This window comes from Paracoccus sp. FO-3 (genome assembly GCF_006386455.1).
GTDB classification, from domain to species: domain Bacteria; phylum Pseudomonadota; class Alphaproteobacteria; order Rhodobacterales; family Rhodobacteraceae; genus Paracoccus; species Paracoccus versutus.
In genome coordinates this window covers 1-54,148 of record NZ_VCBQ01000026.1, presented here as the reverse complement: position 1 = coordinate 54,148, position 54,148 = coordinate 1, and the positions used below count along the sequence as shown (strand labels likewise).

Here is a 54,148-nt window from a genome sequence, read left to right as displayed (position 1 = left end):
CCTGGCCCGCCCCGTGCTGGCGGGCGACGGCCATCCGCTGCGCTGGCGCCCCGCGCCGGGCGAGGGGCCGCCGCGGCAGCCCGGCCTGCACCATGTGCCGCAACATCCGCAGGCCCCGCCCCATCCTGTCTGAATCGCGTCTTTTCCGCCATTCTGACAGGACAAAACGATGAAACATCACCCAAACGATGCCGAGCTGACCGTCTCGGGCATGAGCTGCGCCTCTTGCGTGACCCGCGTCGAAAAGGCGCTGGCCGCCGTGCCGGGGGTCGAGGAGCCGCGGGTCAACCTGGCCACCGGCCGGGCGCATTTCCGCCTGGCCGCGCCCGAGGCCCTGCCCCGCGCCGTCGAGGCGCTGGCAAGCGCCGGCTACCCGGCCGAGCCGCTTGAAACCCGCCTGGCGATCGAGGGCATGAGCTGCGCCTCTTGCGTGGGCCGGGTCGAAAAGGCGCTGGCCGCGCTGCCCGGCGTGGATTCGGCGCAGGTGAACCTGGCCACCGCCAGCGCCACCATCCGCCATTCCCCCGCCGTCGCGCCGCAGGCGCTGGCCGATACCGTGACCGCCAAGGGCTATCCGGCGCAGGTGCAGGCCGAGGCCGGCCATCACATGCACGACCATGGCGGCGACGCGGCAGCGCTGAAGCGCAACTTCCTGATCGCCCTTGCGCTGACCCTGCCGGTCTTTGTCGCCGAGATGGGCGGCCATGCCTTCCCGGCCTTCCACCATTGGCTGCACATGGCGCTTGGCCAGCGCACGCTGTGGGTGCTGGAGTTCCTGCTGACCACGGCGGTCCTGGCCGGGCCGGGGCGGATGTTCTTCCGCATCGGCTTTCCGGCGCTGATGCGCCGCGCGCCCGAGATGAACAGCCTGGTCGCGCTTGGCGCCTCGGCGGCCTGGCTCTATTCGACGGTGGCGACCTTTGCGCCGGGCGTGCTGCCGCCGGATTCGGTGCATGTCTATTTCGAGGCCGCCGCCGTCATCGTGACGCTGATCCTGCTGGGCCGCTGGCTCGAGGCGCGCGCCAAGGGCCAGGCCGGCGACGCCATCCGCCGGCTGATCGAACTTGCGCCCGACAGCGCCCATGTGGAACGCGGCGGCCAGATCGTGGAAGTCCCGGTGGCCGAGCTGCGCCCCGGCGATATCGTGCATCTGCGCCCTGGCGAGCGGGTGGCGGTAGACGGCGTGCTGACCGAGGGCAGCGGCGCGGTGGACGAATCCATGCTGACGGGCGAGCCGGTGCCGGTCGCCAAGCAGCCCGGCGATCCCGTGACCGGCGGCACGGTGAACGGCAATGCGGCGCTGGCCTATCGCGTGACCGCGACCGGCGGCGACACGGTGCTCGCCCGCATCATCCGCATGGTCGAGGACGCGCAAGCCACCAAGCTGCCGGTGCAGGCGCTGGTGGACCGCATCACCGCGGTCTTCGTGCCGCTGGTGATGGGGCTGGCGCTGCTGACCTTCGTGCTGTGGATGATCTTCACCGGCGCGCTGGGACAGGCACTGGTTGCGGCGATCTCGGTCCTGATCATCGCCTGCCCCTGCGCCATGGGGCTGGCGGTGCCGGTCTCGATCATGGTCGGCACCGGGCGCGGGGCCGAGCTGGGCGTGCTGTTCCGGCGCGGCGATGCGCTGCAAAGGCTGGCCGAGGCGCGCATCGTCGGCTTCGACAAGACCGGCACGCTGACCCAGGGCGCCCCCGCCCTGACCGCGCTGGAGGCCGAGGACATCGCCCCCCTGGACGCCCTGCGCCTTGCCGCCGCGGCCGAGTCGCGTTCCGAGCATCCGCTGGCCGCCGCCATCGTCGGCGCCGCGCGGGACAAGGGGCTGGACCTGCCCCCGGCCGAGGCGGTCGCGGCCAATGCCGGGCGCGGGCTTTCGGCGCGGGTCGAGGGGCGCGCGCTGCTGATCGGCAATGCCGCCGCGCTGGCCGAGGCGGGCATTCCCGCCGCCCCCGCCCTGATCGCCGCGGCCGAGGGCTGGGCGGCGAACGGCGCGACCCCGGTGCATCTGGCCGTGGACGGCCGGCACGCCGCCGCCATGGCGCTGGCCGATCCGATCCGCCCCGAGGCGGCCCAGACCGTGGCCGAGCTGCACGCGCTCGGCCTGCAAACCGAGATGATCTCGGGCGACGTGCAGGCCACGGCCGAGGCGGTGGGCCGCAAGCTGGGCATCGACCGCGTGACCGCGGGCGTGCTGCCCGAGGGCAAGCTGGCCGCCATCCGCGAGATGGGGCCGGGCACGGTCTTCGTCGGCGACGGCATCAACGACGCCCCGGCGCTGGCCGCGGCCGAAACCGGCATCGCCATCGGCACCGGCACCGACGTCGCCATCGAATCGGCCGAGGTGGTGCTGGTCGGCGGCGATCCGATGGGCGTGGCGCGGGCCATCCGCCTGTCACGCAGCGTCATGCGCAATATCCGGCAGAATCTGTTCTGGGCCTTCGGTTACAATGTGGCCCTGATTCCCGTGGCCATGGGGGCGCTGGTGCCCTTTGGCGGGCCGCAGATGTCACCCATGCTGGGGGCCGGGGCGATGGCGCTGTCCTCGGTCTTCGTGGTCAGTAACGCGTTGCGATTGAGGCGTGCCGCATGAAGCTGAAAGCCCTTGCCCTGATCCTGGCCCTTGCGGCCGCACCGATGGCGGCGGCGACGCCGCTGCGCATCCTGGCCTTTGGCGACAGCCTGACCGAGGGCTACGGCCTGCCGCGCAAGCACGGGCTGGTGCCGCAATTGCAGGACTGGCTAAGGGCGCGCGGCCATGACGTGCTGGTGCTGAACGGCGGGCTTTCGGGCGACACCACCGCCGGCGGGCGGGTGCGGATCGGCTATTCGCTGGCCCGCCACAAGCCCGACGCGGTGATCGTCGAGCTGGGCGGCAACGACCTGCTGATGGGCTTTTCCCCCGCCATGGTCGAGGACAACCTGGATTCGATCCTGGGCCAGGCCGGCAAGACCGGCCGGCCGCTGCTGCTGGTCGGCATCGCCTCGCCCGACCATGACGAGCCGCTCAGCCGCGACTGGGCCGGGATCTGGCCGCGCATGGCCGCGCAGCACGACGCGCTGCTGATGGAGAACCTGTATCAGCCGCTTTTCGACCTGCCGGACGAAGGCTACAGGACCATGCTGCAAGCCGACGGGCTGCATGCCTCGGCCGAAGGCGTCGGGCTGATCGTGCAATCGCTGGGCCCCAAGGTCGAGGCGCTGATCGAAAAGGCCGAAGGCCGGCGCTAATGCCCCGCAGCGGGTCCGGGCATGCGCCCGTTATCCACCGGCAGGCGGGTTTCGACCCTGCCGCAGGGGCCGAAGTCCAGCGTCAGCGCCAGCTGGTCGCCATCCGCAAGCGGTTGCTTCAACCCCATCAGCATCACATGGTCGCCGCCTCGCGCCAGTTCGTGCCACTCGCCGGCGGGAATGCGGATCGGATCCGCCTTGACCATCCGCATCACGCCGCCCTCGTCGCGATGGGTATGCAATTCGACGCGCTCGGCCGCGTCCGAGGCGACCGAGGAAAGCGTGCAGGCATCGGCGCCGCGATTCTCGATCACCATGAAGGCGGCGCCGGAGCGCGGATTGGCGGCGCGGGCATAGCCGTCACGGACGACCAGCGCCGCATCCTGGGCCGGCGCGGCAAGGGGGATCAGGGCCAGGCAAAGGGCGGGCAGCAGCGGTTTCATCTCGTCTCCTTGCGCATCGGGCAAAGCCTGGCGCCGGATGCGCCCCGCCGCAACCCGATTCCGCCCGCCATGGAAAAGGCCCGCCGAACGGGGCGGGCCTTGATGCGGCGTCTTGCCGGGGGTCAGAGGCGCGAGGCCACGTTTTCCCAGTTCACCAGCTTGTCGAGGAAGTTTTCCAGGTATTTCGGCCGCGCGTTGCGGAAGTCGATGTAATAGCTGTGTTCCCACACGTCGCAGCCCAGCAGCGCGGTCTGGCCGAAGCAGAGCGGGTTCACCCCGTTCTCGGTCTTCGTGATCTTGAGGCTGCCGTCCTTGTCCTTGACTAGCCAGGCCCAGCCCGAGCCGAACTGGCCGACGCCGGCCTCGGCGAATTTCTTCTTGAACTCGTCCACCGAACCGAAGGCTTCGGTCAGGGCCTTTTCCAGCTCGCCCGGAATGGCGCCGGGGTTCGGGCCCATCATTTCCCAGAACTGGGCATGGTTCCAATGCTGGCTGGCGTTGTTGAAGATGCCGTTCTGCGCCACGGCCCCCGACTGGTAGGTGCCCTTGACGATGTCCTCGAGGCTCTTGCCTTCCCATTCGGTGCCGGCGATCAGCTCGTTCAGCTTGTCGACATAGGCCTTGTGGTGCTTGTCGTGGTGGTATTCCAGCGTCTCCTTGGACATGCCGCCAGCGGCCAGCGCGTCGTGAGCATAGGGAAGATCGGGAAGCGTGAAGGCCATTTTCGATTTCCTTTCCAACGGTTTCGGATTGTGTTCTGGCACAGGAGCCAGTCGGGGAAAAGCCCTGTCGGCCGCTAAACGCCTTCAAGGCGGCGCGGGTTCCTGCCCTATCCCCCGCCGGGCGAGCCGCAGGCCCCGGTCCCGGTCATGACATTGTCATAGCCAAGCGCCGTCGCCGTCACCCGCGCGCTGCCATCGGCCTTTTGCACCGTCAGCCGGTAGTCCAGCCGCTCGGTCCGCTGCCCCGAGGCATTGCGCACCCCGGCCAGCGCCCAGCCATAGGTGCGGCTGGTGCGGTCGTCGGCGGTGATCCTGGCCTCGATCGGCTGGCCGAGGATGCGTTGCAGGATCGGGTCGAAAACCTCGATCCGGCCCTGGCGCGGGCCGGAGGTCTGGCGGGTCATCATGATGAACTCGGGCACCCAGCCGGTGCCGCTGTGGTCGATGATCTGGCACATCATCACCACCGGCGGCTCTTGCCCCCAGTCCTGCGCCATGGCGGCGGGAACCGGCAAAATCAGGCCGGCCAGAAGAATGGGCAGAGGCAGGGCGGGGCGCATGGAATCAACCGGGTGGCTTTCACCCCATCCATACGCCGCCCTGCCGCGGCCACAAGTCCTAGCGCGGGCTAAGCTGCGTGCCCGGCGCCGCCGCGCCGGTCAGGATGCCGCGCAGATAGTCGGTGACAGAGCGGAAGCCGATCAGCACATAGCCGCCCGGCTCGCGCCAGATGCCGCAGGCGACCTGGGCCGCGCGGGTGCGGCGCAGCCCGTCCTCGGGCATGGCCGCCAGGTCGGTCGGGCACAGCTTCATCAGCACGTCCAGCGCGCGGGCGCCCTGGATGCGGAACACCGCGCGCATGTCGCTGACATCCAGCGCCAGCGCGTGCTCGGTCGCAAGCGCGTCCTGCAACGCGGCCAGCGCCTCGGCCGTCTCGGCCCGCGGCAGGATCAGCAGCAGCTCGTCCGGCGACATCCAGCCAAGCGAACGGCTGCCGTCAGCGGTGATGCGGCCCTGTTCGGGCAGCGCGACCCCTGCCGCCCCGGCGATGGCATCGCCCGCCCGCGCCAGGTCGGCGCGGATCTGGATCATGCCCCAGTCCTGCACCTGAGAGATCTTCGCCAGTGCCTCAGCCATTCGCCCGGCTCCCTTCCTTGTCATAGAAGACCGGATCGACGATCCGCGCCTTGTAGCTTTCCTGACCCGCGACGGGGAACTCCAGCACCTCGCCCATGCGGTCCGGCCCCTGCCGCACCAGGCCCATGGCGATGGGCCGGTCGAGCGTCGGTGACATGTAGGTCGAGGTCACGCGGCCCTGCACCTTGCGCTGGCCATTGGCGTTCACGCCCTGGTCGACCGCATAGACCCCGTCGGGCAGCACCCGGCCGTCCACGCTTTCCAGGCCCACCAGCTTCCAGCGGCCGGGATCGGTCATGAAGCTGCGCTCTTGCGCACGCTTGCCGATATAGTCGGTCTTTTTCTTGCTGATCGCCCAGGACATGCCCAGATCCTGCGGGATCACCGTGCCGTCGGTTTCGTCGCCGATCATGATGAAGCCCTTTTCGGCGCGCATGACGTGCATGGCCTCGGTGCCGTAGGGGGTGATGTTCAGGTCGCGCCCGGCCTCATGCAGCTTTTCCCAAAGCTCCAGGCCCCGGTTCGCGGGCACCGCCACCTCGAAGGAAAGCTCGCCCGAGAAGCTGATGCGATAGACCCGCGCCGGGATGCCGGCGATCTCGCCCTCGATCCAGCCCATGAAGGGCAGCGCCTCGGGCGACAGGTCGATCTGGCCGCCCAGCCGCTCCAGCAGCACGCGGGCCTTGGGGCCGACCACGGCGACCTGCGCCCATTGCTCGGTGACGTTGGCGGTCCAGACCTTCCAGTCCCACCATTCGCATTGCAGCCAGTCCTCGAAATGACCGTGCATGCGGTCGGCGCCGCCGGTGGTGGTATGGACCAGCCAGGTGTCCTCGCTGAGCCGCGCGGCCACGCCGTCGTCGATGAGGAAGCCGTTCTCGTTGCAGATCAGGCCATAGCGGCACTTGCCGACCGGCAGGGTGGACATCATGCCGGTATACATCATGTCGAGGAACTTGCCCGCATCCGGGCCCTTGACGATGATCTTGCCCAGGGTCGAGGCGTCGAGCGTGCCGACCGAGGCGCGCACCGCGCGGATCTCGCGCGCCACCGCGTCGCCATGGCTTTCGCCGCCCTTGGGGTAGCAATAGGGGCGGCGCCAATGGCCGACCGGCTCGAAGAAGGCGCCCTGCGCCTCGTGCCAGCCATGCATCGGCGTCTTGCGCAAGGGCTGGAAGATCTCGCCCCGCGCCTCGCCGGCGATGGTGCCCAGCGTCAGCGGCGTATAGGGCGGGCGGAAGGTCGTCGTGCCCGTGGCCGGGATCGGCTGGTTCAGCGCATTGGACAGCACGGCGAGGCCGTTGATGTTGCTGACCTTGCCCTGGTCGGTCGCCATGCCCAGCGTGGTGTAGCGCTTGGTATGCTCGACGCTGTGATAGCCTTCCTGCGCGGCCAGTTCGACATCCGAGACCTTCACGTCGTTCTGGAAGTCGAGCCACATCTTGAACTTCATCTTGCGCGTGGCGTGGGCCGGCATGACCCAGACCGGCATGGTCGCCGCCTCGGCCTGCGCCCCGGTCAACTCCGAGACCAGCAGGTCGCCCGCCGCCGCACCCACGCAGCTGGCCATCGCCTTGCCGTCGGCCCCGGTCGGGGGGCGGTTCGGATCGGGCGCGAACATCGACTGCGCGTCGGACCAGTTCAGCTTGCCGCCGCAATGGCTCCACAGGTGGACGACCGGCGACCAGCCGCCGGACATGGCGACGCAATCGGCATCCACGGTCTCGGTCACCTGGCCCGAACCGGAATGGGCGCAGATCTTGACCGCCTCGACCGCCTGGCCGCCCTTGATGCCGGCAACGGCGCAGCCGGTCAGGACGCGCACGCCGCGGGCGCGGACAGCCGCGGGCAGCGCGCCCTCGGCCGTGCTGCGCGCGTCGATCACCACGGCGACTTCCAGCCCCGCATCCAGCGCCACCAGCGCGGTGCGATAGGCATCGTCGTTATTGGTGACGACGACGATCCGGCGGCCCGGCGCCACACCGTAATTGTCGATGTAATCCCGCACGGCCGAGGCCAGGATCACGCCCGGCACGTCGTTGCCGGCAAAGCTCAGCGGCCGCTCCAGCGCGCCGGTGGCGACGATCACATGGCCCGCGCGGAGGCGCCACAGGCGCTGGCGCGGAATGCCGGCGTTCGGGTCGTGGTCGGCCAGCGATTCCCGCACCAGCAGATAGCCGTGGTCGTAAAGCCCGGTCGCCTGGGTCGAGCGGCGCAGGGTGACATTGGCCATCCCCCGCAGCTCGGCCAGCAGCGCATCGACGCGGGCCTGGCCCTCGGCATGGTCGGTGGGGGTGCGGCCGCCGAAATGCGGCGTCTGCTCGACCAGCCAGACCGATTTGCCCTCGCGGCCCGCGTCGCGGGCGGCGGTCAGCCCGGCGATGCCGCCGCCGACGACCACCACGTCCACATGGGCATAGGCCTGTTCGTACTTGTCCGGGTCGGCCTCGGTCGGCGCCTTGCCCAGGCCGGCCGAGCGGCGGATGATCGGCTCGAACACATGCTTCCAGAACGGGCGCGGATGCATGAAGGTCTTGTAATAGAAGCCCGCCGGGAAAAAGCGATACATCCAGTTGTTGATCGCGCCGATGTCGGCGTTCAGGCTGGGCCAGCAGTTCTGGCTGGTGGTGGCCATGCCGCCGACCAGCGGCGTGGTGGTGGCGCGCTGGTTCGGCTCGAACCGGCCGCCCTGGCCAAGGCCCAGCAGCGCGTTCGGCTCTTCCGCGCCCGAGGCGATCGGGCCGCGCGGGCGGTGATACTTGAAGCTGCGGCCCATCATCAGCTGGCCGTTCGCCAGCAGGGCCGAGGCCAGCGTGTCGCCCGCGACCCCGCGCATCTGGCGGCCGTCGAAGCGGAAGGGCAGTTGATAGGCGCGGTCGATCAGGCGGCCGCCGCGCGGCAGGCGGAAGGGTCCGGTCTGGGTCATGCGTTCAGGCTTTCGGCGGAGGTTTCGGCGGCGGCGGGCGTCCAGTCGGGCTGCCAATCCGGGCGGGCGGCCTGGACTGCGGCGACGATCTCGGGCGTGGGATGCGGGGTCTGGGCGCTGTAGGTGCCAAAGACCTGCAGCGTGGCGGTGTCACGCGCCGCCATGAACCACTTGCCGCAGCCATAGGCATGGCGCCAACGCTCGAAATGCACGCCCTTGGGGTTCTTGCGGGCGAACAGATAGGCCTCGAACTCGGCATCGGACGAGCCGGGGCCGAAGCGCTTCAGATGCGCCTCGCCGCCGGGCTGCAGCTCGGTTTCCTCGGCCGCGACGCCGCAATAGGGACAGGTCAGGGTCAGCATGGATCACTCCTTGGGCGGCAGGACGCGCAGGCGGGCCGGCGCCCAGGGGGTCGGCCGGGCGCGCATGGCGGCAATGGAAAGCGAAAGGTCGATGAAGGGCGCGCAGCCGGCAATGCCCGGCGCGGCGGCGCGGGCTTTGCGGCTTGCAGAGAGGGGGCGCGGGTGCGCCGCGCTTGGGCGCAGCAGGTCATCGCCGGGGCAGCCCGCGCGGCCGCCGAACACGGCATGGCCAGAAGCCGAGGGGCAAATCGCCCCCCGGCGCTGGAGAGAGAGGGCGCCCGAAGGCGCCGAAAGGGGCGCCTTAGTTGGCCGGAGCCGGGGTGGCAGGCTCGGCCGGGGCGGGAGCAGCGGGATCGGCCGGAGCAGCATCGGCCGGCGGCTCGACCGAGACGGCGCCGTCATCGACAGGTGCGGGTTCGGACGAGACGGCCGGCGCGGTCGGCGGCTCGGTCGCGGTTGGCTCGGTGCCTGAAGACACGAACCAGTAAATGACGACCAGCACGACGACGACGACGCCGACGATGAGCCAGAGGTTGCTCTTGTTCTGTTCGGCCATGAAGAAAACTCCTTGGTCATGGTGACGTAATCCAACAATTCACCAGACGAGGAACAGTTTCCCAACCCTTGCGAAAAATTTTCCGCCGCAACCGGCACTTGGGCAAAAATCGGCCCAAAAACCGCATGCGCCGGCAGGATCATGCCCGCGCTGCGCATCAATGCGCCACCCCCGCGGCGACGCTTTCGTCGATGAAGCGGCCCTGGACGAAGCGGTTCAGCCCGAAATCGGCGGCCAGCGGGCCGGGCTGGCCCTTGGCCACCAGTTCCGCCATGGCCCAGCCCGAGCCGGGGATGGCCTTGAAGCCGCCGGTGCCCCAGCCGCAGTTGACGAAGATGTTGCCGACCGGCGTGGCCGACAGGATGGGCGAGCGGTCGCCGGTCATGTCGACGATCCCGCCCCATTGCCGCAGCATCTTGAGCCGCGACAGCATCGGGAAGGTCTCGATCAGCGCGCGCACGGTTTCCTCGACATGGTGCCAGGAGCCGCGCTGGGTGTAGTTGTTGAAACCGTCGGTGCCGCCGCCGATCACCATCTCGCCCTTGTCGGATTGCGACAGGTAGCCGTGGACGGTGTTGGCCATGATGACCAGGTCGCAGCAGGGCTTGATCGGCTCGCTCACCAGCGCCTGCAGCGCCAGCGATTCGATGGGCAGGCGGAAGCCCGCCATCTCGGCCAGGACCGAGCTGTGGCCGGCGGCGATCAGCGCCAGCTTGTCGCATTCGATCCGGCCCTTGCCGGTGTTCACCGCCCTGACCTGGCCGTTTTCGGTCTCGATGCCGGTCACTTCGCAGTTCTGGATGATATGCATGCCCATGGCCGAGCAGGCGCGGGCATAGCCCCAGGCCACGGCGTCGTGGCGGGCGGTGCCGCCGCGTTCCTGGTAAAGCCCGCCCAGGACCGGATAGCGCGGCCCCTCGATATTGATGATCGGCAGCATGTCCTTGATGCGCTTGGGGCTGACCCATTCGGTCGCCACGCCCTGCAGCTGGTTGGCATAGACGGTGCGCTTGTAGCCGCGCACCTCATGCTCGGTCTGCGCCAGCATCAGAAGGCCGCGCGGGCTGAACATGATGTTGTAGTTCAGATCCTGCGACAGGTTTTCATAAAGCTTCAGCGCCTTGTCATAGATCGCCGCCGACGGGTCTTGCAGGTAGTTCGACCGGATGATGGTGGTATTGCGGCCGGTGTTGCCGCCGCCCAGCCAGCCCTTTTCGATCACCGCGACATCGGTGATGCCGAAATTCTTGCCCAGGTAATAGGCGGTGGCCAGGCCGTGGCCGCCGGCCCCGACGATGACGACCTGGTATTTCTTCCTGGGCTCGGGGCTGGCCCAGGCGCGTTTCCAGCCGGTATGCAGCCGCATCGCCTCTTTCGCGATGGCAAAGACCGAATAGCGGCCGGTGCTGGAACTTGCAGATGCGGGCATGGGGGAACCTCTTGCGACTCGATCCATGCAGAGTGAAGCGAGGGCGGTTTTCGGGCAAGCCGCGTTGCGACGGGGCGATTGTCGAATTGCGTCAGGGGTCGGCGCAGATGTCCCGCGGTCCAGTTCGCGATTTGTCGCAGGGCTTTGACTTTCTCGGCCAGCGGAAAACCGCTATCACCGGACCAGCCAAAGAGAGGAAGCCGATGTTCTGGATCATCTGCGCCGCGCTGGCGGGGGTGGTGGCCGTGGCCATCGCCGCGCCGCTTCTGCGCCGGCAGGGCGAGGCGGCCGAGCCCGCCGCCGCCTATGACCTGCGAATCTATCGCGACCAGCTGCGCGAGGTCGAGCGCGATCTGGAGCGCGGCGTGATCGACACGGCGGATGCCGAGCGGCTGCGGGTCGAGATCGGGCGCAAGGTGCTGGCCGCCGACCGCGCGCTGGAACGCGCCGGCAGCACCCGGCGCAGCGCCGGCGGCTGGGCGGCGCTGGCGTTGCTGGCCGTGCTGCTGGGCGGGGCCTTCCTGACCTACCAGCGCCTGGGCCAGCCCGACCGGCCCGACGCCCCCATCGCGCAGCGCATCGCCCAGGCGCAGGAGCTTTACGACACCCGCCCCAGCCAGGCCGAGGCCGAGGCGCAGGCCCCCCGCCCCGCCCGCCCCGAGCCCGACGCCGACTATGTCGCCTTGATCGAGCGGCTGCGCGAGGCGGTCATGAAGAACCCCAACGACCCGCGCGGGCTGGAGCTTCTGGCCGAGCACGAGGAGCGGCTGGGCAACCTGGTCGCCGCCAAGGATGCGCAGCGCCGGCTGGTTGCCCTGCGCGGCGACAAGGCCAGCGCCGAGGATCTGGCGCGGCTGGCCGGGCTGACGATCGAGGCGGCGGGCGGCATCATCACCCGCGAGGCCGAGGATACCGTGGCCCAGGCCCTGGCGCGCGATGCCCGCAATCCGCAGGCGCGCTTCATGGCCGGGCTGCTGCACCTGCAGAACGGCCGGCCCGACCAGGCGTTTCCGGTCTGGGCCCGGCTGCTGGCCGAGGGGCCCGAGGACGCGCCCTGGATCGCGCCGATCCGGGGCTCGATCCAGGATCTGGCCTGGTTTGCCGGCCACCCGGACTATACCCCGCCGGAACCCGCCGCCTCGGGCACGCCGGGCATGCCCAGCCTGCCCGCGATGCCCGGCCCGGATGCCGACGCCATGGCCGCGGCCGAGGAAATGACCGCCGAAGAGCGCCAGCAGATGGTCGAGGGCATGGTCAAGGGGCTGGAGACCCGGCTGGCCACCCAGGGCGGCACGCCCGAGGAATGGGCGCGGCTGATCTCGTCCCTGCCGGTGATCGGGCAAAAGGACCATGCCGACGACATCCTGGGCGAGGCGCGCAAGCAGTTCGCCGGCGATGCCGCGGCGCTGGAGGTGATCGAGGCGGCGGCAAAACAGGCCGGGCTGGAATGATCTGCGAGAACGTCGAGAGCTTTGCCGCAGCCCTGCCCCGCACCGGCGCCGTCGCCGGGCTGGACCTGGGCACCAAGACCATCGGCGTCGCGGTCAGCGACGGGCTGCGCAGCGTCGCCTCGCCGCTGACGGTGATCCGGCGCACGAAGTTCACCGTCGATGCGCAGGCGCTGCTGCAGATCGCCGCCGACCGGGCGCTGGTCGGGCTGGTGCTGGGCCTGCCGCGCAACATGGACGGCAGCGAGGGGCCGCGGGCGCAATCGACCCGCGCCTTTGCCCGCAACCTGGAACGGCTGACGCCGCTGCCGATCACCTTCTGGGACGAGCGGCTGTCGACCGTCGCCGCCGAACGCGCGCTGCTGGAGGGCGACACCTCGCGCAAGCGCCGCGCCGAGGTCATCGACCAGGTCGCGGCCGGCTATATCCTGCAAGGTGCGCTGGACCGGCTGCGCTTCCTGGGGGCCGGCGGATGAAGCCCTCGACGCCTTGCGTCAACATCTGCCGGATCGAGCCGGCAAGCCGGCTTTGCACCGGCTGCCTGCGCAGCATCGACGAGATCGCCGGCTGGGGCCGCATGACCGAGGCCGAGCGGCTGGCGATCATGGCCGAGCTGCCCGGCCGCGCCCTGCCCGGCTGCGGCAGGGCGGACTAGCGCGTCACCACCCGCACCTCGCGGATCGCGGCCTTGAGCCGCACCCGCGTCTCGACCGGCTCGCGCGCCACCGCGTCCAGGATCGCCCGCATGTCGCCCCTGAGCCCGTGCAGCTGGTCGACCAGCGACAGCACCAGGGCCAGCGCCTCTTCGTCCAGGTGATAGCCCTCGGCCAGGTCGACGACCAGGCTCAGCCGCGCCAGGTCGATGTCGCGAAACAGCGGACCCTGTTCGGATTGCACCGGCACGACCACGCCGGCGCGGATATAGCGCTCCAGCTGCTCGGGCGTCAGGTCGCTGATCGCCTCCAGCGTCTCGGCCAGGGTATGATGGGGCTGGGTCATTTTCCCCTCCTCGGATCATAGGCATGGTTCTGGCGCCACTCTTCGATGAAGCGGGCCAATTCGTCGTCGACCCTGGGCGGCATCACGATCTTCAGCACGACATGCTGGTCGCCGCGCCGCCCGTCCGCGCCCCTGATGCCGCGGCCCTTCAGCCGCAGCTTCTGGCCGGAGCTGGCGCCGCGCGGGACGGTCAGCATCACCGGGCCGTCGATGGTCTGCGCCTCGACCTTGCCGCCCAGCACGGCCTCGTCGATGGTGATGGGCAGCGTGGTCTCGACGTCGTTGCCGTCGCGCTTCCAGTCGGGATCCTCGGCCACGATCAGGGTCAGCAGCGCGTCGCCCGGCTCGCCATTGCCCATGCCGGGACCGCCCTTGCCGCGCAGCCGGATGACCTGGCCGTCATGCGCGCCCTCGGGGATCTTGACCTCCAGCACGCTGCCGTCGGGCATGGTGATCCGGGTCGAACCGCCGCGGGCCGCCGTCATGAAGTCGATCTCCAGGGTAAAGCGCTGGTCGGGGCCGCGCATGTCGAAGCTGCGCGCCCCGCCGCGCCGGCCGCCGCCGCCGGCACGGCCGCCGAACAGGTCCGAGAACACGTCCGACAGATCGTCGAACCCATGCGGCTGGCGATAGGGGTTGTCGCCCGATTCGGCATATTCGCGATAGTAATGCCGCTGCGGCTGCTCCTGCCCCTGGGCGTCGATCTCGCCGCGGTCGAAGCGGGCGCGCTGCTCGGGGTCTTTCAGCAGGTCATAGGCGGAAGAGGCGGCCTTGAAGCGCTCATGCGCGGCAGGATCGGGATTGAGGTCCGGGTGGTCGGTCTTGGCGATCCGGCGATAGGCTCGCTTGATGTCGTCCTGGCTGGCGTTCTTGCCCAGCCCCAGCGCCTTGTATGGATCGTCGGCCATGGCCGCGGCTTCCTTTCTTCACCTGTCGTCACGGGAACGCGCGGGCGCACCCTGGGTTTCATGCCCGTTCCGGCCCGGCCGCGGGGCCGAGAAACTGCCGCCCGGCAGGAAGCCCGCCCCCAGCGGCAGCGCGGCCGCCCCCAGCGTGCGGGCCCGGCGGCCCAGGGTTCCGGCGCGCACCTCGGGCAGGGTGACGCCGTGGTGGCGCATCCCGGCCAGGCTGGCCGCGGTCGCCTGCACCAGCCCGGCCCGCAGCACGGCCGGCATGGCGCCGTCGATCACCACCAGCGGCAGGTCCAGCACCGCCACCGCCCCCAGAGCCGCATGGGACAGCACCCGCGCCGATTCGTCCAGCCATTCCCGGACGATACCGGGCGGCAGATCCCAGGCCGCATCGTCCAGCGGCAGGTCGCCCCCCAAGGCCGATTCCAGCACGGAAATCGAGGCCACGTCCAGCACCTGCCGCCCCCCCGGCACCGGATAGGAGCCCATCGCCCCCGCGTTGCGCGACGGCCCCAGCCGCAGCCGCCCGTCCAGCACCACGCCGCCGCCGGCGAAATGCGCGACATAGAAATACAGGAAATCCTGCGGCAATTCCTGGGTGCCGAACATCATCTCGGCTCCGCAGGCGCAGGAGCCATCATTCTCCAGCCAGACCGGCAGGTCCAGCGCCTGCGCCAGTTCGGCGCGCAGGTCGCGGCCGCGCCAGGGGGCCATCTCCTCGGCCCAGTCCCACAGGTAGAAGGGGCTGGCGATGCCCATGCCCGACAGCCGCGCGCGCTGCGCTTGGGTCAATTCGGCCAGGATCTCGGCCGCGCCGGCGACGGCGAAGTCGCGAATCGCGTCGGGCTGCGGATAGGCATGGGGCAGCACCCGGATCTGCCGGATGCCCCCGGCGAAATCGACCAGCACCAGCTCGGCCACCCGGCGCCCGACCTTGAGGCCCAGAAACAGCGCCCCCTCCGGCGCCAGGGCCAGCGGCAGTAGCGGCTGGCCGACCTTGCCGCGCCGCCGCTCGCCCCCCGCATCCAGCAGGCCCGCGGCGATCAGCTCGCGCGTGATGTTGGTGACGGCCTGCGCAGACAGGCCCGTGGCCTGGGCCAGCGCGGCGCGCGGCATCGGTCCGTTGCGGCGAATCAGCCACAGGATCAGCCGCTCGTTCTGGCTGCGGACCCCCTGCGGCGTCGCCGCCGGATTGGTGTTCGGCATGGTCGCTTCCTCCCTCCCCTATTAAATCAACGAAATTGATTTATTGACAAGCCCCCGTTTCTTCGGCAGCCTTTTACAGGAGGCGGCGGTCAGACCCGCCCAGAGGAGGAAGGACATCATGACCAAGACCAAACTGCTGCGCGCGGCGCTGGCGGGCACGGCCCTGACCCTGATCGCCGGCATGGCGCAGGCCGACAGCGCCTGCCTGATCACCAAGACCGACACCAACCCCTTCTTCGTGAAGATGAAGGAAGGCGCGCAGGCCAAGGCCGCCGAGCTGGGGCTTGAGCTGAAATCCTATGCCGGCCGCATCGACGGCGACCACGAAAGCCAGGTCTCGGCGGTCGAGGCCTGCATCGCGGACGGCGCCAAGGGCATCCTGATCACCGCCTCGGACACCAAGGCCATCGTCGATTCCCTCCAGGCGGCGCGCGATGCCGGGCTGCTGGTCATCGCGCTGGACACGCCGCTGGACCCGGTCGATGCGGCGGACGCGACCTTCGCCACCGACAATTTCAAGGCCGGCGAGCTGATCGGCCAATGGGCCAAGGCCACCATGGGCGATGCGGCGGCCGAGGCCAAGATCGCGCTTCTGGACCTGGCGATCTCGCAGCCCTCGGTCGACGTGCTGCGCGACCAGGGCTTCCTGCAGGGCTTCGGCATCGAGCTGGGCGACCCCGAGAAATGGGGCGACGAGACTGACCCGCGCATCGTCGGCCACGAAGTCACCTCGGGCAACGAGGAAGGCGGGCTGAAGGCGATGGAGACGCTGCTGGCCAAGGATCCCGACATCAACCTGGTCTATACCATCAACGAACCGGCCGCCGCCGGCGCCTATGAGGCGCTGAAGGCCGTCGGGCGCGAAGGCGACGTGCTGATCGTCTCGGTCGATGGCGGCTGTCCCGGCGTGCAGAACGTCAAGGACGGCGTGATCGGCGCCACCTCGCAGCAATATCCGCTGGACATGGCGTCGCAGGGCATCGAGGCCATCGCCGCCTTCGCCAAGGACGGCACCAAGCCCGTGCCGACCGAGGGCAAGGATTTCACCGATACCGGCGTGCAGCTGGTGACCGACAAGCCGGCCGAGGGCATCGAATCCATCGACTCGGCCCGCGGCGCCGAGCTTTGCTGGGGCTGAGCCTCGACTGAACCGCAGGGCGGGGGAAACCTCGCCCTGACCACAGGCAGCGGCGCCCTGCACGGCGTCTTGCAAGGGGGGAGACCGTCCATGTCATCCGACACCAAGACGGCCGCCGGCTACGAGGAGGGCCTGCAAGGCGCCTCGGACAAGGTTGCCGAGTTCCACGAACAGAAAACCGCCCTGAAGCGCCTGCAGCACTGGCTGCACATGACGCCCTCGGCCGTGCCGATGATCGTGCTGGTCGCGGCGATCATCGTCTTTGGCCTGCTGTCGCCGAACTTCTTCAAGGCGGTGACGCTGTCCACCATCCTGCAGCAGATCGCCATCGTCGGCATCCTGGGCTGCGCGCAGTCGCTGGTGGTGCTGACCGCCGGGATCGACCTGTCGGTCGGCGCCATCGCGGTGTTTTCCTCGGTGCTGATGGGGCAGTTCACATTCCGCTACGGCATCCCGGCGCCGGTCTCGATCGCGCTGGGGCTGGCGGCGGGCACCGCCATGGGCTTTGCCAACGGCTGGCTGGTCGCCCGCATCAAGCTGCCGCCCTTCATCGTGACGCTGGGCACCTGGCAGATCATCCTGGCCGCGAACTACATCTATTCCGCGAACGAGACGATCCGCTCGTCGGCCATCGCCGCCGAGGCGCCGGCGCTGCAATTCTGGGGCTATTCCATCCAGCCGGGCGGGGTGAAGATCCTTTACGCGGTGTTCCTGATGGTCGCGCTGGTCGCCATCCTGGCCTACGTCCTGCGCCATACCGCCTGGGGCCGGCATGTCTATGCGGTGGGCGACGACCCGGATGCGGCGGAACTGGCCGGCGTGCGCACCCGGCGGGTGCTGATCCAGGTCTATGCGCTGGCCGGGTTCTTCTGCGCCATCGCGGGCTGGGTGATGATCGGCCGCTTCGGTTCGGTCTCGCCCTCGGCCTCGACCGGGCAGCTGGGCAATATCCAGTCCATCACCGCGGTGGTGATCGGGGGGATCAGCCTCTTCGGCGGCCGCGGATCCATCGTCGGCATGTTCTTCGGCGCGCTGATCGTCGGCGTGTTCGAGATGGGGCTGAAGATGGTCGGCACCGATCCGCAATGGACCTTCTTCCTCATCGGCCTGCTCATCATCCTCGCCGTGGCGGTGGATCAATGGATCAGAAAGGCATCGGCATGAACGCGAACATTTCCGGGGAACCGCTTCTGAAAGCCCGCGGGCTGGTGAAACGCTATGGCAAGGTCACCGCGCTGGACCATTGCGACTTCGACCTGATGCCGGGCGAGATCCTGGCGGTCATCGGCGACAACGGCGCGGGCAAGTCCTCGCTGATCAAGGCGCTGTCGGGCGCGGTCCAGCCCGACGAGGGCGAGATCACGCTGGAGGGCAAGCCGGTGCGCTTTGCCAGCCCGCTGGATGCGCGCGGCTATGGCATCGAATGCGTCTACCAGACGCTGGCCATGTCGCCGGCCCTGTCCATCGCCGACAACATGTTCATGGGGCGCGAGCTGCGCAAGCCCGGCATCATGGGCAAGTGGCTGCGCAAGCTGGACCGGCCGGCGATGGAGAAATTCGCCCGCGAGAAGCTGACCGAGCTGGGGCTGATGACGATCCAGAACATCAACCAGGCGGTCGAAACGCTGTCGGGCGGCCAGCGCCAGGGCGTGGCGGTGGCCCGCGCCGCCGCCTTCGGCTCGAAGGTGGTGATCCTGGACGAGCCGACGGCGGCGCTTGGCGTCAAGGAAAGCCGGCGCGTGCTGGAGCTGATCCGCGACGTGCGCTCGCGCGGGATCCCGATCATCCTGATCTCGCACAACATGCCGCATGTCTTCGAGGTGGCGGACCGCATCCATATCCACCGGCTGGGCCGGCGGCTTTGCGTGATCCGGCCGGACGACTATTCCATGTCGGACGCGGTGGCCTTCATGACCGGGGCAAAGGTGCCGGACGAGGTGGCAACGGCGGCCTGAACGGCGCGGCTGCGGGGGGCTTTGCCCCCCGTCCTTCGGACTCCCCCCCAGGATATTTTTGCATGGAAGAAATACTGGACCTTGTGGCAAGGCTGGGCCCTGGCCGGCGGATCGTGGCCATCCTGGGTGCGCCCGGATCGGGAAAATCGACCCTGGCCGCGCAGCTGGTGGCCGGGCTGGAGGATGCGGTTCTGGTGCCGATGGACGGGTTCCACCTGGACAACCGGCTGCTGGAGGCGGACGGGCTGCGCGGCTGCAAGGGCGCGCCCGAGACCTTTGACGCCGCGGGTTTCGTCGCGCTGGTGCGGCGACTGAAGGCGGGGGGCGAGGTGGTCCATCCGGTCTTCGACCGCGGCCTGGACCTGGCCATCGCCGGCGCCGGCCGCGTCGAGACGGGGCACCGGCTGGTGGTGGTCGAGGGCAACTACCTGCTGCTGGACCGCGCGCCCTGGCGCGAACTGGCCGGGCTTTGGGATCTGTCGGTCATGCTGGACGTGCCGATGGAGGAGCTGCGCCGGCGCCTGACCGCGCGCTGGCAGGGGCTGGGGCGTTCGCCGGCCGAGGTGATGGCGCATCTGGAGAACGACCTCGGCAATGCCGAACTGGTGCTGCGCGAATCGCTGCCCGCCGATCTGCGGGTCCGGCCCGCGCCTATTTCTTAGGCCGGAACGCCTTGATGCGGCCGGGGTCGGTTTCGATCCAGGCCGCGCCGATCAGGTCGAGACAATAGGGCACCGCCGCGAAAACCGCGTCGAGGCAGGTGGCGATGGCCGAGGGCTTGCCCGGCAGGGTGATCATGAGCGAGGCGCCGCGGATGCCCGCGGTCTGGCGCGACAGGATGGCGGTCGGCACCTCGCGCAGGCTGGCGCGGCGCATTTCCTCGCCAAAGCCGGGCAGTTCCTTTTCGATCACGTCGGCCATGGCCTCGGGCGTCTGGTCGCGCGGCGCCGGGCCAGTGCCGCCGGTGATCAGGATCAGGTCGGCGCCCTGGTCGTCGGCCAGGTCGCGCAGGCATTCGGCGACGATCTTGCGCCCGTCGGGGATGATGCGGCGCGTGATGTCCATGGGCGAGGTGATGGTGGCGCGCAGCCAGTCCTCGGCCCCCGGACCGCCCTTGTCCTCGTATTCGCCGCTGGCGGCGCGGTCCGAGACGGTGACGATGGCGATATGGGCGGGACGGGACATGGCGGGCCTCATGAAAAAGGCCGCGGGGGGCTGCCCGCGGCCGGTGGGTCTTACTTGAACTTGGCGTTGCGGTTCGCCACCAGCTTCAGCCGCAGCGCATTGAGCCGGATGAAGCCCGCCGCGTCCTTCTGGTCATAGGCGCCGGCGTCGTCCTCGAAGGTGACGTGCTTTTCGCTGTAGAGCGAATGGTCCGACCAGCGGCCGACCGTGTGGACGCTGCCCTTGTAGAGCTTCAGCCGCACGGTGCCGGTCACATGTTCCTGGCTCTTGTCGATCAGCGCCTGCAGCATCTCGCGCTCGGGGCTGAACCAGAAGCCGTTGTAGATCAGCTCGGCATAGCGCGGCATGATCGAATCCTTAAGATGGCCGGCGCCGCTGTCCAGCGTGATCTGTTCGATGCCGCGATGCGCCTCGAGCAGGATGGTGCCGCCGGGGGTCTCGTAGATGCCGCGCGACTTCATGCCGACGAAGCGGTTTTCCACGAAGTCGAGCCGGCCGATGCCGTGCCTGCGGCCGTATTCGTTCAGCGCGGTCAGGATGGTGGCGGGCGACAGCGCCTCGCCGTTGATCGAGACCGCGTCGCCCCGCTCGAAGCCGATCTCGATGTATTCGGGCTGGTTGGGCGCGTCCTCGGGGCTGACGGTGCGCTGGTAGACGTAGTCGGGCGCTTCCTCGGCGGGGTTTTCCAGCGCCTTGCCCTCGCTGCTGGTGTGCAGCAGGTTGGCATCGACCGAGAAGGGCGCCTCGCCGCGCTTGTCCCTGGCGATCGGGATCTGGTGTTCTTCGGCGAATTCGATCAGCCGGGTGCGCGAGGTCAGATCCCATTCCCGCCAGGGCGCGATCACCTTGATCGAGGGGTCGAGCGCATAGGCCGACAGTTCGAACCGGACCTGGTCGTTGCCCTTGCCGGTGGCGCCATGGGCCACGGCATCGGCACCGTGGCGATGCGCGATTTCCACCAGGTGCTTGGAGATCAGCGGGCGGGCGATCGAGGTGCCCAGCAGGTAAAGCCCCTCGTAGACCGCATTGGCGCGGAACATCGGGAAGACGAAATCGCGCACGAATTCCTCGCGCACGTCGACGATATGGATGTTTTCCGGCTTGATGCCCAGCAGTTCAGCCTTCTGGCGCGCCGGCTCCAGCTCCTCGCCCTGGCCCAGGTCGGCGGTGAAGGTGATGACCTCGCAGCCATATTCGGTCTGCAGCCATTTCAGGATGATCGAGGTGTCGAGCCCGCCCGAATAGGCAAGGACGACTTTCTTCGGCGCGTCGGACATGCGATATGGCCCCCGTTTTTTGAGTTGATGTTGCAATAGGATGTTTTCCGATGACCGACAAGAGCGGGGCGCGGCCCAACCGCAGGCAGGGCTTTTCCGGCAAACCGGGGGGATTTCGGCACGGGGCCCGGAGCAGGGTCATCCTGTGCCGGCGCAGGCTGCGGCGGGCGCGCGATGCCTTCATGGACCAGGCGGGCGCGCTGTTGCGGCGCGTCTTTCGCGACTGCTGGTGGCTCAGCGCGATCATCGCCGCGGTCCTTTTCCTGCCGCCGCTGCTGGTCAAGCCGCTGCCCGCCTGGCATGATCCCGTCGCCCTTGCCGTGCTGACGCTGGCCTTCGGCATCGCGGTGCTGGGCTGGGCCATCGCGATCATGGGTAGCCTGCAGCGCTGGCCCGGTTTCAGGCTGGGGCTGACCATCGCCATTCCGCTTGGCATGGCCATGCTTGCCCGGCTGAGCGCGCGCGACATCCTGGCGGACAGTTTCGGGGTTTCGCCCGACGCCTTTCCGATGAGCCTGGACATGCTGACCGCGGTCATGAGCCTTTGGCTGACCTTCGCCGGGGTCGGGGCGCTGCTCATGCTGCTGCTGTTCGGGCTGTTTACCTTGCAAATGCTGACGGGGGGCGGCGGCGCAGCCCTGCGGTCGATGGCCTTTGTCCTGCCGCTCAGCGCGATGATCGCGATGCCGCTGGCATCATCGCTGGCGATCATGCCCGACCTGCCCGGCACCGTCCGCGCGCTGGATGGGCAGGAAAGCTACCGATGCGCGTTCCCTTCCATGCCGTCCCGGCCCCTTGCCGTCACCTTCCTTTCCGATACGCAGGTGCTTGCCTGGATGCCCGATACCGCGCAGCCCGTCGTCCTGCCCTGCGAGATGGACGCCGCCCGCTAGCCAGGGCGGGCGGGCATCGCCCAGGGCGGCAAGCCATCCCCACTTGCCAACCGCCGCTTTTCGCGCCATTCGCCGGTCATGGAAAACTTTGCCGCCTCTGTCCGCCAGGCCGGGATCGCGCTGCGCGACCTTTTCGAGCCGACACCCTTGCAGAAGAACGACCACCTCTCGGCCAAATACGGCGCCGAGATCTGGCTGAAACGCGAAGACCTGACGCCGGTGCGCAGCTACAAGCTGCGCGGCGCCTTCAACGCCATGCGCAAGATCGGCGCCGGGCCGCAGGGGCATTTCGTCTGCGCCAGCGCCGGCAATCACGCGCAGGGCATGGCCTATGCCTGCCGCCATTTCGGCACCCGCGGCACGATCTTCATGCCCGTCACCACGCCCCGGCAAAAGATCGACAAGACCCGCATCTTCGGCAATGGCGCCATCGAGATCGTGCTGACCGGGGATTATTTCGACCAGACGCTGGCCGCGGCGCAGGATTTCGCCCGCGCGCAGGACGCCACCTTCCTGTCGCCCTTCGACGACCCGGACATCATCGAGGGGCAGGCCACGGTCGGGCTGGAACTGCTCGAGCAACTGGGCGGGGCGCCGGATGTCGTCGTCCTGCCGGTCGGCGGCGGCGGGCTGGCCGCCGGCGTCACCCGGCTGCTGGCCGAACTGGGCCCCGGCACCCGCGCCGAATTCGCCGAGCCAGAGGGCGGCGCCAGCCTGCGCGAGGCGCTGCTGGCCGGCGCCCCCGTGACCCTGCCCGCCGTGGACAATTTCGTCGATGGCGCCGCCGTGGCGCGGATCGGCGACCTGCCCTTTGCCGCGCTTGCCGGTTTCGACGCCGAGCGCGTCCATACCGCGCCCGAGGATCGCATCTGCGCTACCATGCTCGAGATGCTGAACATCGAGGGCATCGTGCTGGAACCGGCCGGGGCGCTGGCGGTGGACGTGCTGCGCGACATCCCGGATCTCGCCGGCAAGCGGGTGGTCTGCATCTGCTCGGGCGGGAATTTCGACTTCGAACGCCTGCCCGAGGTCAAGGAACGCGCCCAGCGTTTCTCGGGGCTCAAGCGCTATTTCATCCTGCGCATGCCGCAGCGGCCCGGCGCGCTGCGCGACTTCCTGCAGCTGCTTGGCCCCGAGGACGATATCGCCCGCTTCGAATACCTGAAGAAATCGGCGCGCAACTTCGGCTCGGTCCTGATCGGCATCGAGACCACCGCGCCGGAAAACCTCGCCCGGCTGTGCGAAAGGCTGGAGGCGGCGGGGATCGGCTATCGCGACATCACCCGCGACCCGGTGCTGGCGGAATTCCTGATCTGACCGACGCTCAGGCAAGGCGCGCCCGCCTGTCGGGGCGCAGCGCCGCGTCCAGTTGCCGCATCAGCGCCTGTTTCGACGCGGAATAGCTGGCCAGAAGCGATTCGACATCGACCTCGGCCGCCCGGCCGCCGGCGGCCTTGCGTTCGCCCGCGTCGCAAAGATTGCCGAAATCGGTAAAGCCCAGATTCCAGGCACATCCCTTCAGGAAATGCAGGTCGGTTTCCAGCTGCAGCACGTCCCGGCGCGACAGGCGCATGATGACGCCTTCCACCTCGTCCAGAAACAGCTCCAGGATCAGCTGGAATTCGTCATCGCCGACCTCCCCGCGCAGTTCGTTGATACGGTTCCAATCCAGCATGGACAACCCTCGGAAGAATCACCCGGCCTTCATAACAGCAATTTCATCTATGACGTGTTAATCGCGAAAATTGTCTGGATTAACGGAACATTCAGACCCGGTGGTCTAGACCGTGGCGCATGATGATCCTCGATCCCCAGGCCGCGACGACGATACCGCACAGCATGCGGCTGGTGCTGCTTGTCGACGACAGCCGGGCGCAAAGGCGGACCCTGGCGGTGCAGCTCATCCGCGCCGGCTACCAGGTGGTCGAGGCGGCCAGCGGCGACGAGGCGATGCGCATCTGCCTGGAACGGCGGCCGGACATCGTGATCTCGGACTGGATGATGCCGGGGCAAAGCGGGCTGGAATTCTGCCGCCGCTTCCGCGAGATGCAGTCGGACCGCTATGGCTATTTCATCCTGCTGACCTCGCGCAACGACAAGAAGGACATCGCCCAGGGGCTGCGCGCCGGCGCCGACGAATTCCTGACCAAGCCGGTCTCGGGCGCCGAACTGCTGGCGCGGCTTTCCGCCAGCGAACGCATCCTGCGCATGGAGGAAAGCCTGCGCAGCGCCAATGCCCAGCTCAGCGCGACCCTGGCCCAGCTGCGCGAAACCCAGGCCGCGATCGACCGCGACCTGCGCGAGGCGCAGCGCCTTCAGCAGGGGCTGGTGCGGGAACGCCATGGCCGCTACGGCGATTTCGACCTGTCGCTGCTGATGCGCCCGGCCGGCCATATCGGCGGCGACCTGGTCGGCTTCTTCCCGATCAACGCCCGCCGCATCGGGCTGTTCGCGCTGGACGTGGCGGGCCATGGCGTCGCCTCGGCGCTGCTTTGCGCCCGGCTGGCGGCGCTACTGTCGGGCGGAACGGACCAGAACATCGCGCTGCGCATCACCGATCTGGGCCTTTACGACGCCCGCCCCCCGGCCGAAGTCCTGCGCCACCTGAACACGCTTATGATCGAGGAATTGCGCATCGAATCCTATTTCACCATGGTCTATGCCGACCTGGATTTCCTGACCGGCCAGCTGCGGCTGGTGCAGGCGGGCCACCCCCATCCGGTGCTGCAACACGCCGACGGCCGCATCGAGCGGATCGGCGGCGGCGGCCTGCCCGTGGGGGTCTTTCCCGATGCCGCATATGACGAGGTGCAACTGGCGCTCGGCCCCGGCGACAGGCTGTTCATCAGCTCGGACGGGCTGACCGAAAGCGAGAACGCGCGCGGCGAACCCCTGGGCGAGGAGGGACTGAACGCCATCCTGCGCACCAATGCGACGCTGCGCGGCGATGCGCTGCTGGAATCGATCTGCTGGTCGGCGGCGCATTACGCCGGCGGCCGGCGCAGCGACGACATCTCGGCCGTGCTGGTCGAGCGGCAGAGGAACGGCGACCACCCATGGGGCTGAGCAGGCGCGGCTCAGATCCGCCGCAACGCCGCCCGCACCAGGGCGCGCGAGCCCGGATCGGGCAACAGTTCCACGACCTGCCGCAGGGGCACCCAATGCGCCTCATGCCCCGGTTCGGCGGGGGCGCCCAGCCGCGCCACCGGACGCGCCAGCCAGAGGGTGCAGAGCTTTTCCGCCCAGAACCCGTAATCCGGCATATGGCAAAAGCGCCGGTAGGCGCCGAAGCGGCGCGGATTGCCGATGCTCCAGCCGGTCTCCTCGCGCACCTCGCGATGCAGCGCGGCCAGCGGCGATTCGCCGGGGTCGATGCCGCCGCCGGGCAGCTGGAACTCCGGCTGCGGCGCCTGCTGGAAGGTCAGCAGCGCCGCACCGTCGCGGATCAGCAGGCCATAGGCCCCCGGACGCAGGCGATAGGCGCGACGCCCCGGCGGCGATCCGAAACGCGGTATCATGCGGCTTGCTTTCCTTTCCCCACGGCGCCTTGCCGGCACCCTTCCTGGCCGGGAAGGCCATGGCGACGCCCTTCGCGGCTCCGCATGGCTTCTTCGTTCCCCAAATACTCATGCAACCGCGCCACCGGCGGCAAGGCCCGCCCGAAAGGGCCCCTGCCGCGCAAAGCAAAAGCCGCGCAAACCCAAGGGCTTGCGCGGCTTTTGTTCATGGTGCCCAGGAGAGGACTCGAACCTCCACGCCTTGCGGCACACGGACCTGAACCGTGCGCGTCTACCAATTCCGCCACCTGGGCAGGTCGCGTGAGCCGGGTGATTAAGCCCAGCCGCAGGGGGTGTCAACGGGGGATCGACAAAAATCTGCGCCCGGCCGCAAATCTTTTTCACGCCCCCGTTTCACGCCCTCGCCCAGGCCCTCGCCCTGGCCTTGTTCTGGGCCGCAATCCATGGGCTGGCGGCACCGGAAAGCCGCGCCCTGGCCAGGCGGCCCCGGCCCCCTTCAGCCGGATGGCCCGGCATGAACCACCCCCTTCGCCTTATACAGACCCGCTCGATCCTCCCGCGGTCGAAGTCATCCACACAGCCCCGCCCGGGCGACCGAGAGCAGGCCGCCCATGTCGGTCGCCATGACCCCATGGCGACTACCTTGCGCGAGCGGCCGCGGCAGCGAGGCCGCACCTCCTCCATGGCGCGACCTGACAGGCCTTTCATGCCGGGCCCGTTTGCCGCCCTCGCCCGGCCGTAGAAAGGGCGCGGCGCACGCCGGGACAGGCCGGCAAGGCGGACCCGATCGTCGCAGGCCGGCGGCCACGGCTTGCCGCTGGCGGAAGGCTTGGGTATTGAACGATCAAGCACGCACGAAGGGAGCGCCGCATGTCCGCAGCCAAGCTTGTCACCATTTATGGCGGGTCTGGATTCCTGGGCCGGCAGATCGCACGGATCATGGCCGCCCAGGGCTGGCGCATCCGCGTCGCCGTCCGCCGCCCGAACGAAGCCGGCGTGGTGCGCACCTATGGCGCGCCCGGCCAGGTCGAGCCGGTGCCCTGCAACGTCCGCGACGACCTGTCCGTGACCGCCTGCATGGCCGATGCGGATGCGGTGATCAACTGCGTCGGCATCATGGTGCGCGAAGGCAGGAACACCTTCGACGCCATCCACGAAGAAGCCGCGGGCCGCATCGCCCGCATCGCCGCCGAAACCGGCGTCCGGCATTTCGTGCATGTCTCGGCCATCGGCGCGGACCCGGATTCGGACAGCCGCTATGCCGCCTCCAAGGGCCGGGGCGAGGCCGCGGTGCTGGCGCATCGCCCCGATGCGGTGATCCTGCGCCCCTCGGTCATGTTCGGGCCGGACGATCATTTCTACAACCGCATCGCCTCGATGACCCGGCTGGGACCGATCCTGCTGGTGCCGGGCGCCAGGACGCCGATGCAGCCGGTCTATGTCGAGGACGTGGCCCAGGCCGCCGCCATGGCGGCCGCGGGACAGGCCCGGCCCGGCATCTATGAGCTGGGCGGCCCCGATGTACTGACCATGCGCGAGGTGGCGCAGCAGGTGCTGGTCGCGACCGGCCGCCGCCGCGCCATCGTCGGCCTGCCGCATTGGCTGGGCGGGGTGATGGGATCGGTGCTGGACACGGTGCAGACCGTCAGCGGCGGGCTTCTGACCAACCGCATCATGACCCGCGACCAGGCCCGGCTGCTGCGCCGGCCCAACCGGGTCTCGGAACAGGTAAAGACCTTTGCCGACCTGGGGATCGAGCCGACCGCCGCCCCCGCGATCATCGCGCAATACCTGTGGCGCTTCCGGTCCTCGGGGCAATATGAGGCGATCACCGCCTCGGCGAAGAACCTGCGCAACGGCTGATGGACCACAACACCCTCGTTGCCGCCGCCCTTGGTCTGCTGGAGGGGCTGACCGAGTTCATTCCCGTATCCTCGACCGGCCACGTGCTGCTGGCCGGGCATTTCCTGGGCTTCGATTCGCCTGGCCGCGCCTTCGAGGTGCTGATCCAGCTGGGCGCCATCATGGCCATCCTGGGCGTCTATTCCGGGCGGCTGTGGCGGATCTTCACCAGCGCGCCGCATGACCCGCGCGCGCGGCGCTTCATCCTGGCGGTGCTGCTGGCCTTCCTGCCCGCGGTGGTGATCGGCGTGCTGGCGCATCGCATCATCAAGGAAGTGCTGTTCGAAACCCCGGCCCTGATCGCCATCATGCTGATCGTCGGCGGGGTGGTGCTGCTGTTCGTGGACCGGATGGCGACCCGGCCGCGCCATTTCTCGGCCGAGGATTTCCCGCTGCCCATGGCGCTGAAGATCGGCTTCATCCAGTGCCTGGCGATGATTCCCGGCGTCTCGCGTTCGGGGGCGACCATCGTCGGTGCCCTGCTTCTGGGCGCGGACAAGCGTTCTGCCGCGGAATTCAGCTTTTTCCTGTCCATGCCGACGATGCTGGGCGCTTTCGTCTATGACCTCTACAAGAACCGCGACATCCTGGACGCAGCGGCGACCGGGAACATCGTGCTGGGCTTCGTCTGCGCCTTCCTGGCCGCCGTGGTCGTGGTGCGGGGGTTGCTGAACTATGTCTCGACCTATGGCTACGGCTTCTTCGCCTGGTGGCGAATCGTGGTCGGGGCCGTGGTTCTGCTGGCTTTGCAGGCAGGATAGTAAACAATACTGACCCATTTTTCGCATTTGCAGCATGAAAAAGTGAAGGCGGATCGGAAGAATCGTTAATTAGGTCAACTGTGCTGACTTTTCTTTGACGGCAGCCTGTCTTATCAGGCTGTGAACACCCTCGTCATCGAAGGACGCGCAGCCATGGCCACGCAGAAGATGCTCAAATTTGTCACCATCGGGCGCGAGATGCCCGAAAAGCGTGACGCGGCATCCCGCTCGGAAGATTTCCACGAGATCTATCGCGAGTTCGCCGAGGCCAAGGCCAAGGAACAGGCCAGCCGCTGCAGCCAATGCGGCGTGCCCTATTGCCAGAGCCATTGCCCGCTGCACAACAACATCCCCGACTGGCTGCGCCTGACCGCCGAGGGCCGCACGCAGGAAGCCTATCTGCGCAGCCAGGAGACCAACACCTTCCCCGAGATCTGTGGCCGCATCTGCCCGCAGGACCGGCTGTGCGAGGGCAATTGCGTCATCGAGCAGTCCGGCCACGGCACCGTCACCATCGGCGCCATCGAGAAATACATCACCGACACCGCCTGGGAGCAGGGCTGGATCACCCCGGTCGTGCCGATGCAGGAACGGCCGGAATCCATCGGCATCATCGGCGCCGGGCCCGGCGGGCTTGCCGCCGCCGACCGGCTGCGCCGCATGGGCTTCCAGGTCACGGTCTATGACCGCCACGACCGCGCCGGCGGGCTGATGATCTATGGCATCCCCGGCTTCAAGCTGGAAAAGCAGGTGGTCGAGCGGCGCACCGAGCAGCTGGCCCAGGGCGGCGTGGACTTCGTGCTGAACGTCAATGTCGGCGAGGACATCAGCTTCGATGCCATCCGCGGCAAGCATGACGCGGTGCTGATCGCGACCGGCGTCTACAAGACCCGCGACCTGGACATCGACAATGCCGCCGCCAAGGGCGTGGTGCGGGCGCTGGATTACCTGACCGCCTCGAACCGGGTGGACCTGGGCGACGAGATACCCGATTACGAGGATGGCGAGCTGAACGCCAAGGGCAAGCGCGTCGTGGTCATCGGCGGCGGCGACACCGCGATGGATTGCGTCAGGACGGCGATCCGCCAGGGCGCGCAATCGGTGAAATGCCTTTACCGCCGCGACCGGGCCAACATGCCCGGCAGCCAGCGCGAGGTGCAGAACGCCGAGGAAGAGGGCGTCGAGTTCGTCTGGCTGTCCGCCCCCGGCGCCTTTACCGGCCATGTCACCGGCGAGGCGATGGTCGCGCAGGAACGCGACGTCGACGACACCGGCGAGATCCCGACCATCAGCGCCGTGCGGGTGCAGCGGATGCGGCTGGGCCAGCCCGATGTCTCGGGCCGGCAGTCGCCGGAACTGATCGAGGGCGCCGATTACGACGAGCCGGCCGAGCTGGTCATCAAGGCGCTGGGTTTCGAGCCTGAGGAACTGCCGCGGCTTTGGGGCGTCGATGGGCTGGAGGTCACGCGCTGGGGCACGATCAAGGCCGATTACCAGACGCACCAGACCAGCCTGCCCGGCGTCTTTGCCGTGGGCGACATCGTGCGCGGCGCCAGCCTGGTGGTCTGGGCGATCCGCGACGGCCGCGAGGCCGCCGACAGCATCGCCGGCTACCTGTCGGGTGCCGCCCGCGTCGCGGCCGAATAGGGGGCGGCCATGGCACGACAACCACGCCCCAGCCCCGCACCCGGCGCCGCGCCGATGGCGCGCGGCATGGCGCTGGCGGCAGGAATGGCAGCCATGCTGACGCTTCCTGCCCTGCCCGCCGCGGCGGCGAATTTCACCCCGCCTTCCGGCTGCAAGCTGGAGATCACGGTGCAGAACCGCGGTTGCAGCGTTTCGCAGCATTATCGCTGCGGCTCGGATGCGCCGGGGGACCAGCGGGTGACCTATTTCACCCCCGAGGGCCCGACCTTCCAATCGCGCATCGACCGCGAGACGCGCTGGATGGAAAGCACCGACCTGCGCAGCGGCCTGACCGACCTGCTGGAGGACGAGGCGCAGGACCATGCCTCGTTCAGCACGCTGCTGGAGACCGGGCGCGACGATTTCGATTTCTGGACCCGCTCGAACAGCGGCGAGCGGCTGCGCCATGTGGGCCATGACGAGCTGACCGGCGAAAAGGTGCAGATCGACGGCGTGACGCTGGAGGTCACGCGCTTCGAGCTGACCACCTATGGCGAATCCGGCCAGGTGCTGATCCAGCGCCGCGGCCAGCAATTCATCAGCCGCGCGCAGGGGCGGTTCTACGGCGGGGTCGAGACCTCCGAGGACTGGACCGGCGCCGTGCAGCAGACCAACGACAGCCCGGTGACGTTCTCGTTCCCCGGACAGCCCGGCTTCGGCTCGACCAAGCCGGAATATGATTGCGACCTGCAGATGGTGGGCGGCCAGGGCGCCGACATCCTGTGGCAGCTTACGAAGGAGGCACGGACGTGAAGGACTGTGAACAGATGAGCTGGGAACAGCAGGAACAGGCCCGCCGCGACTGGATGGCGGAACATTCGCTCTACCGTGCCGAGGACGAGCATTCGTCCTGCGGGGTCGGGCTGGTCGTCAGCATCGACGGCAAGGCCAGCCGCAAGGTGGTGGAAAGCGGCATCACCGCGCTGAAGGCGATCTGGCACCGCGGCGCCGTGGACGCCGACGGCAAGACCGGCGACGGCGCCGGCATCCATGTGCAGATCCCGGTGCCCTTCTTCTACGACCAGGTGCGCCGCACCGGGCACGAGCCCGACCACGACAAGCTGATCGCCGTGGGCCAGGTCTTCCTGCCGCGCACCGATTTCGCCGCGCAGGAGCGTTGCCGGACCATCGTGGAATCCGAAGTGCTGCGCATGGGCCATTACATCTACGGCTGGCGCCACGTGCCGGTGAACACCTCGGTCCTGGGCGAAAAGGCCAATGCCACCCGCCCCGAGATCGAGCAGATCCTGATCCGCTGCGACAAGGACATCGACGACGAGCAGTTCGAGCGCGAGCTTTACATCATCCGCCGCCGGATCGAGAAGGCGGCGGTGGCGGCGCAGATCGCGGGCATGTATATCTGCACGCTGTCCTGCCGCAGCATCATCTACAAGGGCATGATGCTGGCCGAACAGGTGGCCGAGTTCTATCCCGACCTCAAGGACGAGCGCTTCGAATCCGCCTTTGCCATCTATCACCAGCGCTATTCCACCAACACCTTCCCGCAATGGTGGCTGGCGCAGCCCTTCCGCATGCTGGCCCATAACGGCGAGATCAACACGCTCAAGGGCAACTCGAACTGGATGCGCAGCCACGAGATCCGCATGGCCTCGCGGACCTTCGGCGAGATGGCCGAGGACATCAAGCCGATCATCCCCGGCGGCTCGTCCGATTCCGCGGCGCTGGACGCGGTGTTCGAGGTGCTGGTGCGCTCGGGGCGCAATGCGCCGATGACCAAGACCATCCTGGTGCCGGAGGCCTGGTCCAAGGCCACCACCGACATGCCCAAGGCCTGGGCGGACATGTATGCCTATTGCAACTCGATCATGGAGCCCTGGGACGGGCCGGCGGCGCTGGCGATGACCGACGGGCGCTGGGTCTGCGGCGGCCTGGACCGCAACGGGCTGCGGCCGCTGCGCTATGTCGTGACCGGCGACAACCTGCTGATCGCGGGCTCCGAGGCCGGCATGGTCCCGGTGAACGAGACCGCCGTGCGCGAAAAGGGCGCGCTGGGTCCGGGCCAGATGATCGCCGTCGACATGGCCGAGGGCAAGCTTTACCACGACCGCGAGATCAAGGACCACCTGGCGGCCAGCCAGCCCTTTGGCGACTGGGTGGAAAAGGTCGTCCAGCCCTCGGAGCTGATGGCCAAGCTGCCCGAGACCCCGCTGCATGTCGGCGAGGAACTGCACCGCCGCCAGATCGCCGTCGGCTATACGGTCGAGCTGGTCGAGCAGATGCTGGTCCCGATGGCCGAGGACGCCAAGGAGGCGCTGGCCTCGATGGGCGACGACACGCCGCCCGCGGTGCTGTCGCGCCAGTTCCGGCCGCTGTCGCATTACTTCCGGCAGAACTTCAGCCAGGTGACGAACCCGCCCATCGACAGCCTGCGCGAAAGCCGGGTGATGAGCCTGCGCACCCGCTTCGGCAACCTCAAGAACGTGCTTGAGGAAAGCTCGACCCATGCCGAGATCACCATGCTGGAAAGCCCCTTCCTCGCCAATGGCGAGTTCGAGGAGCTGACCCGCATGTTCCGCGACCAGGCGACGCAGATCGACTGCACCTTCCCGGTCGATGGCGGCGCCGATGCCCTGGGCGAGGCGCTGGCGCGCATCCGCGCCGAGGCCGAGGATGCCGTGCGGTCCGGCAACGGCCATATCATCCTGACCGACGAGGGCATCTCGGCCAGCCGCGTCGGCGTGCCGATGATCCTGGCGACCAGCGCGGTGCACAGCTGGCTGACGCGCAAGGGGCTGCGGACCTTCTGCTCGCTGAACGTGCGCGCCTCGGAATGCGTGGACCCGCATGATTTCGCGGTGCTGATCGGCTGCGGCGCGACCACGGTGAACCCCTATCTGGCGCAGGACACCCTGGCCGAGCGGATCGAGCGCGGGCTGCTGGACGGCAACCTGATCGACATCATGACCCGCTATCGCGAGGCCATCGACGCGGGCCTGCTGAAGATCATGGCCAAGATGGGGATCTCGGTCCTGTCCTCGTATCGCGGCGGGCTGAACTTCGAGGCGGTGGGGCTTTCCCGCGCCATGGTGGCGGAATATTTCCCCGGCATGCAGTCGCGCATCTCGGGCATCGGCCTGCACGGGCTGCAAGCCAAGCTGGAAGAGGCCCATGCCAAGGGCTTCCGCGCGGCCCTGGTCGATCTGCTGCCGGTGGGCGGCTTCTACAAGGCGCGCCGCTCGGGCGAGAAGCACGCCTGGGAAGCCAATACCATGCGGCTGTTGCAGCTGGCCTGCGAAAAGGCGTCCTACGACATCTGGAAGCAGTTCACCGCGACCATGCGGGCGAACCCGCCGATCCATATCCGCGACCTCTTGGACATCAAGCCGCTGGGCAAGCCGGTGCCGCTGGAAGAGGTGGAATCGATCACCTCGATCCGCAAGCGCTTCGTGACGCCGGGCATGTCGCTGGGCGCGCTGTCGCCCGAGGCGCATATGACGCTGAACATCGCCATGAACCGCATCGGCGCGAAATCCGACTCGGGCGAGGGCGGCGAGGATCCGGCCCACAGCCACCCGCTGCCCAATGGCGACAACCCCTGCGCCAAGATCAAGCAGGTCGCCTCGGGCCGGTTCGGCGTCACCGCCGAATACCTGAACGCCTGCGAGGAGCTGGAGATCAAGGTCGCCCAGGGCGCCAAGCCCGGCGAGGGCGGCCAGCTGCCCGGCATGAAGGTGACGGACCTGATCGCCCGGCTGCGGCATTCGACCAAGGGCGTGACGCTGATCTCGCCGCCGCCGCACCACGACATCTATTCGATCGAGGATCTGGCGCAGCTGATCTATGACCTCAAGCAGATCAACCCGCGCGCCAAGATCACGGTGAAGCTGGTGGCAAGCTCGGGCGTCGGCACCATTGCGGCGGGCGTGGCCAAGGCCAAGGCCGACGTGATCCTGATCTCGGGGCACAACGGCGGCACCGGGGCCTCGCCGGCCACCTCGATCAAGTTCGCCGGCCTGCCCTGGGAGATGGGCCTGACCGAGGCGCATCAGGTGCTGGCGATGAACCGCCTGCGCGACCGGGTGACGCTGCGCACCGACGGGGGCCTGCGCACCGGGCGCGACATCGTCATGGCGGCGATGATGGGGGCCGAGGAATACGGCATCGGCACCGCCGCCCTGATCGCCATGGGCTGCATCATGGTGCGCCAGTGCCAGTCGAACACCTGCCCGGTCGGCGTCTGCACCCAGGACGAAAAGCTGCGCGCGATGTTCAACGGTTCGGCCGACAAGGTGGTGAACCTGATCACCTTCTACGCCACCGAGGTGCGCGAGATCCTGGCCAGCATCGGCGCGCGTTCGCTGGACGAGGTGATCGGCCGCGCCGACCTGCTGACCCAGGTCAGCCGCGGCGACAAGTCGCTGGACGACCTGGACCTGAACCCGCTGCTCATCACCGTCGATGGCTCGGAAAAGATCGTCTACGACCGTTCGAAGCCGCGCAACGCGGTGCCCGACACGCTGGACGCCGAGATCATCCGCGATGCCGGCCGCTTCTTCTCGGACGGCGAGAAGATGCAGCTTTCCTATGCGGTCAGGAACACGCAGCGGACGGTGGGCACGCGCACCTCGTCGATGATCGTGCAGACCTTCGGCATGCGCAACAAGCTGCAACCCGATCACCTGACCGTGCGGCTGACCGGCAGCGCGGGCCAGTCGCTGGGCGCATTCGCCGCGCCGGGGCTGAAGATCGAGGTCTCGGGCGATGCCAACGACTATGTCGGCAAGGGCCTGTCCGGCGGCACCATCGTCGTGCGCCCGCCGATGGGCAGCCCGCTGAAGGCGGCCGAGAACACCCTCATCGGCAATACCGTGCTTTACGGCGCGACCGACGGCCATCTCTTCGCCGCCGGCCGCGCGGGCGAACGCTTCGCGGTCAGGAACTCGGGCGCCAAGGTGGTGATCGAGGGCTGCGGCTCGAACGGCTGCGAATACATGACCGGCGGCGTCGCGGTGATCCTGGGCCGGATCGGCGCGAACTTCGGTGCCGGCATGACCGGGGGCATGGCCTATCTCTACGACCCGGAGGGGCTGGCGCGCGACTATATCAACGCCGAGACGCTGGTCCTGTGCCCGGTAACGCAGGCACATTGGGAAGAGCAGCTGCGCGACCTGATCGAGCGGCACCACCAAGAGACCCGCTCGCGCCGGGCCGAGGAGATCCTGCAGAACTGGGAGGACGAAAAGGCGAACTTCCTGCAAGTCTGCCCCAGGGAGATGCTGCCGCATCTGCAGTATCCCATCGCCCCGGTCGAGGATCTGGCGGCGGTGCCGGCGGAATAGGACGGATCGGGGGCCTGCGGGCCCCCTTTCCTTTAGCTGCGCCAGGGACCATCCCGGCCACCGGCACCCCCGGCCATCCGGACAAATGCCGCTCCACCCGAAACACTTCCGTTGAATCGCGCTTCGGGCATGCTATGTGAACTATACTGTTCAGTTGGTGGAGCCGACGGGGATCATGTTCACAAGCGTGCTGGCCAGCCTAGGAGCCGCAATCCTGTCGATGATCCTGGGCTTGCCCTGGTGGGTCTCGGCCCTCGGCTTCCTGGGCGCGGGCGTCTGCGCCCTTTTCGCCGCCGACGCATGGGCGGCCAGAAGGATCCCGGCCGAACCGCATCAGATCCAGCGCGGCCAGCTGGAAAAATCCTCGGATCTTTATGCCGGGGCTGCGCGTCCCCGTTCGGGCAACCCGGCGGCACGCACCTTCCGGGCCTGACCGGGGCGCCCCCTTTCCCGCAGCACGCAACTTTCCCGCAAGGCCGGTTGGCCCTGGCCGCCAACCCGGATAAAACCCCGGCGCGACGGATTCGGAAAAGGAAGCGCCCATGTCTGCGACCGAAAAGATCGCCTTCGGCAGCATCCTCGTCGGGCTGGTCGTTCTGGCGCTGAAGGCGCTTGCCTGGTGGCTGACCGGCTCGGTCGCGCTGCTGTCGGATGCGCTGGAAAGCACGGTGAACGTCGCCACCGCCGTCGCCGCGCTGATCGCGATCCGGGTCGCGGCCAAGCCCGCCGACCGCGGCCACCCCTATGGCCATCACAAGGCCGAGTTCTTCAGCGCCGTGCTGGAGGGGGTGATGATCATCGTCGCCGCGCTGCTGATCCTGCGCGAGGCATGGCACGGTTTCCAGAACCCGCGCATGCTGGATGCGCCGCTCGAAGGGCTGCTGGTCAACGGTTTGGCCAGCGTGCTGAACGCGCTGTGGTGCTGGGTGCTGATCAGCCGCGGCGGGCGGCTGAAATCGCCGGCGCTGGTCGCCGACGGGCGGCATCTCCTGTCGGACGTGATCTCGTCCGTGGGCGTGGTGGCGGGCGTGACCCTGGCGGTCCTCACCGGCTGGGCGGTGCTGGACCCGGCGCTGGCGGCGCTGGTCGCCCTGAACATCCTGTGGTCGGGCTGGAAAGTCATGGCCAGCTCGCTCTCGGGCCTGATGGACGAGGCGGTTTCCGAGGACACGCTGGCCGAGATCCGCGCCACCATCTCGGACACCGCCATCGGCGCCATCGAGGCGCATGACCTGCGCACCCGCCATGCCGGGCCGCGCACCTTCATCGACTTCCACCTGGTGGTGGACGGCCAGACCACGGTCGATGCCGCCCATGACATCTGCGACCGCATCGAACAGGCGCTCAAGCGCAAGCTGCCCGGCGCGTTCATCACCATCCATGTCGAGCCGGAACACAAGGCCAAGCATTCCGGCGTTGTGGTGATCTAGCGCAGCCGCCGCCCCTCGGCGTCGAAGTGAAAGGCGCGGTTCGGCTCGAAGCCCAGCCCGACCACCTCGTCCACGGCATAGTCCTGCTCGCCGAAGAGCCGCACGGTCAAAAGGCCGTGGTCCTCGGATGCGACATAGACCAGCGTCTCGCCGCCCAGCTTTTCGACATGGCTGACGCGGCCGCCGATCTGGCCGCCGCCCGGCACCAGATGCTCGGGGCGGATGCCCAGCCGGGCCGAGCGCAGGCCCAGCTTGCCGGCGTCCAGGAAATTCATCTGCGGGCTGCCGATGAAGCCGGCGACGAAGGTGTTGTCGGGATCGTTGTAAAGGTCCATGGGGCGGCCCACCTGCTCGACCACGCCGCCGCGCAATACGACGATCTTGTCGGCCAGCGTCATCGCCTCGACCTGGTCGTGGGTGACATAGATCATCGTCGCGCCCAGTTCGCGATGCAGCCGGGCAATCTCGATCCGGGTCTGCACGCGCAGCGCGGCGTCGAGGTTCGACAGCGGCTCGTCGAACAGGAACAGCTTCGGGCGCCGCACGATGGCGCGGCCGATGGCGACGCGCTGGCGCTGGCCGCCCGACAGCTCGGCCGGGCGCCGCTCCAGCAGATGCGCCAGCGCCAGCATCTCGGCCGCCTTGCCGGTCGCCGCCTCGATCTGCGCCCTGGGCGTGCCGGCCTGTTTCAACGCCAACCCCATGTTGTCGCGCACGGTCAGATGCGGGTAAAGCGCATAGCTCTGGAACACCATGGCGATCTCGCGCCGGGCCGGGGCCAGGTCGTTCACCCGCGCGCCGTCGATGGCCACGTCGCCCGAGGTCACGTCCTCGAGCCCGGCGATCATGCGCAGAAGCGTGGACTTGCCGCAGCCCGAGGGGCCGACGAAGACGCAGAACTCGCCATCCTCGACCGCCAGGTCCACGCCCTTGATGACCTGGGTGGTGCCGAAGGACTTGGTGACTTGGGTAAGGGTCAGGGCTCCCATCGGGGTCTCCTTGCTGCAAGACGGATCATTTGACGGCGCCGGCGGTGATGCCGCGGATCAGCTGGCGCGAGAACACCAGGTAAAGCACCAGCACCGGCAGGATGGCGAGGCTCAGCGCCGCCAGCACCGCATTCCAGTTGGTGACGAACTGGCCGATGAAGACCTGGCTGCCCAGGGTGACGGTCTTGGTCGCCTCGCTCGGCGCCAGGATCAGCGGGAACCACAGGTCGTTCCAGATCGGGATCATGGTAAAGACGGCGACGGTGGCCATGGCCGGCCGCACCAAGGGCAGCACCAGCCGGAAGAAGATGGTGTATTCCGAAAGCCCGTCGATGCGGCCCGCGTTCTTCAGGTCGTCCGAGACGCCGCGCATGAACTCGGACAGGATGAACACCGCCAGCGGCAACCCTTGCGCGGTATAGACCAGCACCAGCGCCGTCAGCGTATTGACCAGCCCGGATGCGACCATCATCTGCAGGATGGCGACGGTGCCCAGCCGGATCGGGATCATGATCCCCAAGGCCAGGTAAAGCCCCATCAGCATGTTGCCGCGAAAGCGGTATTCCGACAGGGCGAAGGCCGCCATGGCACCGAACAGCAGCACGAAGAACAGGCTGGCCACGGTCACGACCAGCGAGTTCTGGAAGTAAAGCAGGAAATCCCCCTGCGCCAGCACCGTGCGATAGCCGACCAGGTCGAAGCTTTCCGCCGTGGGCACGGCCAGCGGATCGGCAAAGATCGCGCGGCGGTTCTTGAAGCTGTTGATGACCACGACGAAGACCGGAAACAGCGCGATCACGGTATAGAGGATCAGCACCGCATGGGCAGCCAGGCTGCGGGCGGTGGAATGGCGGGCTTGGCTCATGGCTCTCCCCTCAGAACTGATAGCGGCGCAGCCGGCGCTGGATGGCGAACAGGTAGAAGCCGACGCCCAGCAGGATGATGCCGAACATGGCGGTGGCGATGGTCGCGCCCATGTGCGGGTCGCCGATCTGCAGCTGGAAGCCGAAGAAGGTCCGGTAAAGGAACGTCCCCAGGATGTCGGTCGAGAAATTCGGCCCCGCCAATGCGCCTTGCGTGACGTAGATCAGGTCGAAGGCGTTGAAATTGCCGACGAAGGTCAGGATCGAGATGATGCCGATCGAGGGCAGGATCAGCGGCAGCTTGATCTTCCAGAACTGCGACCAGCCGGTGACGCCGTCCATCTCGGCCGCCTCGATCACCTCGTCGGGGATCGACAGCAGCGCGGCATAGATCAGCATCATCGGGATGCCGACGAATTGCCAGACCGAGATCAGCGCCAGGGTGGTCAGCGCCGTGCCCTCGCGGCCCAACCAGGGCGCAAACAGGCTCTTCAGCCCGACGGCGTCCAGCATGCCCGGCGCAATGCCCCAGATCGGCGACAGGATCAGCTTCCAGACGAAGCCGACGATGACGAAGCTCAGGATGGTCGGGATGAAGATCGCGGTGCGATAGAAGGCCGCGCCGCGCAGCCGCGGCGAACTCAGCAGCGCCGCCAGCGCCACGCCGACCGGGTTCTGCACCAGCATATGGACCAGGAAGAACCAGGCGTTGTTGCCCAGCGCGTTCCAGAAACTCGCCGACCAGCGCGGATCGCCGAACAGCGTGGCGAAATTCCGCAGGCCGACGAAGACGCGGCCCTCCTCGCCGGTGTTGAACAGCGACAGGTTCAGCGTCCCGAACAGCGGCACGATCATGATGGCGGTATAGACCAGCACCGCGGGCGCAAGAAACACCGCGATATGCCAGCGAAACGCTTTCCGCTGCGCCATGACGCCCTCCTTCTCCGTTGAAAAATACCCTCGGGGGGTGCGGGGGGCGGAAAGCCCCCCGCCACCGCCGGGCCGCCAGGCCCGGCAACATTTCACCTCGGGCCACCAGGCCCGGCCACATTGACTTCCGGCCGTCAGGCCCGGCCGAGGCTCAGTTCTGCTGCGGCGCGTACCACGAGGCCAGGCCCTGTTGCAGCCGCTCGGCCGCGGCCTCGGGCGTCTCGGTGCCGGTGATGACATTGGCCGAGGCGGTCCAGGTCTCGTTCTCCAGGTTCGGCGTGCCCCGCGACAGGATCTGGTAGGTCGAGCGGATGGTGGGCTCGCAGCTCTCGCGCCAGGAGACGAATTCCTTGGCCAGCGCATCCTCCATCTCGACCGGCGCCGAATTCAGCGAGAAGAAGCCCGGCAGCGCATTGGCGTAAAGCGTGGCGAACTCGGACGAACCGACCCATTCCAGGAACTTCCGCGCCTCTTCCGGGTGCTGCGTCGCCGCGTTCATGCCCAGCGCGATGTCGGTATGGTCGCTGATATGGCAGGTGTCGCCCTCGGCCGGGACGGGGGGCGGAAAGGCGCCCATCTCGAAGGCACCGCCGATCTGCGGGCCGAAGACACCGATCTCCCAAGACCCGGCCGGATAGATCGCGGCGCGGCCCAGCGTGAACAGGTTCTGGCTGTCGGGATAGGTCTGCGCCTCGAACCCGTCGCCCAGGTAGTCCTTCCATTTCGCCAGCTGGCGGAAGGGCGCGACCCAGCCTTCGTCGGTCAGCTTTTGCGTGCCCTCGATCAGCGCCTTGCGGCCCTCCTCGCCCTTCCAGTAGTTCGGGCCGATGTTCTGGTAGCCCATGGTCGCGGCCTCCCACTGGTCCGCGGTGCCCATGGCCATCGGGATATAGGTGCCGTCCTCCTTGATCTTGTCGAGCAGGGCAAAGAACTCGGCCTCGGTCTTCGGCGGTGTCAGCCCCAGTTCCTCGAAGGCGGTCTTGTTGTAGATGAAGCCGTGGATCACCGAGGCCATCGGCACGCAGAAGGTCTGGGCGCCGTCATCGGTCTGCCAGGCCGATTTCGCCACGTCCGAGAAATTCGCCATCGCCGCCAGGTCGCTCAGGTCGGCCAGCTTGCCCTTCTTGAACAGCTCCAGCGAGGCGTCGAAGGGCCGGCAGGTGATCAGGTCGCCGGCCGAGCCCGCATCCAGCTTGGAGTTCAGCACCGCGTTGTATTCCGGCGGCGCCGAGGGCGCGAAATTGATCTTGATGCCGGGATTGGCCGATTCGAAGGCCGGGATGATCTTTTCCTGCCAGATGGCAAGGTCGTCGTTGCGCCAGCTCTCGATGGTCAGCGTCACGTCCTGGGCCCAGGCGGCGCCGGTCAGCAATGTGCTGGCCAGCAGCGCCAGGCGGATGGTCTTGGTCATGGTCTTCTCCCTTCGGCATCGGGTCTCTCGCGGACCCTCCGGTTGCAATCAGATCAGCGGGGCCAGCAGGCCCCCGGTTGCGGCCAGCCGCGCCTTGGCCATATCAGGCGCCATGCCGCGCGCGACCAGGATCGCGGGCTTCACCGCGCCGCCGGTGCGCGACAGCGCCGCCTCGGCCGCGTCGCGCCCGACCCCCGCCACGGCGGCGACGATACGGGCGGCGCGGTCCACCAGCTTGATGTTGTCGGCCACTAGGTTGACCATGTAGCCGTCATGGACATGGCCCAGCCGGATCGCCACCAGCACCGACAGCATGTTCAGCGCCACCTTCTGCGCCGTGGCCGCCCCCATGCGGGTCGAGCCGGAAACCACCTCGGCCCCGGTCTCGATCAGCACCGGGATGTCGGCGCGTTCCAGCAGGGCCGAGCCCGCCACATTGGCTAGGCCGGCCACGGTCACGCCCCGCTCCTGCGCCGCCGCGCAGATCGCCAGCGCATAGGGCGTGCGCCCCGAGGCCGAGAGGCACAAGAGCACATCCCCCGCCGCCAGCCCGGAACGGTCCAGGTCGGCCAGCGCAAGCCGCGGGTCGTCCTCGACGCTGCCTTGCAGGTGCAAAAGCGCCTCGGTCCCGCCGGCGAACATCATCGGCGTGCGCTCGGGCGCGATGCCGAAGGTGCCGGCCAGTTCCAGGCAATCGGCCAGCGCCATCAGCCCCGAGGAACCGGCCCCGGCATAGCCGAGCTTGCCGCCCCGGCGCAGCGTCTCTGCTGCGGCCTCGGCCGCGCGTTCCAGCGCCGGCAAGGCGGGCTGCAACGCAGCCAGCGCCGCGACCTGCGCCTCCAGCAGGATGCGCAGCACGTCGCCGCCGGGGCGCGCGTGAAGCCCTGTCGATGCCGGATGCCTTGCCTCGGTGCCGGATGCGGTCATGTGATTCCCCCTGTTCCGTTGATAATGCCAAAACAATACCACTTGTAAACCCCTTTCTTCAAAAAGGCCGAAAATCGGCGTTTCTTGGGGAAACTCAAATTAACCCTTCCCATTTGGTATTGTTTTGGTATCTTGCCTGCAAAGGGAGTCGCCATGTCATATTTCCTGGGCATAGACGGAGGAGGGACCGGCTGCCGCGCCGCCATCGCGGACGGCTCGGGCCGGATCATCGGCCGGGGCGCAGCGGGGCCGGCGAATATCTCGGTCGAGACCGAGGGGGCCTGCGCCAATATCCTCGCCGCCGCCCGCGCCGCGCTTCAGGACGCCGGGCGGGGCCACCTGGACGAACTGACCGCCGTGCTGGGCCTGGCCGGCGCCAATGTCACCGCCGCCGCCCGCAGCCTGCAGGCCATGCTGCCCTTTCGCCGCACGCGCATCGTCACCGATGCCGTCACTGCCGCCACCGGCGCGCTGGGGGGCGGGGACGGCATCGTCGCCGCCATGGGCACCGGCTCGGTCTTTGCGGTCCAGATCGGCGGCGAGATGCGGCAATATGGCGGGCGCGGCTTCGTCCTGGGCGACGAGGGCAGCGGCGCGGTGCTGGGCCGGGCGCTTCTGTCCGAGGCCCTGCGCGCCGAGGACGGCTTCGCGCCGATGAGCCCGCTGCTGCAAGCCGTCCTGGACGAGCTGGGCGGGATCGAGGGGGTGATCTCCTTCGGCTTCCGCGCCCGGCCCGCCGAATTCGCCGCATTCGCGCCGCGCATCACCGCCGGCACCGACCCGGCGGGCGAGCGCATCTTTGCCGCGGCCGTGGCCGAGATCCGCGCCATGATCGACACCTTGCAGGCCGGCCGCGACCTGCCGGTGGTGTTCCTGGGCGGGCTTGGCGCGCATTACGCCGCCCGCCTGCAGGGGCTGTGGCCCATCCAGCCGCCCAGGGGCTCGGGCCTCGACGGCGCGCTGCACCTGGCCCGGCAGGAGGCATGATGGGCGAGCTGTTCACCCCCGAGGCTTTCGAGGAAACCGGCGGCGGCCCGCTTTACCTGCAATTGCACCGGCTGATCGCCGAGGCCATCGCCTCGGGGCGGCTGCAGCCGGGCGACAGCCTGCCGTCGGAACGCGAGCTGGCGGCGATGACCGGCCTGTCGCGCGTCACCGTGCGCAAGGGGGTGGCGGAGCTGGTCGCCTCGGGGCAGCTGGTGCAAAGGCGCGGCTCGGGCACCTTCGTCGCGCCCAGGGTCGAAAAGCTGGAACAGGCGCTGTCGCTGCTGACATCCTTTACCGAGGACATGGCCCGGCGCGGCCGCAGCGTCGAAAGCCGCTGGATCGCGCGCGGCCTGCACGCCCCCGCCCCCGAAGAGGTGATGGCGCTGGGGCTGGGCGTCGGCGAAAAGGTGGCGCGGCTGGAACGGGTGCGCAGCTCGGACGGGGTGCCGCTGGCCATCGAGCGCGCCTCGCTGTCGCAAGCGATCCTGCCCGATCCCGAAGGCGTCACCGATTCGCTTTACGCGGTGCTGCAAGGCCGCGGGCTGCGGCCGGTGCGGGCGGTGCAGCGCATCTCGGCCGCGAACCTGAACGCCAAGGACGCCGAGCTGCTGGGCGTCAATCCCGGCGTGGCCGGACTGCGGATCGAACGCATCTCCTACCTGCCCTCGGGCAAGGTGGTCGAGTTCACCCGCTCGCTCTATCGCGGCGATGCCTATGACTTCGCCGTGGAACTGAAACTTGCCCCGGAAGGCGAAAGGAACCCGTGATGAGCCAGACGCATATGGCGCGCGAAGTGGCCGAGATCCCCGAAGCCGCCGCCCGTTTCCTTGACCGTTCGCGCGACGCGGTGCTGGATGCCGCCAGCGCCCTGCGCCGCAAGGATCCCGACCTGGTGGTGACGGTGGCGCGGGGGTCGTCCGACCATGCCGCGACCTATCTGAAATACGCCATCGAGCTTGAGGCAGGCGTGCCCGTCGCCTCGGTCGGGCCCTCCATCGCCTCGATCTATCGCCGGCCCCTGCGGCTGGGCAAGGCGGCCTGCATCGGCATCTCGCAATCCGGCCGCAGCCCGGACGGGGTCGAGATGATGCGCGCCTCGGGCCAGGGCGGGGCGCTGTCCATCGCCATCACCAATGTCTCCGACAGCCCGATGGCGCAGGTTTCGGCCCATTGCCTGCCCCTGCAGGCGGGCGAGGAGAAAAGCGTCGCCGCCACCAAGACCTTCGTCTGCTCGGTGCTGGCCGGCCTGTCGCTGCTGGCGGAATGGCGGCAGGATCACGCCTTGCAAGACGCCGTCGCCGCCCTGCCCGAAGGGCTGGCGCAGGCCGTGGCGCTGGACTGGTCGCCGCTGTCGGCGCGGCTGGCACGGGCATCGTCGGCCTTTGTCCTCGGCCGCGGCCCCAGCTTCGCCATCGCCTGCGAAGCGGCGCTGAAGTTCAAGGAAACCTCGGGCATCCATGCCGAGGCCTATTCGGCCGCCGAGGTGCTGCACGGCCCCGCCGCCATCGTGCAGGCCGGCTTTCCGGTACTGGCGCTGGGGATCGAGGACGCCGCCCTGCCCCAGCTGAAGGCCACGGCCGAGCGGCTGGCGGCGCAGGGCGCGGATGTCTTCGTCACCGGCACCGAGGTCGGCGGCGCCGTCACCCTGCCCTCGGTCCCCGGCCTGCATCCGCTGGTGGCGCCGCTTGTCACCATCGCCGGCTTCTACGCCTTCATCGAGGGCTTGGCGCGGCGGCGCGGCTTCGACCCCGACACGCCGCCGCATCTGCGCAAGGTGACGGAGACGGTGTGATGGCGCGCGAGGTCCTGACCGGCGCCCGCATCTTCGACGGCGCGCGTTTCCTCGACGGTCATGCGCTGGTGATCGAGGCGGGCGAGATCGCCGCCATCCTGCCCGAGCCCGAGGCCCCGGCCGAGGGGCGGCGGGCGGTCACGGGCATCCTGGCCCCGGCCTTCCTGGACCTGCAGGTGAACGGCGGCGGCGGGCTGATGCTGGACGGCACGACCGACCTGGACGGGCTGCGCCGCATCTGCGCCGCGCATCGCACGCTTGGCACCGCCGGGGTGCTGCCGACGCTGATCACCGACACGCCCGCGGCCACCGCCCATGTCATCGCGCTGGGGATCGCGGCGGCCAAGGCACAGGTGCCGGGCTTCCTGGGCCTGCATCTGGAGGGGCCGCATCTCGACCCGCGCCGCAAGGGCGCGCACGACCCGGCGCTGATCCGGCCGATGGCCGAGGACGACCTGGACCGGCTGTGCGAGGCCGCGCGGCAATTGCCGGCGCTGATGGTGACGCTGGCGCCCGAGGCGGCAAGCCCGCAGCAGATCGCCGCCCTTGCCGGAGCCGGCGCGGTGGTCAGCCTGGGCCACAGCGATTGCAGTTTCGAACAGGCGCAGGCCGGCTTTGCCGCCGGTGCCCGCTGCGCCACGCATCTGTTCAACGCCATGAGCCAGATCGGCAACCGCGCGCCGGGGCTGGTGGGCGCGGTGCTGGCCGGCGAGGCGGGCGCCGGGCTGATCGCCGACGGCATCCACGTCCATCCGGCGGTGATGCGGCTGGCGCTGGGGGCGCGGCCCGAGGGCATCTTCCTGGTCAGCGACTGCATGGCCTTCGCCGGCACCGATCTGACCGAGATGGAACTGGGCGGCCGCAAGGTGCTGCGCCGCGATGGGCGGTTGACGCTGGCCGACGGCACGCTGGCCGGCGCCGACCTGACGCTGCCGCAGGCCGTCGCCGTGCTGGTCCGCCAGGTCGGCATCGCGCCCGAACGCGCGCTGCGCATGGCCTCGGCCATTCCCGCGGAACTGCTGGGCTTGCAGGACCGTCATGGCACGCTGGCCCCCGGCCGGCCGGCCGAGCTGGTGCTGCTGGACCGCGATTTCGCCTTGCGCGAGCATTGGCTGTCGCCCTGATGGCCGGCAAATGCCGAGTGGAACGCACGGTCTTTTCCTCGCCCGCCGCTCGTGCGACACTCGGCCCCGCGCGAAACCAAGGATGAGGCTGCGATGAACGCCCCCCTGCCCGAGGCGGTGAAGAAATCCGTTCTGCTGAACGGGCTGGCCCCCGAAGTGCGCGACAAGCTGCTGAAGGACGCCCAGCGCCGCAGTTATCGCGAGGGCGAGACCATCTTCCTGCAAGGCGATCCGGCGCGGGCGGTGTTCATCGTGCTGAACGGCTTCATCAAGCTGTCGCGGCTGACCCCCGGCGGGTCCGAGGCGGTGGTGGCGATCCTGGGCCGCAACCGCAGCTTCGCCGAGGCGATGGCGCTGCGCGGCACGCCCTATCCCGTCTCGGCCGAGGCGGTGTCGGACTGCACGGTCCTGCAGATCGACGGGGCGCGGCTGCGCCAGCTTCTGCTGGAGAATCAGGAATTCGCCATCGGCCTGCTCGCCTCGACCTTCGTGCATCTGCAAGGGCTGGTGGACCAGATCGAAAAGCTCAAGGCCCATACCGGGGTGCAGCGGGTGGCGCAGTTCCTGGCCGACCTGTCGGATGCCGTGGCCGGCCCGGCCGAAGTCCGGCTGCCCTATAACAAGCGCCTGATCGCCGGGCACCTGGGCATGCAGCCCGAAAGCCTGTCGCGCGCCTTCGCCCGGCTGCGCCAGCACGGCGTCGAGGTCGAGGCCGACAAGGCCACCATCGCCGACATCGCCGAATTGCGCATGCTGGCCATGGACTGACCCGCCGCCCCCGGCATTGGAAATCACCGCGCGCCGCGCCGGCCCTCGCCCCATCGGGTGAAGGTCCGCCGGCGGTTGCGCGATAGCGACGGTGCATTGCTTTCCATGGAAAGGTTGAAACGCACCGCGGCTTTGCTCTTGCCAGTGCCTTGGCGCCCTTGATGCTGTTGTCGGCCTGCGACACCTCCGGGCCGGACCCCGCAACCGCCGACCAGGTGAACCAGAGCGAGATGACCGCGGCCGTGGGCCTGCCGGGGGCGGCCTTCGGCGGGGATGCCTATCGCGACGCCGGGCTTCAGGTCGCGACCGCCAGCCTGAACGATGCCGCCCAGCGCCGTTCGGCGGCCGAGGCTGCGCCCGCCGCCACGGGGTCGCCGATCCAAAGCGCAACCGCCACGCTGGACACGCCCGCTGCGGCCTCGGCAGGCGCATCCCGGCCCGGCACCGGGAAATGCGAACAGCGGCCGCAAGGCCGCGCGGCAAGCAGCCGGCTTCGCGACTATTCCGACCGGCTGCTCGCCCTGGGCGCGCATGGCGGCAGCTCGGTCCATGTCTCGGCCAAGATGGCATGGTGCGGCGCGAACAGAGGCATCGCGGTGCTGGAAACCTGCCTGGCCGAGGCCAGGGCGGCCGGGGACGCCGAATGCGTCGCCAGCATCCCGACCGCCTTGCAGGACACCCGCCGCCTGGCCAGCGAGGCAAGGCAGACCGCGAATCAGTCCTGTGCCTATGCCCCGGACGGGTGGATGGCCAGCTGCCCCGCGTAGCCGGCGGGGCGCGGCGCTGTCGAAAATGCGGCCAAAACATGGCCTTGCCCGGTATCGGCGCTTGACCTGGGCGGATCCGAAAATAACATCGACCCCGGCATTCCCGTCCGGGTCGGATGCGCGGGCCGGACAAGGCCCGCCCCCTGCCCGCGGCAAGGGCTGCAAAGCAAGAGGCAGGCGGGGCATTTCAGGCGGTCCATGAACGGCATCGAGGAACGGCTGACCGACCTGATCTATGCGATCCTTCTGGGCGAGCGCAGCTGGCGCGACTTCCTGGCCGAGATCGAGCGCGCAACGCCGGGCGGCATGGGGGCGATGTTCTACCAGGGCGCCGACGGCAGCTGCTCCATCCTGCACAACAGCGCGCCGGAAAAAGCGCTGGCGGAATATGTGGACTACTATACCCACCGCAACCCCTGGATGGAGCGGGCGATGGCGGCCCAGTCGCGCCAGTCCATGCCGGCGCATCGGCTGGTGCCGCATGACGAATTGCTGCGCACCGAATTCCACGATGGTTTCCTCAGGCCGCTGGGGCTGGACACGGCGGCGGGGCTGCTGCTGGATGCGCGGCGTTCGGGCACCGCGACGCTGACGATCATGGCCCCGCTGGGCCAGTCCGCGCTGATCGAGGCATGGTCGCAAACCTTCAACCGGATTTCCGCACATCTGCACCGGGCCATGGCCTGGTGTCGCCGTGGCTCGGGGCTGGGCGCGCTGGCGGAACTGCCCGCGGTGCTGTCGCAATCGCTGGACCTTGGGGTGATGATCGTCGGCGCGGATCGCAAGATCCTGCCGGTGTCGCCGGCCGCGCAACTCTCGGACAAGGTTTGGCAGGCGGTCCGGCAATCGCCCTTTGGCACGGTCGGGCTGGTCGATCAGGCCGCCGACGACTGCCTGGGCGAGATGCTGTCTCGCAACCACGCCGGGCGCAAGCTGGCAGAGTTCAGGACGGCGCAGGCCACGATCACCATGGTCCGCATCCGCCGCGACGAATTGTCGGAACTGCTGCTTGGCCCCTGCGTCATGCTGGCGGTCGATCCGGGGCTGCACGGGCTGGACCTTGAACAAAAGCGCGACCGGCTGCGCCTGGCCCATGACCTGACCGCCGCGGAAGGCAGGGTGCTGGGCGGGTTGCTGCAAGGCTTCAACCTCAGGCAGATCGCCGAGGCGGCCGGGCTGTCGCACGAGACGGTGCGAACCCAGCAAAAGGCGCTGTTCGTCAAGACCGGGGTCAACAGCCAGACCCAGCTCGTCAACCTGGCGCATGGCCATCCGCCGCAGGACCGGGACGAACCGGGTCGCTGACCGGCGGGGCCGTCATATGACGTGCAGCCCCCAGACCAGCGCCAGCCAGATCGCCAGCGGCACGGTAAAGGCCGCGCGCCAGCCCGAGCCCCGGCCGAGATGCAGGAAGCCGCCCAGGATCGCGCGGGCCTTGAGGAACGCCACCGCCAGCAGCGCCGCCGCCGCGGCAGGGCCGGGCACGAAGGCCAGCGCCGTGGTCGCGGCGGTCAGCGCCAGCAGGGTCAGCCAGATGCGCGTCAATTCCATCCCCTAGCCCAGCAGGTAGACCGGCGGCAGGATCAGCACCCAGACCAGGTCGACCATGTGCCAGAAGGCCGCGCCCGCCTGCACCTCTTCGGGGCGCAGCCGGATCGCGACCAGCGCCAGCACGCCGATGCCGAACAGCACGTGCGCGGCGTGAAAGCCGGTCAGCAGATAGTAGAAGGTGAAGAACGGATGGCTCTCCATCCCCAGGCCCGCGCGCAGGTCGCCGGCATATTCCGCCGCCTTCACCGCCAGGAAGGCCGCGCCCCCCAGGGCGGCCAGCGCCAGCCCGATGCGCGCGCGGCGGCCGTCGCCGCGGTGGCAGGCGCGCTCGGCCAGGGCGGCGCAGAAGCCCGAGCTGACCAGGATCGCCGTGTTCAGCGCCGCCATCCAGCCATGCAGCTGCGCCTGCGCCGCGGCAAAGCCGGCCGGGTCGGTCAGCCGCACCCCGGCCATGGCGGTGATGCCGGCGGCAAAGACCAGCAGTTCCGAGGCGATCAGCACCCACATGATCGGCTCGCCCGGCAGATCCTGGACCCGCATCACACCACCAGCTGGCGATAGATCACCGGCAGGGCCGCCAGCAGCCGGTCGGGATGCGGGATCAGCGAAAAGCCACCCTGGCCGAAGATGCGGGGAAACCAGCTTTTCGCGTCGCGGTCCACGGTGATGCCATGCACGGCATGGCCGGCGCGCCGCGCCTCGCGCACCGCCATGGCGCTGTCCTCGATGCCGTGGCGACCCTCGTAATGGTCGAGGTCGTTGGGCTTGCCGTCGGTGATGACCAGCAAAAGCCGCCGGCTGCTGGCCTGCTGCGCCAGCCCGGCCGAGGCATGGCGGATGCCGGCGCCGAGCCTTGTATAGAAGCGCGGCCGCAGCCCGGCAATGCGCCGTTCGACCGCAGCGCCCATCGGCTCGTCGAAATCCTTGCAGGCGGTCAGGAACACTCGGTCGCGCTTCAGCGAGGAAAAGGCGTTGACCGCGAAACGGTCGCCGCAGGCATCCAGCCCCCAGGCCAGCGCCGCCAGCGCCTCGCGCTCGGTCTCGATCACCGCGCGGCCCGTCACCGCGCTTTCGGTGGAACGCGACACGTCGAGCAGGATCGACACCGCAAGGTTGCGCGCCAGCGGCCGGGACTGGCGCCAGATGCGGTCGCTGCCCTGGCCGGTGGCGCGCAGGTCGGCGGCGGCGCGGACGGTCAGCTCGGCGTCCAGATCGTCCCCGTCGCGGTGGCCGGTGGTGGTGACGCGGCCGGGACGCAGCGCCTCGAACTGGCGGCGCACGGCGCGGATGCGGGTTTGCGCACGGGGGTCCGGGGTCAGCGCCTCGTCATGCTCGGGCGCGCGGTTTTCCAGCACGCGCACATGATCGGCAAGATAGCGGCCGCGCCGCGCATCCCATTCGGGATAGGTGCGGATGCCGGCGACCGCCTCAAGATCCGCATCCTCGGGCGCAAGATCGAGATGCAGCCGCAAACGCGTCGCCGGTGCCTTCGACACCTGGCCAAGGCCCAGTTCTTCCTGATCCTCGGCCGCCTTCTTCGCGTCGTCCTGATCGTCATCGTCGACATGCCGGTTGAGGTTCATCAGGTCGGCCCAGCTCAGCAGGGCCTCGAACTTGTGCAGGATCAGGCTGTCGCGGCGCTGCGGCTGGTCGCTCTGCCGGCGGCGGGCGCGGAACATGCGCCCGCTGGCCGGGTCGGCGGCGATGCCGTCGGGCGCATCGCCCGGCGCCGCGGCCAGCGTCGTCTCGGGCAGGGCCAGGTCGGGCCAAAGCGGCACCGGCCGCATCGGGTGATAGTCGCGCGGCGCCCTGGCCTGCGGATCGTCCAGCTCGGCCAGCCAGTCGCGGGCCAGGGGCGGCAGCGGCGCGGGATCGCCCAGAAGATGGCGCGCCAGCGCCTCGACCACCGCCTCGGCCGGGGGCAGCGGCGGGTCGGGGCGCAGGGACAGCACCAGCCTGGCCAGATCGTCGTAAAGCCCGGCCAGGCCCGGCGCATCCTCCAGCGTCGCCGCGACGGCCCGGCGCGCCGCGCCCAGCCGCGCCAGGTCGCGGCGCAGCGGATCGTCCTGCGGCGGCACCGGGCTGCCATGCGCGGCGCAGGCCGCCAGCCACAGGTAAAGCGCCCCGTTCGCCTGGCGCGAGGGCAGCGCCGTCAGCCGTTCCGGCAGGCGCAGGATCTCGCCGTCGAAACTTGCGCGCGGCACCATCTCGGCCGGGGTGCCCAGCCGGCGAAGCCAGCCGATGCGATGATGCGATGCCTGGGCGGCGGCGGGTCGGATCTCGACCCCCGCGCCGCCGCCCAGGGCCCGGAACAGCACCGCGAGCCGCCCCGAGACCTCGGAAAGCGCCACCGCCTGATCCTCGAACGCCTCCGGCGCGCCGAAGCTGCTGGCCCAGACGTGCCAGAGCTTGCCGACGGTTTCCTCGGGTTCCCAGGGTTCCAGGTCCAGGCCCATGATGGCGTCCTCCCTTAGCCGAAGATCGCCGCGGCCAGGTCGCGCAACCCGCGCTTGACCTCGGCATCGTCGGTCAGGGGCTCGATCATCGCCGCCTCGATGGCGCGGTCCAGGGACATGCCCCGCGCGACCAGGCTGGCGGCATAGACCACCAGCCGGGTCGAGACCCCCTCTTCCAGATCCTGGCCCTTGAGGCCGCGGATCTTGCCCGCCAGCCGCACCAGCCCCAGGGTGCGGTCGCGGTCGAGGCCGCTTTCGCGGGCCACGATCTCGGCCTCGCGCCGGGGTTCGGGAAAGTCGAACTCCATGGCCACGAAGCGCTGCCGGGTCGAAGGCTTCAGCGTCTTGAGGATGTTCTGGTAGCCGGGGTTGTAGGAGGCGACCAGCATGAAGCCGGGCGCCGCCTCGATTTCCTCGCCGGTGCGGTCAATGGGCAGGATGCGGCGGTCGTCGGTCAACGGGTGCAGAACGACGGTCACGTCCTTGCGCGCCTCGACCACCTCGTCGAGATAGCAGATCGCGCCCTCGCGCACGGCGCGGGTCAGGGGACCGTCGGTCCAGACCGTCTCGCCGCCCTTGAGCAGGTAGCGGCCGATCAGGTCGGCCGCAGACAGGTCGTCATGGCAGGCGACCGTATAAAGCGGCCGGCCCAGCCGCGCCGCCATATGGGCGACGAAGCGGGTCTTGCCGCAGCCGGTCGGGCCCTTCAGCAGCACCGGCAGGTCGTTCGCGGCGGCGGCCTCGAAGACCGCGACCTCGTCGCCCTGCGGCAGGTAGAAGGGGGCGTCGGCCGCCCCGTTCCGTTCGGGTTTCGCATAGGCGTTCATGGCTTACTCCGCAGCCTCCAGATGGCCGTCCTTGTGCGCCTGCACCGGGCCGGCTGTGACCACCTCGCGGCGCGGGAACAGCACCGCATAGATGAAGAGCAGCGCGCCCAGCACCACCGCGACGCCCGAGCCGAAGCGCATCCAGTAGAACAGCGCCAGCCCGTCCTGCACGTCCATGAAGAACCCGCCCTCGACCCGCTGCAGATGGGTCTGCACCGTGCCGGCGAAGGTCAGCGTCACCGTCATGAACACCATGCCCGAGGACATCAGCCAGAACGAGGCCATGTTCAGCACCTGGTTGTAGGGGTCGCGGTTCTTCATCAGCGGCATGCAATAGGTCACAAGCGCCAGCACCAGGCAGACATAGGCGCCATAGAAGGCCAGGTGGCCATGCGCGGCGGTGATCTGCGTGCCGTGGGTATAGTAGTTCACCCCGTGCAGCGTGTGCAGGAAGCCCCAGACCCCGGCCCCGAAGAAGGCCAGCACGGTGCAGCCCAGGCTCCAGACCAGCGCCGCCTTGTTCGGGTGATCGCGCCGGCCCTTCCAGACCATGACGAAGGCAAAGGACATCATCGCGAAGAAGGGCACGATCTCGAAGCTCGAGAAGATCGAGCCGATCCACTGCCAATAGGCCGGCAGGCCGATCCAGTAGTAATGGTGCCCGGTGCCCAGGATGCCCGAGAACAGCGCCGTGGCGACGATGACGTAAAGCCATTTCTCGACCACCTCGCGGTCCACGCCGGTCAGCTTGAGCATCAGGAAGGCGAGGATGGCGGCCATGATCAGCTCCCACACGCCCTCGACCCACAGGTGGATCACCCACCACCAGTATTGCTTGTCGAGGACCAGGTTCGCCGGGTTGTAGAAGGCAAAGAGCCACAGCAGCACCAGCCCCCACAGGCCCATCAGCAGCACGTTCGTGACCGCCGTCCGCCGGCCCTTCAGCGCGGTCATGCTGACGTTGTACATGAAGATCACCGCGGCCACGGCGATGCCGACCTTGACCCATTTCGGTTGTTCCAGGAACTCGCGCCCCTCCTTGCCCAAAAGCCAATGGCCATGGAAAAGGTCGAACAGATAGGTCACGACCACGCCCAGCGTGCCCAGCACGAAAATGCCCAGCTGGATATAGGCCAGCATCGGCGAATGGATTTCGCGCTCGGCCTCTTCGGGCAGGATGTAATAGGTCGCGCCGAAAAAGCCCAAGAGCAGCCAGACGACCAGGCTGTTGGTATGCAGCATCCGCGCGATATTAAAGGGCAGCAATTCGGACAGGAAATTCGGGCTGACATAGATCCAGCCCATGATCAGGCCGAAAATCACCTGAACGGCGAAAAGCGCCATGGCCACCAGGAAATAGGCATAGGCGATGCGTTGCGAATGGTATCTCATCGGTTTTCCCCCTCAGCCCGCGTCGTTCGGTGGCCAGTTCTGGGTGTTGATCGTGCCGGTCCACAGCAGGAAATCCGACAGCGCCCGGAATTCCTCGTCCGTCAGATCGAAGCGGGGCATCTGGCGGCGGCCCTCGATTCCGGTGGGCATGGATTCCATCCAGCCCTTCAGCGTCTCGAAGGCGGATTCGGGATCATCCTGCACGCCCCAGCGTTTCATCACATTGCCAAGCTCGGGGGCGAAATAGGCGCCCTCGCCCAGGATGGTATGGCAGTCAATGCAGGCGTTGCGTTCCCAGATATGCTTGCCCTCGACGACCGAGGGGGTGAGCTGGCTTTCATCCACTGCCTTGGTGCGGGCATAGATATGGCTATGCACGGTTAACGCGCCAAAGATCAGGATGAAGAATATGGACCCGCCGTAGAAGACGTTCCGGGCCATGTTCTTGGTCATGATTTCGCTCATGACGCGGGTCCCCTATCTGTTGTTTTCGATACGACCTCACTGTCCGGCAAGCGTGAGTCGATCATTGATGAAAGTCAAGCGAGGCAAAAGCTTGAGATCTTGCCGGGAAATTCCGCATGCGGCGCGGGGATCGCCAGCTCGATCCGGCAGCCCGGCAGGCGCGCCAGCGCCGCGCAGGCGGCCTCGGACGGCATCAGGCAAAGCGCGGTCGAAAGCCCGTCGGCCAGGGCGGCGCTGTCGGCGCTGACCGAGATCGTGTCCCAAGGCGGCGCCCCGCCGTCCGGCGCCAGGATATGCGGCAGGTCGCGCGGGCCGATCAGCGTACCGCCGGGCGACGAGGTCGCCAGCGCCCGGTCGCCCAGCCGGATGCGGCGGTGTTCGCGCCCTGCGGCATCGGCCAGCCCCACCCGCCAGCCGCGCGCACCCAGCGCCCGCATCTCGCCCGCGTCGATCAGCAGGTCGGTCAGGCCGTGGCGCGCGGCCG

Annotated in this window: 53 protein-coding genes and 1 tRNA gene; 26 read left to right on the top strand and 28 right to left on the bottom strand. The window is 68.7% G+C overall.

Annotated features, from left to right (window positions below):
• Positions 1 to 169: 169 nt before the first annotated feature.
• Positions 170 to 2,593 (top strand): heavy metal translocating P-type ATPase, encoded by a 2,424-nt coding sequence (locus FE811_RS09685; RefSeq protein WP_116223046.1) that lies wholly within the window; start codon positions 170 to 172, stop codon positions 2,591 to 2,593.
• The gene (locus tag FE811_RS09680) at positions 2,590 to 3,231 is read left to right on the top strand and encodes an arylesterase (protein WP_140847289.1); all 642 of its coding nucleotides are present in this window, start codon (positions 2,590 to 2,592) and stop codon (positions 3,229 to 3,231) included. Before FE811_RS09685 ends, FE811_RS09680 begins: the two co-directional genes overlap by 4 nt.
• Here the strand turns inward: FE811_RS09680 and FE811_RS09675 are convergent.
• The 8 genes from FE811_RS09675 to FE811_RS09640 all read right to left on the bottom strand — a co-directional run bounded on the left by FE811_RS09675 (position 3,228) and on the right by FE811_RS09640 (position 10,806).
• On the bottom strand, positions 3,228 to 3,674 hold the full coding sequence (locus FE811_RS09675) for a copper chaperone PCu(A)C (RefSeq protein ID WP_116223048.1): 447 nt from the start codon (positions 3,672 to 3,674) through the stop codon (positions 3,228 to 3,230). The two genes, FE811_RS09680 and FE811_RS09675, sit on opposite strands and share 4 nt — an antisense overlap.
• A 122-nt stretch (positions 3,675 to 3,796) precedes the next feature.
• Positions 3,797 to 4,396 (bottom strand): superoxide dismutase, encoded by a 600-nt coding sequence (locus FE811_RS09670; RefSeq protein ID WP_116223049.1) that lies wholly within the window; start codon positions 4,394 to 4,396, stop codon positions 3,797 to 3,799.
• A 107-nt stretch (positions 4,397 to 4,503) separates the two neighbouring features.
• Positions 4,504 to 4,956, bottom strand: coding sequence for a hypothetical protein (locus FE811_RS09665; protein WP_036750353.1), 453 nt, complete (start codon positions 4,954 to 4,956; stop codon positions 4,504 to 4,506).
• A 58-nt stretch (positions 4,957 to 5,014) separates the two neighbouring features.
• A complete protein-coding gene (locus tag FE811_RS09660; RefSeq protein ID WP_116223050.1) occupies positions 5,015 to 5,533 on the bottom strand; it encodes a sarcosine oxidase subunit gamma in 519 nt (172 codons plus the stop codon).
• Entirely contained in the window at positions 5,526 to 8,459 is a 2,934-nt protein-coding gene (locus FE811_RS09655; RefSeq protein ID WP_116223051.1) for a sarcosine oxidase subunit alpha family protein, read from the bottom strand. Before FE811_RS09655 ends, FE811_RS09660 begins: the two co-directional genes overlap by 8 nt.
• Entirely contained in the window at positions 8,456 to 8,821 is a 366-nt protein-coding gene (locus FE811_RS09650; RefSeq protein WP_116223052.1) for a sarcosine oxidase subunit delta, read from the bottom strand. Before FE811_RS09650 ends, FE811_RS09655 begins: the two co-directional genes overlap by 4 nt.
• 301 nt (positions 8,822 to 9,122) lie before the next feature.
• Entirely contained in the window at positions 9,123 to 9,377 is a 255-nt protein-coding gene (locus FE811_RS09645) for a hypothetical protein (RefSeq protein WP_036750368.1), read from the bottom strand.
• A gap of 157 nt (positions 9,378 to 9,534) precedes the next feature.
• Positions 9,535 to 10,806 carry a sarcosine oxidase subunit beta family protein gene (locus tag FE811_RS09640; protein WP_036750370.1) on the bottom strand — a complete coding sequence of 424 codons (1,272 nt, stop codon included), beginning with the start codon at positions 10,804 to 10,806 and terminating at the stop codon, positions 9,535 to 9,537.
• 203 nt (positions 10,807 to 11,009) lie between these two features.
• Here FE811_RS09640 and ccmI point away from each other — a divergent pair, with 203 nt between their 5' ends.
• From ccmI to FE811_RS09625, 3 genes are read left to right on the top strand one after another with little or no spacing between them, the layout of a single operon-like run.
• On the top strand, positions 11,010 to 12,257 hold the full coding sequence (gene ccmI / locus FE811_RS09635; RefSeq protein WP_116223054.1) for a c-type cytochrome biogenesis protein CcmI: 1,248 nt from the start codon (positions 11,010 to 11,012) through the stop codon (positions 12,255 to 12,257).
• Positions 12,254 to 12,730 carry a Holliday junction resolvase RuvX gene (gene ruvX, locus FE811_RS09630; protein WP_036751867.1) on the top strand — a complete coding sequence of 159 codons (477 nt, stop codon included), beginning with the start codon at positions 12,254 to 12,256 and terminating at the stop codon, positions 12,728 to 12,730. The genes ccmI and ruvX overlap by 4 nt, the downstream gene beginning before the upstream one ends.
• The gene (locus FE811_RS09625; protein WP_116223055.1) at positions 12,727 to 12,909 is read left to right on the top strand and encodes a DUF1289 domain-containing protein; all 183 of its coding nucleotides are present in this window, start codon (positions 12,727 to 12,729) and stop codon (positions 12,907 to 12,909) included. The genes ruvX and FE811_RS09625 overlap by 4 nt, the downstream gene beginning before the upstream one ends.
• On the opposite strand, the gene FE811_RS09620 is transcribed toward FE811_RS09625, so the two are convergent.
• Genes FE811_RS09620 through FE811_RS09610 form a run of 3 tightly spaced genes read right to left on the bottom strand, consistent with a single transcriptional unit; the run spans position 12,906 to position 15,370 of the window.
• A complete protein-coding gene (locus FE811_RS09620; RefSeq protein WP_036751871.1) occupies positions 12,906 to 13,253 on the bottom strand; it encodes a hypothetical protein in 348 nt (115 codons plus the stop codon). The two genes, FE811_RS09625 and FE811_RS09620, sit on opposite strands and share 4 nt — an antisense overlap.
• The gene (locus tag FE811_RS09615; protein WP_036751873.1) at positions 13,250 to 14,161 is read right to left on the bottom strand and encodes a DnaJ C-terminal domain-containing protein; all 912 of its coding nucleotides are present in this window, start codon (positions 14,159 to 14,161) and stop codon (positions 13,250 to 13,252) included. The genes FE811_RS09620 and FE811_RS09615 overlap by 4 nt, the downstream gene beginning before the upstream one ends.
• An 18-nt stretch (positions 14,162 to 14,179) precedes the next feature.
• A complete protein-coding gene (locus FE811_RS09610; RefSeq protein WP_140847286.1) occupies positions 14,180 to 15,370 on the bottom strand; it encodes an ROK family transcriptional regulator in 1,191 nt (396 codons plus the stop codon).
• Positions 15,371 to 15,488: 118 nt separating this feature from the next.
• Between FE811_RS09610 and FE811_RS09605 the strand changes: the two genes are divergently transcribed.
• From FE811_RS09605 to FE811_RS09590, 4 genes are all read left to right on the top strand, one after another.
• Complete coding sequence (locus FE811_RS09605) at positions 15,489 to 16,508, top strand: sugar ABC transporter substrate-binding protein (protein ID WP_036751878.1); 1,020 nt, start codon at positions 15,489 to 15,491, stop codon at positions 16,506 to 16,508.
• Between the two features lie 90 nt (positions 16,509 to 16,598).
• Complete coding sequence (locus tag FE811_RS09600) at positions 16,599 to 17,672, top strand: ABC transporter permease (RefSeq protein WP_072461070.1); 1,074 nt, start codon at positions 16,599 to 16,601, stop codon at positions 17,670 to 17,672.
• Positions 17,669 to 18,463, top strand: coding sequence for an ATP-binding cassette domain-containing protein (locus tag FE811_RS09595; RefSeq protein WP_208021261.1), 795 nt, complete (start codon positions 17,669 to 17,671; stop codon positions 18,461 to 18,463). The genes FE811_RS09600 and FE811_RS09595 overlap by 4 nt, the downstream gene beginning before the upstream one ends.
• 62 nt (positions 18,464 to 18,525) lie before the next feature.
• Complete coding sequence (locus FE811_RS09590) at positions 18,526 to 19,125, top strand: nucleoside/nucleotide kinase family protein (RefSeq protein WP_116223057.1); 600 nt, start codon at positions 18,526 to 18,528, stop codon at positions 19,123 to 19,125.
• Here FE811_RS09590 and mog read toward each other — a convergent pair.
• A complete protein-coding gene (gene mog, locus FE811_RS09585) occupies positions 19,115 to 19,648 on the bottom strand; it encodes a molybdopterin adenylyltransferase (protein ID WP_116223058.1) in 534 nt (177 codons plus the stop codon). The genes FE811_RS09590 and mog overlap by 11 nt on opposite strands.
• A gap of 50 nt (positions 19,649 to 19,698) precedes the next feature.
• Positions 19,699 to 20,925, bottom strand: a complete 1,227-nt coding sequence (locus FE811_RS09580; RefSeq protein WP_116223059.1) for an argininosuccinate synthase — start codon at positions 20,923 to 20,925, stop codon at positions 19,699 to 19,701.
• A gap of 50 nt (positions 20,926 to 20,975) precedes the next feature.
• Here FE811_RS09580 and FE811_RS09575 point away from each other — a divergent pair, with 50 nt between their 5' ends.
• Positions 20,976 to 21,818, top strand: coding sequence for a hypothetical protein (locus tag FE811_RS09575; protein WP_116223060.1), 843 nt, complete (start codon positions 20,976 to 20,978; stop codon positions 21,816 to 21,818).
• A 78-nt stretch (positions 21,819 to 21,896) separates the two neighbouring features.
• Positions 21,897 to 23,135, top strand: coding sequence for a threonine ammonia-lyase IlvA (ilvA, locus tag FE811_RS09570; RefSeq protein ID WP_116223061.1), 1,239 nt, complete (start codon positions 21,897 to 21,899; stop codon positions 23,133 to 23,135).
• 7 nt (positions 23,136 to 23,142) lie between these two features.
• Here the strand turns inward: ilvA and FE811_RS09565 are convergent, their stop codons facing one another.
• Positions 23,143 to 23,493 (bottom strand): Hpt domain-containing protein, encoded by a 351-nt coding sequence (locus FE811_RS09565; RefSeq protein WP_036751896.1) that lies wholly within the window; start codon positions 23,491 to 23,493, stop codon positions 23,143 to 23,145.
• 119 nt (positions 23,494 to 23,612) lie between these two features.
• Here FE811_RS09565 and FE811_RS09560 point away from each other — a divergent pair, with 119 nt between their 5' ends.
• The gene (locus FE811_RS09560) at positions 23,613 to 24,884 is read left to right on the top strand and encodes a PP2C family protein-serine/threonine phosphatase (protein ID WP_036751898.1); all 1,272 of its coding nucleotides are present in this window, start codon (positions 23,613 to 23,615) and stop codon (positions 24,882 to 24,884) included.
• Between the two features lie 11 nt (positions 24,885 to 24,895).
• On the opposite strand, the gene FE811_RS09555 is transcribed toward FE811_RS09560, so the two are convergent.
• Together FE811_RS09555 and FE811_RS09550 are read right to left on the bottom strand one after the other, a co-directional pair.
• On the bottom strand, positions 24,896 to 25,336 hold the full coding sequence (locus FE811_RS09555) for an NUDIX domain-containing protein (RefSeq protein WP_116223062.1): 441 nt from the start codon (positions 25,334 to 25,336) through the stop codon (positions 24,896 to 24,898).
• 208 nt (positions 25,337 to 25,544) lie between these two features.
• Positions 25,545 to 25,629 (bottom strand) — tRNA-Leu (locus tag FE811_RS09550).
• A 577-nt stretch (positions 25,630 to 26,206) separates the two neighbouring features.
• Here FE811_RS09550 and FE811_RS09545 point away from each other — a divergent pair.
• The 7 genes from FE811_RS09545 to FE811_RS09515 all read left to right on the top strand — a co-directional run bounded on the left by FE811_RS09545 (position 26,207) and on the right by FE811_RS09515 (position 36,415).
• Entirely contained in the window at positions 26,207 to 27,199 is a 993-nt protein-coding gene (locus tag FE811_RS09545) for a complex I NDUFA9 subunit family protein (RefSeq protein WP_114535040.1), read from the top strand.
• Positions 27,196 to 27,999: an undecaprenyl-diphosphate phosphatase gene (locus FE811_RS09540; protein WP_181180843.1), complete on the top strand. Its 804-nt coding sequence runs from the start codon at positions 27,196 to 27,198 to the stop codon at positions 27,997 to 27,999. The genes FE811_RS09545 and FE811_RS09540 overlap by 4 nt, the downstream gene beginning before the upstream one ends.
• Before the next feature lie 153 nt (positions 28,000 to 28,152).
• Complete coding sequence (locus tag FE811_RS09535; protein WP_036751906.1) at positions 28,153 to 29,646, top strand: NAD(P)-dependent oxidoreductase; 1,494 nt, start codon at positions 28,153 to 28,155, stop codon at positions 29,644 to 29,646.
• Positions 29,647 to 29,655: 9 nt separating this feature from the next.
• Positions 29,656 to 30,438 carry a hypothetical protein gene (locus FE811_RS09530; RefSeq protein ID WP_243700100.1) on the top strand — a complete coding sequence of 261 codons (783 nt, stop codon included), beginning with the start codon at positions 29,656 to 29,658 and terminating at the stop codon, positions 30,436 to 30,438.
• 14 nt (positions 30,439 to 30,452) lie between these two features.
• Positions 30,453 to 34,985, top strand: coding sequence for a glutamate synthase large subunit (gene gltB, locus FE811_RS09525; protein ID WP_114535038.1), 4,533 nt, complete (start codon positions 30,453 to 30,455; stop codon positions 34,983 to 34,985).
• Positions 34,986 to 35,121: 136 nt separating this feature from the next.
• Positions 35,122 to 35,418, top strand: a complete 297-nt coding sequence (locus FE811_RS09520) for a hypothetical protein (protein WP_140847283.1) — start codon at positions 35,122 to 35,124, stop codon at positions 35,416 to 35,418.
• A 109-nt stretch (positions 35,419 to 35,527) separates the two neighbouring features.
• Positions 35,528 to 36,415 (top strand): cation diffusion facilitator family transporter, encoded by an 888-nt coding sequence (locus tag FE811_RS09515; protein WP_072461077.1) that lies wholly within the window; start codon positions 35,528 to 35,530, stop codon positions 36,413 to 36,415.
• Here the strand turns inward: FE811_RS09515 and FE811_RS09510 are convergent.
• From FE811_RS09510 to FE811_RS09490, 5 genes are all read right to left on the bottom strand, one after another.
• Positions 36,412 to 37,404 carry an ABC transporter ATP-binding protein gene (locus tag FE811_RS09510; protein ID WP_036751919.1) on the bottom strand — a complete coding sequence of 331 codons (993 nt, stop codon included), beginning with the start codon at positions 37,402 to 37,404 and terminating at the stop codon, positions 36,412 to 36,414. The genes FE811_RS09515 and FE811_RS09510 overlap by 4 nt on opposite strands.
• A 25-nt stretch (positions 37,405 to 37,429) precedes the next feature.
• Positions 37,430 to 38,269, bottom strand: coding sequence for a carbohydrate ABC transporter permease (locus FE811_RS09505; protein ID WP_036751922.1), 840 nt, complete (start codon positions 38,267 to 38,269; stop codon positions 37,430 to 37,432).
• Positions 38,270 to 38,279: 10 nt separating this feature from the next.
• On the bottom strand, positions 38,280 to 39,197 hold the full coding sequence (locus tag FE811_RS09500) for a carbohydrate ABC transporter permease (protein WP_036751925.1): 918 nt from the start codon (positions 39,195 to 39,197) through the stop codon (positions 38,280 to 38,282).
• Between the two features lie 151 nt (positions 39,198 to 39,348).
• Complete coding sequence (locus FE811_RS09495; protein WP_036751928.1) at positions 39,349 to 40,608, bottom strand: ABC transporter substrate-binding protein; 1,260 nt, start codon at positions 40,606 to 40,608, stop codon at positions 39,349 to 39,351.
• Positions 40,609 to 40,656: 48 nt separating this feature from the next.
• Positions 40,657 to 41,535, bottom strand: a complete 879-nt coding sequence (locus FE811_RS09490) for an N-acetylmuramic acid 6-phosphate etherase (RefSeq protein ID WP_116223065.1) — start codon at positions 41,533 to 41,535, stop codon at positions 40,657 to 40,659.
• Between the two features lie 153 nt (positions 41,536 to 41,688).
• Between FE811_RS09490 and FE811_RS09485 the strand changes: the two genes are divergently transcribed.
• The 7 genes from FE811_RS09485 (at position 41,689) to FE811_RS09455 (ending at position 48,278) form a co-directional block, all read left to right on the top strand.
• Complete coding sequence (locus tag FE811_RS09485; protein WP_072461080.1) at positions 41,689 to 42,522, top strand: BadF/BadG/BcrA/BcrD ATPase family protein; 834 nt, start codon at positions 41,689 to 41,691, stop codon at positions 42,520 to 42,522.
• Positions 42,522 to 43,289, top strand: a complete 768-nt coding sequence (locus tag FE811_RS09480; protein ID WP_036751936.1) for a GntR family transcriptional regulator — start codon at positions 42,522 to 42,524, stop codon at positions 43,287 to 43,289. The genes FE811_RS09485 and FE811_RS09480 overlap by 1 nt, the downstream gene beginning before the upstream one ends.
• Positions 43,289 to 44,314, top strand: coding sequence for an SIS domain-containing protein (locus FE811_RS09475; protein WP_116223066.1), 1,026 nt, complete (start codon positions 43,289 to 43,291; stop codon positions 44,312 to 44,314). Before FE811_RS09480 ends, FE811_RS09475 begins: the two co-directional genes overlap by 1 nt.
• On the top strand, positions 44,314 to 45,438 hold the full coding sequence (nagA, locus tag FE811_RS09470) for an N-acetylglucosamine-6-phosphate deacetylase (RefSeq protein WP_116223067.1): 1,125 nt from the start codon (positions 44,314 to 44,316) through the stop codon (positions 45,436 to 45,438). Before FE811_RS09475 ends, nagA begins: the two co-directional genes overlap by 1 nt.
• A 93-nt stretch (positions 45,439 to 45,531) precedes the next feature.
• On the top strand, positions 45,532 to 46,206 hold the full coding sequence (locus tag FE811_RS09465; RefSeq protein ID WP_036751943.1) for a Crp/Fnr family transcriptional regulator: 675 nt from the start codon (positions 45,532 to 45,534) through the stop codon (positions 46,204 to 46,206).
• Between the two features lie 161 nt (positions 46,207 to 46,367).
• Positions 46,368 to 46,973, top strand: a complete 606-nt coding sequence (locus FE811_RS09460; protein WP_116223068.1) for a hypothetical protein — start codon at positions 46,368 to 46,370, stop codon at positions 46,971 to 46,973.
• Positions 46,974 to 47,171: 198 nt separating this feature from the next.
• On the top strand, positions 47,172 to 48,278 hold the full coding sequence (locus FE811_RS09455; RefSeq protein WP_116223069.1) for a helix-turn-helix transcriptional regulator: 1,107 nt from the start codon (positions 47,172 to 47,174) through the stop codon (positions 48,276 to 48,278).
• A 12-nt stretch (positions 48,279 to 48,290) separates the two neighbouring features.
• Here the strand turns inward: FE811_RS09455 and FE811_RS09450 are convergent, their stop codons facing one another.
• From FE811_RS09450 to FE811_RS09420, 7 genes are all read right to left on the bottom strand, one after another.
• Complete coding sequence (locus FE811_RS09450; protein ID WP_036751948.1) at positions 48,291 to 48,524, bottom strand: cytochrome C oxidase subunit IV family protein; 234 nt, start codon at positions 48,522 to 48,524, stop codon at positions 48,291 to 48,293.
• Positions 48,525 to 48,527: 3 nt separating this feature from the next.
• Entirely contained in the window at positions 48,528 to 49,064 is a 537-nt protein-coding gene (locus FE811_RS09445) for a cytochrome c oxidase subunit 3 (RefSeq protein WP_072461085.1), read from the bottom strand.
• Positions 49,064 to 50,980, bottom strand: a complete 1,917-nt coding sequence (locus FE811_RS09440; RefSeq protein ID WP_181180842.1) for a nitric oxide reductase activation protein NorD — start codon at positions 50,978 to 50,980, stop codon at positions 49,064 to 49,066. The genes FE811_RS09445 and FE811_RS09440 overlap by 1 nt, the downstream gene beginning before the upstream one ends.
• A gap of 14 nt (positions 50,981 to 50,994) precedes the next feature.
• Positions 50,995 to 51,807, bottom strand: a complete 813-nt coding sequence (locus FE811_RS09435; protein ID WP_036751956.1) for a CbbQ/NirQ/NorQ/GpvN family protein — start codon at positions 51,805 to 51,807, stop codon at positions 50,995 to 50,997.
• Positions 51,808 to 51,810: 3 nt separating this feature from the next.
• Entirely contained in the window at positions 51,811 to 53,199 is a 1,389-nt protein-coding gene (locus FE811_RS09430; protein WP_036751959.1) for a cbb3-type cytochrome c oxidase subunit I, read from the bottom strand.
• A gap of 12 nt (positions 53,200 to 53,211) precedes the next feature.
• Entirely contained in the window at positions 53,212 to 53,664 is a 453-nt protein-coding gene (locus FE811_RS09425) for a cytochrome c (protein WP_116223071.1), read from the bottom strand.
• A gap of 74 nt (positions 53,665 to 53,738) precedes the next feature.
• Positions 53,739 to 54,148: FAD:protein FMN transferase (locus FE811_RS09420; RefSeq protein ID WP_140847280.1), on the bottom strand; the 410-nt coding region annotated here is incomplete at its 5' end.

Excerpts from the sequence above, each read along its gene's own strand:
- FE811_RS09675 (WP_116223048.1), bottom strand. The coding sequence starts at position 3,674 with ATGAAACCGCTGCTGCCCGCCCTTTGCCTGGCCCTGATCCCCCTTGCC.
- FE811_RS09565 (WP_036751896.1), bottom strand. The coding sequence starts at position 23,493 with ATGCTGGATTGGAACCGTATCAACGAACTGCGCGGGGAGGTCGGCGAT.
- FE811_RS09665 (WP_036750353.1), bottom strand. The coding sequence starts at position 4,956 with ATGCGCCCCGCCCTGCCTCTGCCCATTCTTCTGGCCGGCCTGATTTTG.
- FE811_RS09435 (WP_036751956.1), bottom strand. The coding sequence starts at position 51,807 with ATGAACGCCTATGCGAAACCCGAACGGAACGGGGCGGCCGACGCCCCC.
- FE811_RS09430 (WP_036751959.1), bottom strand. The coding sequence starts at position 53,199 with ATGAGATACCATTCGCAACGCATCGCCTATGCCTATTTCCTGGTGGCC.
- FE811_RS09600 (WP_072461070.1), top strand. The coding sequence starts at position 16,599 with ATGTCATCCGACACCAAGACGGCCGCCGGCTACGAGGAGGGCCTGCAA.
- FE811_RS09620 (WP_036751871.1), bottom strand. The coding sequence starts at position 13,253 with ATGACCCAGCCCCATCATACCCTGGCCGAGACGCTGGAGGCGATCAGC.
- gltB (WP_114535038.1), top strand. The coding sequence starts at position 30,453 with ATGAGCTGGGAACAGCAGGAACAGGCCCGCCGCGACTGGATGGCGGAA.
- FE811_RS09555 (WP_116223062.1), bottom strand. The coding sequence starts at position 25,336 with ATGATACCGCGTTTCGGATCGCCGCCGGGGCGTCGCGCCTATCGCCTG.
- ruvX (WP_036751867.1), top strand. The coding sequence starts at position 12,254 with ATGATCTGCGAGAACGTCGAGAGCTTTGCCGCAGCCCTGCCCCGCACC.
- FE811_RS09450 (WP_036751948.1), bottom strand. The coding sequence starts at position 48,524 with ATGGAATTGACGCGCATCTGGCTGACCCTGCTGGCGCTGACCGCCGCG.
- FE811_RS09680 (WP_140847289.1), top strand. The coding sequence starts at position 2,590 with ATGAAGCTGAAAGCCCTTGCCCTGATCCTGGCCCTTGCGGCCGCACCG.
- FE811_RS09425 (WP_116223071.1), bottom strand. The coding sequence starts at position 53,664 with ATGAGCGAAATCATGACCAAGAACATGGCCCGGAACGTCTTCTACGGC.
- FE811_RS09475 (WP_116223066.1), top strand. The coding sequence starts at position 43,289 with ATGAGCCAGACGCATATGGCGCGCGAAGTGGCCGAGATCCCCGAAGCC.
- FE811_RS09655 (WP_116223051.1), bottom strand. The coding sequence starts at position 8,459 with ATGACCCAGACCGGACCCTTCCGCCTGCCGCGCGGCGGCCGCCTGATC.
- FE811_RS09575 (WP_116223060.1), top strand. The coding sequence starts at position 20,976 with ATGACCGACAAGAGCGGGGCGCGGCCCAACCGCAGGCAGGGCTTTTCC.
- FE811_RS09685 (WP_116223046.1), top strand. The coding sequence starts at position 170 with ATGAAACATCACCCAAACGATGCCGAGCTGACCGTCTCGGGCATGAGC.
- FE811_RS09590 (WP_116223057.1), top strand. The coding sequence starts at position 18,526 with ATGGAAGAAATACTGGACCTTGTGGCAAGGCTGGGCCCTGGCCGGCGG.
- FE811_RS09530 (WP_243700100.1), top strand. The coding sequence starts at position 29,656 with ATGGCACGACAACCACGCCCCAGCCCCGCACCCGGCGCCGCGCCGATG.
- FE811_RS09545 (WP_114535040.1), top strand. The coding sequence starts at position 26,207 with ATGTCCGCAGCCAAGCTTGTCACCATTTATGGCGGGTCTGGATTCCTG.
- ilvA (WP_116223061.1), top strand. The coding sequence starts at position 21,897 with ATGGAAAACTTTGCCGCCTCTGTCCGCCAGGCCGGGATCGCGCTGCGC.
- FE811_RS09460 (WP_116223068.1), top strand. The coding sequence starts at position 46,368 with ATGCTGTTGTCGGCCTGCGACACCTCCGGGCCGGACCCCGCAACCGCC.
- mog (WP_116223058.1), bottom strand. The coding sequence starts at position 19,648 with ATGTCCCGTCCCGCCCATATCGCCATCGTCACCGTCTCGGACCGCGCC.
- FE811_RS09445 (WP_072461085.1), bottom strand. The coding sequence starts at position 49,064 with ATGCGGGTCCAGGATCTGCCGGGCGAGCCGATCATGTGGGTGCTGATC.
- nagA (WP_116223067.1), top strand. The coding sequence starts at position 44,314 with ATGGCGCGCGAGGTCCTGACCGGCGCCCGCATCTTCGACGGCGCGCGT.
- FE811_RS09455 (WP_116223069.1), top strand. The coding sequence starts at position 47,172 with ATGAACGGCATCGAGGAACGGCTGACCGACCTGATCTATGCGATCCTT.
- FE811_RS09645 (WP_036750368.1), bottom strand. The coding sequence starts at position 9,377 with ATGGCCGAACAGAACAAGAGCAACCTCTGGCTCATCGTCGGCGTCGTC.
- FE811_RS09515 (WP_072461077.1), top strand. The coding sequence starts at position 35,528 with ATGTCTGCGACCGAAAAGATCGCCTTCGGCAGCATCCTCGTCGGGCTG.
- FE811_RS09495 (WP_036751928.1), bottom strand. The coding sequence starts at position 40,608 with ATGACCAAGACCATCCGCCTGGCGCTGCTGGCCAGCACATTGCTGACC.
- FE811_RS09485 (WP_072461080.1), top strand. The coding sequence starts at position 41,689 with ATGTCATATTTCCTGGGCATAGACGGAGGAGGGACCGGCTGCCGCGCC.
- FE811_RS09640 (WP_036750370.1), bottom strand. The coding sequence starts at position 10,806 with ATGCCCGCATCTGCAAGTTCCAGCACCGGCCGCTATTCGGTCTTTGCC.
- ccmI (WP_116223054.1), top strand. The coding sequence starts at position 11,010 with ATGTTCTGGATCATCTGCGCCGCGCTGGCGGGGGTGGTGGCCGTGGCC.
- FE811_RS09500 (WP_036751925.1), bottom strand. The coding sequence starts at position 39,197 with ATGGCGCAGCGGAAAGCGTTTCGCTGGCATATCGCGGTGTTTCTTGCG.
- FE811_RS09580 (WP_116223059.1), bottom strand. The coding sequence starts at position 20,925 with ATGTCCGACGCGCCGAAGAAAGTCGTCCTTGCCTATTCGGGCGGGCTC.
- FE811_RS09560 (WP_036751898.1), top strand. The coding sequence starts at position 23,613 with ATGATGATCCTCGATCCCCAGGCCGCGACGACGATACCGCACAGCATG.
- FE811_RS09440 (WP_181180842.1), bottom strand. The coding sequence starts at position 50,980 with ATGGGCCTGGACCTGGAACCCTGGGAACCCGAGGAAACCGTCGGCAAG.
- FE811_RS09615 (WP_036751873.1), bottom strand. The coding sequence starts at position 14,161 with ATGGCCGACGATCCATACAAGGCGCTGGGGCTGGGCAAGAACGCCAGC.
- FE811_RS09490 (WP_116223065.1), bottom strand. The coding sequence starts at position 41,535 with ATGACCGCATCCGGCACCGAGGCAAGGCATCCGGCATCGACAGGGCTT.
- FE811_RS09660 (WP_116223050.1), bottom strand. The coding sequence starts at position 5,533 with ATGGCTGAGGCACTGGCGAAGATCTCTCAGGTGCAGGACTGGGGCATG.
- FE811_RS09510 (WP_036751919.1), bottom strand. The coding sequence starts at position 37,404 with ATGGGAGCCCTGACCCTTACCCAAGTCACCAAGTCCTTCGGCACCACC.
- FE811_RS09465 (WP_036751943.1), top strand. The coding sequence starts at position 45,532 with ATGAACGCCCCCCTGCCCGAGGCGGTGAAGAAATCCGTTCTGCTGAAC.
- FE811_RS09480 (WP_036751936.1), top strand. The coding sequence starts at position 42,522 with ATGGGCGAGCTGTTCACCCCCGAGGCTTTCGAGGAAACCGGCGGCGGC.
- FE811_RS09605 (WP_036751878.1), top strand. The coding sequence starts at position 15,489 with ATGACCAAGACCAAACTGCTGCGCGCGGCGCTGGCGGGCACGGCCCTG.
- FE811_RS09505 (WP_036751922.1), bottom strand. The coding sequence starts at position 38,269 with ATGAGCCAAGCCCGCCATTCCACCGCCCGCAGCCTGGCTGCCCATGCG.
- FE811_RS09535 (WP_036751906.1), top strand. The coding sequence starts at position 28,153 with ATGGCCACGCAGAAGATGCTCAAATTTGTCACCATCGGGCGCGAGATG.
- FE811_RS09650 (WP_116223052.1), bottom strand. The coding sequence starts at position 8,821 with ATGCTGACCCTGACCTGTCCCTATTGCGGCGTCGCGGCCGAGGAAACC.
- FE811_RS09625 (WP_116223055.1), top strand. The coding sequence starts at position 12,727 with ATGAAGCCCTCGACGCCTTGCGTCAACATCTGCCGGATCGAGCCGGCA.
- FE811_RS09610 (WP_140847286.1), bottom strand. The coding sequence starts at position 15,370 with ATGCCGAACACCAATCCGGCGGCGACGCCGCAGGGGGTCCGCAGCCAG.
- FE811_RS09670 (WP_116223049.1), bottom strand. The coding sequence starts at position 4,396 with ATGGCCTTCACGCTTCCCGATCTTCCCTATGCTCACGACGCGCTGGCC.
- FE811_RS09595 (WP_208021261.1), top strand. The coding sequence starts at position 17,669 with ATGAACGCGAACATTTCCGGGGAACCGCTTCTGAAAGCCCGCGGGCTG.